Below are 57,206 nucleotides of genomic sequence, written 5' to 3' on the forward strand. Positions count from 1 at the left end.
GTTTAAATGGGGGCTACTACATGAAGCGCATTTTCACCATACTTTTGGGCATAGGCCTTATTGGTTGTGCTTCGCAACAATCAGCCGTCGATCTGAAAAACTCGGATTCTGCCATTATTGGTGAAAAGCCCGAAGGTTATCCAAAAACCTTTATCAAACGCCTGCCCGATTTGCCCGGTTTTTGTATTGAGGTGACAGAAGACTGGAGAGAACATCCGTATCAGGGTGAGACGATCTGGCTGAAGGAAAAGACGATAAAGAGCCTGAACTGCCCTGGAGAACCCTTGCCGGGCTCTACCAATGTATTGAAGAGATAAAGAATGATTGACCGCAAATATCACAGAATCGTATTTTCGTTTTTCATGTCACTGTTGATGTCCGGAGCAACCTCGGCCGCTTGCGCTTCATCTGCCAGCGCCAGAGCCATTCCAGGGGCCCTTGGGTGAACAGCCGCAGCCAGACAGCGCTGAAGATCATCTGGGCCATGAAAAATACCGTTGAATACAGCATCAGCGCTGCGAGCGAGAGTGAGGCGAAGCGGTCGCCCCACATGCCATAGAACACGCAGATGCAGACGGCGGACTGCAGAATGTAGTTGGTGAGTGCCATACGACCGGTTGGCGCAAGGGCTGAGCGGACCGCCCCGGTCAAGCGCCCCCTGCCCCGCCACCAGAGCAGCAGAACGGCCCCGTAGCCCATGGCAAGCAACGGTGGAGCGCCTACCCTACCCAGCAAATTCACAACCCTGTCGGCCAGGCTCTCTTCACCCAGTTTAACCTCGGCCATGGCCAGGGCGGTGCCGACCACCAGGCCAACCAGTGCCACCACAATCAATAGCCGGACATGGCCCGAATTGCGCTCCGCCAGGTGCAGGCGGGCAGCAGCGGCGCCAAATAGAAACATCGCCATCACCCGTAGGGGGCGCAGGTGTTCAATCCGATCCAGAAACACGCTGACGCTGAGGTAGGCATTGGCTTCGACCACCTCCAGGTAACTCCCCCCACTCAGGGCTGGCACATTGTCCTGCAGCAGGCGCAGTGAAAGGCCGCTTCCGAGATCCGCCAACCCCAACTGGGGCTCGAACCAGAGTGCTACACCCGTGACTACCAGCAGGGCAACGCCGCAGGCAGCCAGCGTTGGAGCGCGAACGTTCAGGAAGGCCCCCAGGAAAAGCCCCATTACCCCGTACAGCATGAGGATGTCCCACGGGGATAGGAACAGAGAATGGGCGGTGCCAATAACCAGCAGCCCCAGCATTCGCCGCAAGTGATAGCGGACGGGGCTTTGCTGTACCCGCTGGGCCAGCATCATGAAGCTGTAACCAAACAGCAGGGAGAACAGGCTGTAGAACTTGGCCCGCACCAGGATGTCCAGCCAGGTGGCGATGGGTTCGTCCCATTCCGACCAGGTTAACGCTTGCCTTGTGTCAGCGGAGACGAACCCCCAGCCCGAGAACACCTGAATATTAATCAGCAGGATACCGAAGATGGCAAAGCCCCGAAGGGCATCCAGACCGTCAATACGTTCGCCTTTGCTCGCCATTTCGGATACTCCCTGCGCCGCAGTTGGGTTCTTTCCGTATAAACGCAACCTTCGCATATCAGGTTTAGCGGTAATAGATGAAGATCGCTTGAAGGCTACCGGATCGTAACTGGCGGTTCGTTGACAGCCGTCGGACTGTGCACGCAGCATTGGAACCCTTAGCATTTGTAACCCGGCGCAAACAGGGAGCCCCATGAATCTGCAACCTATCTTCTCGCAGGCCGGTGCGGCACTGTTGGCCCTCTTCGTTCTCAGCCTGGGTTCTGTGGCCCAGGCCGATGACTGGTCCCCGACTCTGCAGAAAGAAATCGAACGCATTGACCGAACCTTCTCTGGCGATCTCGGGGTCTACATCCGTCATCTGGGTACGGGCCAGAAGGTTTCTCATAACATCGACCAGGACTGGTATCTGGCCTCTACCGTCAAAATTCCGCTAGCCATCGTATTGATGCAACGTGCCGAGAACGAAGGCCTGGATCTGGAGCAGAAACTCACTCTCCGGGCTGCAGATTATGTGGATGGCACTGGAGATCTGCTCTGGGTGGACCCCGGTGCCCGTTACAGCCTGGAAGAGCTCAACAGACGCTCTATTGTCGACAGTGACAGCACAGCAACCGACATGTTGATACGTTTTCTTGGCGAGAAATCATTCGGAGAGGATGTGGCACGGCTGGTTCCCGAAGGGCTGGGGCCGATTACCACGATCCTCCAGGTGCGCTACGACGCATACAGGGAAGTTCACCCCAGTGTTTCGGTGCTGACCAATCGTGATTTCATCGATCTGAAAACCGCCCGCACCTACCAGGCGCGGTACGATATGTTGCTGAAAAAACTCAACATTACTGCAAGAGAGGCGGATGCCAAAGGCGTGCGTGAAGCCTTTGAGCGCTATTACCAGCGGGGAATCAACTCAGGCAGTCTCGAAGCCTTCGGGGCATTGCTGGAGCAACTGGTCAGGGGCGAACTGTTGAATGACGCCCACACGGACCAATTGCTGGGGTATCTATCCGAAATCACCACGGGTGATCACCGGATTGCAGGGGGCTTGCCAGCGGGCACCCATTTCGCCCACAAAACCGGCACCCAGGTGGCCCGCTCCTGCGATATCGGCCTGCTCAACCCCCAGGCACCCGATGAAGCGGTTATCGTCGCGGTTTGCGCACGCGATTATGCAGCCCTGTCGGAAGCGGAAAGAGCCTATCAGGCGATTGGCAATGCGCTGCATGAGTCGGGGCTAACGAGGACCGTAGATTAAGGCGCGTCACCCAATTCCAAACTCACCCAATCATGCTAGGCTGATCTCAAACAAATCGAACCAGCCAAGGCATAACCAATGAGAAAGAACATTCTGATTACCGGTGCCAGCACCGGCCTCGGTGAAGGCATGGCCCGCGAATGGGCCGCCAAGGGCTGTAATCTTGCGCTCTGTGCGCGGCGGGCGGATAAGATGGAGGCATTACAGCGGGAATTACAGCAGGCCTACCCCGATATTCGGGTGCTGGTCCGCGGCCTGGACGTGTGCGACTACGAGCAGGTGTTCGAGGTATTCCGGGGCTTTCGGGAAGAGCTGGGCGGCCTTGACCGCGTGGTGGTGAATGCAGGTATTGGCAGCTCCCAGCCGATTGGGCGCGGGCACTTTGCCGCCAACCGGCAGACGGCGGAAACCAACTTCATCGCCGCCATTGCCCAGAGCGAGGCGGCGATGGAGATTTTCCGGGAACAGAACAGTGGGCATCTGGTACTGATGTCGTCAGTCAGCGGTGTTCGCGGCTTCCGTGGCCCTATCAACGTCTACGCAGCCACCAAGGCCGCCGTAGCGTCACTGGCTGAAGGCCTGCAACTGGACACCAAGGGCAAGCCCATCAACGTCAGCAACATCATGCCGGGCTACATCCTCACCGACATCAACCGCGATACCAAGAACGCCCCCTTCCGGGTGGATCTGGAAACCGGCGTAAAAGCTCTGGTGAAAGCGATCGATTCCGAGGTACGCCGCGCCTATGTGCCCTGGTGGCCCTGGACACCGCTCAGTTACGTGTTGAAGGCCCTGCCCTTTGGGTTGTTCGCGAGGGCGATGTAACCAGTCAATTACCCATCCCGCAACAGAACCGCCGGATTCAGCCGCATCGCCCTCAACGTGGGCAGCAAGCCACCCAGCAACGCCAGCGCGCTGACGACGCCGGCCACCAGTGCGCCGATCCACCACAGATCTCCCGCTGGCAGTTTGAGCGCCAGGTCTGCCACCGGCAGCGCGATCAGCGAACCCAGCGCCGTGGCAAACACCGTTGCGAGAAAGGTCAGCAAGCCGGTTTCCAGCAGCATGGAGTTCCGGATGGCCTGGTGCCTGGCACCGAGACAATGCAGCAGGTTGGCCTCGTAGAGTTGGCGCCTGCGGCTGACGCTGACCACGCTGGACAACACCAACAGGCTTGCCAGCAGGCTGACGGACGCAACCGCCGCAAGGCCTGCGGCTGCCTTGTTGAGCAGGTCTCCCGCCGTTTCAAGCCAGTCCGCCGTGCGCAGTGTAATGACGTTGGGGATGTTGCCGGCCAGCCATTGCTGCGATTCCTTGGCGGCGGTGTCGCTCTGGTAGACCGCGCCGACGTACAGGCTGATCAGTCCATCCAGGGCGCCTTGCTGCAGAACGCCTTCAAACCAGAATCGGGTCTGTAGGCCTTTCTGGCGGTAGATGGCCCGGATTTCGACGATAATCGGCTGGTCCTGGGCCGTGAACTCAATCCGGTCGCCCACCGTTAGCCCGAGTGCGTTGGCTTCACGGTCTTCCATCGCCATGTAGGCGGGCTCCCCTTCCGGGGCCGGGTTGCTCCACCAGTTGCCTTTTACCAGCTCTAGTCCTTCCGGATTTCCCGCCAGATAGGTGAGCTTGTATTCGTCTCCCATGGCTTCGCGCCGGGCTCGGGGGTCGTCAGCTAGCGCGTCTGCGATGGGCTCTTCATTGATGGCGGCCATTCGGGCGCGAACCAGTGGCAGAAGTTCCGTTCTGCTGGACGGGTCCAGCGACTCAAGGCCGGACCTGAGCGGCTCCATCTGGTCCGGGAACACTTCGTAGAGGATCAGCGCGGGGGATTCCGCCGGGATCGTGGTTTCCAGTGCTCTCAGAAGTGTGGTGACCATCAGGGTACAGGCCACTACCAAGGTCAATGCGGTGCCGAGCGACAACAACGTTGCCCTCAAGGGGGAATCCGGCCGGTGGAGGTTGGCGAGCGCCAGCCGCCGGGCGAACTTGCGGTCTGCAAAGCCACTGTTTTCAAGCGCTTTGGCACCTCGCCTCAGCCCTTTGATGATGCCCTCCAGCAAGGCCCAGAGTACGACCACCGCCAGCAGGAACAGGAATCCCAGTTGCGGCGACGGCAACCAGAACAAGGTGGCGCTGATATAGATCGCCAGCAGCACGTAGCTCGCGATCCGCCATGTGCGGGGTTCGTTACGGGCGGCCTGTACCTGCCCCCGGAACAGCCCGGCCGGTGACGCAGCCAGGGCCCTGGCCAGGGCCGGCAGCGCGAACACGTAGGCGGTGAGCACCGCAAACAGCCAACTCAGCAGCAAGGGAACAAACCACAGGGATAACCAGCCCCCTGCCCCTTCGGGCCCGGACAGCGCGTAGGCGTCGCCCGCGAGGGATATCGCCACCGCGGAAAACCCCAATCCGATTCCGCCACCGATCAGGCCAGCCAGGCTGCCCAGCAGTCCGATCTGCAACAGGTAAATGGCCACCAAGGGTTTTCGGCGCAGGCCCAGCGTCTGCAGGGTGGCGATGGTACCCAGTTTTTCATCCAGGTAGGCGTGTATGCTGTTGGCGACACCGAGGCCGCCAATAAACAGCGTGGTGAAGGCAATCAGGATGAGCGCTGTGGCAATCTGGTCCAGCCGTTCGGCGATGCGTTCGCTGCGCTCGGCGAAGGTGGTGGTGTCCCAGTTTGGTTCCGGGAACGCCTGTTCGAAGTCCGCCAGCCACGTGTCCAGGTTCTGGTCGGTCTTCACACGGTATTCGTAGTCCACCCGGCTGCCTGGCCGGATCAGTTCGGTCGCCTCGACCGCCTGTTCGGAGATCATGATGGGCAGGCCACGCCAGTTGGCATTCAGGCGACGGTCCGGCTGTTTCTGGATCAGGCCGCTGATGCGAAAGGTGGCCGCGCCGATTTCGATCTGGTCCCCGATGGTCTGGCCCAGGCGCTCGGCCAGCAAGGGGTCAATTACGGCGCCCCATCGGCCATCCTTGCGTGCGGTTAGCTCGGCACGCGACTGATCCGGCGTTAGCTGCAGCTCACCGTAGAGCGGATAGGCCTCATCCGGAATCAGGATCTCAGCGCGAAAGAAGCCGTCACCGCTTTCGCCGCTAACAATAGTGTCGAACTCCCGAACCAGCGAAAGGGTCCCGGTGCGTTCCACCCAATCGATCACGTCATCCGGCAACGGCTCACTGGCATCCAGCTCCACATCACCACCCAACAGCATGCGGGTATCCGCCAGCAGGCTCTGTTCGATCACCCGGTAGAGGCTGGCCGTAGCGGCCACCAGGGTAACGCCGAGGATAAGGCAGGCGAGAAAGACCTTGAGCGCAGAGATGCGCGATCGCAGATCGGTGATCGCGAATTTGAGCATCCACAGCGGCTTTGTCTGAGCGTTACGCTTCATAAAGGCGCCCACCATCCATCCGGACCCGGTGCTGGCAGCGCTCCGCGACACGTTCGTCGTGGGTCACCAGCACCAGGGTGGATTTGCTTTCCTTGTGGAGGTCGAACAGCAGCGAGAGTACTTTTTCTCCAGTGGCATGGTCCAGGTTGCCGGTGGGCTCATCGCCCAGCAGCAGGCTTGGCTGGTGCACCAGTGCCCTTGCGATCGCGACACGCTGTTGCTCACCCCCGGAAAGCTGTCCTGGATAATGCTGCAGCCGGTGGGTAAGGCCGACCGCCTCCAGCATCGAAAGGGCCTGCTCGCGGGCATCCGACTGCCCGGCGATTTCCAGCGGCAGACTAACGTTCCCAAGTGCGGTCAGGCCCGGCAACAAATGAAAGGACTGAAAGATGATGCCCAGGTGTTCGCTTCGCCAGTCGGCCAATGCGTTGGCATCCATCTCGCTCAGGCGCTGGTTGCCTACGAGGATCTCTCCACTGGTCGGGCGCTGGAGCCCGGATAGCAACAGAAGCAGCGAGGTTTTCCCGCTTCCGGAGGGGCCGGTAATCGCCAGTGTGTCGCCGGGCGGTATCGTGAGTGAAGCGTTGTTGAGCACCGCGACGGTGCCTGACTCAGTTGGGTAGGTAAGGTTAATGTCGCTTATCTGGACGCTGGTGGACACAAAGGCACCTTTCTTTTTAAATAACAGAATGTAGCTTGCACGGCGATTATGACGATAGCGGGCAGCCGCACAGAAGCTGAAAAATGATTGACAGTGATTCAAAGTCATTGAGAGTACGAGCAGTTTTCCAGACTAGCGCACCGTACGAAACGGGTCAGACGCAGTTTTACACGACTTTTGCAAAGATGGGAGAGCGCTATGGCAGGTGGTTGGTCCCGGGATGGCGCCGTTCAGGATCAGATCGACGCGAGCGTAGACGACGAGGTGCAGCGCGCACGCAGCCAACTGGTGAGCGGCGAGAGTGCCACCCATTGCGAGGAGTGTGACAGTGCGATTCCGGAAGCGCGCCGCAAAGCGATTCCCGGGGTTCAACTTTGCGTTGCGTGTCAGTCTAGCCTTGAAAAACACGAAACGTCTCATGGTAGTATCAATCGCCGTGGCAGCAAGGACAGTCAGCTGCGCTAGTTCAAGAAATACGGCATCCGTAAACGTGAAGCTGGCGTGCTTTTCCCGCTTGAAAGGAACTCTTCAAAGTACCCGCATAGTGATGAAAAGTGAGCCTGTCCTCAGACAACGTGGTTACAGCACCAACGAGGTTGCAAGGAACAGCATCAGGCCCATACCGATAATGTCGGTGAACGTTGTCAAAAAGATGCTGCTCGCAGTGGCTGGGTCGGCGCCGAACCGTTTGAGCACCAACGGCACCGCCACCCCGAAGATACCGCTGCCCATGCAGGCGCCGACCATGGCGATGAAGATAACGAGGCCGAGCATGGCCGGGTTAGCGGAATCGGTGGACAAGGCATAAGCAAACATCGCAATACCGGCAATGACGCCAACGGCAGCGCCATTGAGTGCGCCCAGTAGAACTTCCTTGCGCAGCAATCGCCGGATTGGATAGTCATTGATCTGCCCCAGGGTGATGCCCCTCAGGGTAATGGCCAGCGCCTGACAGCCGGTGTTGCCGCTTTGCCCGGCAAGAACCGGCAGGAAGGCCGCTAAGGCAACAATCTGGGCGATGGTGCTCTCGAACATGCCGACTACGAAGGCAGCAGCGAACGCGGTAATCAGATTCACCTGCAGCCAGGGGTGGCGCATGCGAAACGCCGCCAGCACCGGTGTGTTGATCTGTTCTTCCTTTGCCACACCGTATTGGGAACCGGCCTGGGCACTGAGTTCCGATGCGATGCGTTCGTAGAGCTTCCAACCCCGCACCTCGCCCACCACGTGCTGCTGCTCGTCCACCACCGGGTACATGCGGTAGTGTCGGTAGAGCACTTCACTGACTGCATCCTTCACCAGCGTGCCTTCCTGGAACGCAAACGGCTCTCGCACCATGATGGCAGACAGGGCCTCGGAGGGCTTGGCCAGGATCAGGTCTCGCATGCCGACCACACCCACTAGGCAGTCATTATCCGTCACGAAAATGTAGCTGATCTCCGAAACATCGGCGCTTTTCACCATGAAGGTCAGCGCCTCAGCTACGGTGTAGCTGTCCGGTAATGTTGCTGTTACCGGCGTCATCAGTTCGCCGACGGTTTCTTCCATGCCGGAAAGCACTGCGCGGGTCGCCGCTTCTTCCGGTGCGGACAGATTTCCGAGATGTGAAGCGATGACCTGTGCCTGTTCCGCAGGCAATCGCGAAAGGATGAACTGAATATCGTCCACGGGTGACTGCATCAGCTCTTCAGCGGCATCCAGCGGATTGAGATCGCGCATACGCTCAATCCGCTCGATTAGTTCCATATTCTGGGTCATTTCGCGCTCCGACATCAGTGCCTGTTATATGACTATAGCAACACTGAACGATCAGCACCGGTTGGCGTGCCGCAGCCGGAGCGTTCTTCTAGTGCAGACGCAGCAGCCGGTTCAGGCCCCGGATCATCGCCCGCATGAGGTCTCGACGCGCCCTGCGCTGATCCCGCTTCACTTGCTCAAGATTGACGCCTCCCATCCCATCGCGATATCTGAGCGGTATGCTGCTCCGGTGCAACTCTTTTGCATTACCGTCTGCCGGCTCGCGGAAAGCCAGCGAATTGCCACCGCTAAGGTAGGTCTTTTCTGCTGAGATCAACATGTCTCTATCCTCCCTGGCGCCGCATCTTGTGGCGGATCGCACTGGTTGTCGTATGAGTTCAGGTACATGCTAAACTTGTTCTAAACTGCAAACTATTCCCTAGAATCGAGAACAGACTTTGCAAAAACGAACAGATAAACAACCCCAAAAATCGCCCACCGCCTCCGCGAGAACACGGAGCAATCTGGCGTGGAATGACTTTGAACTGGTGCTCGCCATTGCTACTTCTGGCTCGCTCTCTGGCGCGTCTCGGGCACTAGGCGTGAGCCACGCTACGGTGTTCCGGCGGCTGGGCGATGTTGAACAGCGCCTTGGGGTGATTCTCTTTGAGAGGGGCCGCACAGGTTATCGGCCAACACTGGCAGGGGAAGAACTCGCAGACACGGCAAAGGTCATGGACGAAGCCGCCCTGGCCGCCGAACGCAAGGTGGCCGGCCGTGACCTGGAGCCCAGTGGCGAGATCTGGACCACCACAACGGACTCTCTTCTGATGGGCGTGCTGGCACCGTTGTTCACGCAGTTCCGGCACAAATACCCAGGCATTGTGTTGGATGTTGCGGTGTCCAATCAGTTGTTCAATCTCACACGTCGGGAGGCGGACGTGGCTATACGTCCCTCCAACCGTCCACCGGAAAACCTGATTGGCCGGCCACTGACCACCCTCGGCCAGGCTGTCTATGCTCACAAAGACCTCGGCCTGACGCCGGGAACCTCCATAGAGGCCCTTGCCAGTGAGCCCTGGATTGGCGCCGGGCCGAGGCTTCAGGATTCCTCCGTGGACCAGTGGATGGATAACCACGCGCTGAAGCAGGCCTGTGTTTACCGTGTAGATACCCTGGTGAGCATCCTCAGCGCCATTCGCTCCCGCATGGGGCTGGCCGTGATGCCCTGCTATCTCGCGGACGAGGACCCGGACATCGTTCAACTCACCGACCCCATTCCAGAGCTGGAATACGGCCTGTGGTTTCTGATGCATCCGGACCTGCGAGGCGTGGTGAGGATTCATGCGCTGATGGATTTTCTGACAGAGGCCGTCCGCGCCCAGAAAAATCGCCTGGCCGGGCGTCGTTTGTAATAACCGGCTACGCTGATGTCATCCATGGAAAGAAGGCACAAAGACAATGCAATGCGCTCTGATCTATGACTTCGACGGCACCCTTGCCAAAGGCAACTGCGCCGAACACGGCCTGATGCCGGCCTTGGGTTTGAACGAGCATTCCGACTTCTGGCCGGAAGTGAATCGCAAGAACCGTGAGCGGGACGGCGATGAGATACTCACCTACCTCGGCGAACTGGCCAAGCGCGCCCGCGATGAGGGCAAGCAGGATGAGCTGAAACCGGAGAGACTACAGGCCTACGGAAAGTCCATCCCCCTGTTCCCCGGGGTCGTGGACTGGTTTGACGCCATCAACCGCTTCGCCAGCGACCAGGGTATTGCCCTGAGCCATTACATTGTCTCCAGCGGGCTGGAGGAGATGATTCGCGGCACGCCGGTGGCAAAGCATTTCAAGAAAATTTTCGGGTGCCGTTATCACTATGATGAGGCCACCGGGCATGCAAAATGGCCTGCCGTAGCCATCGACTACACCACTAAAACCCAGTACCTGTTCCGCATCAACAAGGGCATCGAGAACAGCTGGGACAACGTCACCATTAACGAATACATCGAACCCGGTGAACGCCCCGTGCCCTTCGACCACATGATCTATTTCGGCGACGGTGACACCGATATCCCGGCAATGAAAATGGTGAAGGCGCAGGGCGGGTGCAGTCTAGCGGTGTTCGACGGTGACAAATGGGGCGACGGCAATACCCAGAATAAGATCGAAAAGCTTATCTCCGAAGAGCGGGCCAACTACGTGGTACGGGGTGATTACACATCCGGCAGCCAGCTGGATGTAACGGTTCGAGGTATACTCAGGCTGTACAAGCGGAAGCATGGCTAAATGAACGCGGAGAAAGCCGCCGACTGATACTGAACGGGAAACAGCAGCGTGATGCCAGAATTGAAAACCGTCGGCCTCTTTTTAGTGACCGCCCTGGCCGAGATCGTCGGCTGCTACCTGCCCTATCTGTGGCTGCGGGAAGGCAAGACCATCTGGCTGCTGATCCCCGGCGCCCTGAGCCTGGCCGCGTTCGCCTGGTTGTTATCGCTGCACCCGACGGCCGCTGGCCGGGTGTACGCAGCCTATGGTGGTGTTTATATCTTTATGGCGATACTTTGGTTATGGGCCGTGGATGGCGTTCGGCCAACGGTCTGGGATTTGGTGGGCACGGCTGTGGCTTTAACGGGCATGGCCATCATTATGTTTGCGCCCAGGGGCACGTAACGCACTGAGGATATGATGGCGGGCATGACCAACACCACCGTGAGTAAACCCATTTTCTGGCGCGATGCCCGACTGCCCCATGTGGAATTACGCAAGGTCAGCGACGGACGCCAAGTCTGTTATGCCCCTCACAGCCATACGCAATGGTCCATTGGCGCAATTACCGGCGGCGAAAGCACCTATCAGTATCGGGAGGATCTTTTCCATGTTCGCGCTGGTGATCTGGTACTGATGAACCCGGAGTGGGTTCATTCATGCAATCCCATCGACAACCAGCCCTGGGCCTACCTGATGCTGTATGTCGATACCGGATGGCTGACAGATCTGCGGTTTCGGGCCGGGCTGCTGCCAACCCCACACTGGCAGGACATTGCCACTGCAACCCTCTCGGAGCCGATCTGGTATGAACGCTACTGCCGCATGGCAGAGTGTCTTCTGGATGCTCAGCGTGACCTTCTCGACAAGCAGACCGAAGTGGTGGAGTTCCTGTCAGACCTGATGCATGAGTTGGCCCGGCAACCGGTGGTTCAGCAACCAAAGGCGCCGGATACCCTGACTGAGCTGGCGCGCTATCTGGACAACCACATGGCAGAAGACGTATCGCTGGATACGCTCTGTGAAATTTCCGGTTACAGCGCTGGCCACCTGATCCGGGCGTTCCGGCAATATTTCGGGCTTACGCCCCACGCCTATCTTCTCAACCGCCGCATCCAGCTAGGGCGCCTTGAGCTCGCCAACGGCACCCCTATCGCCGAGGCCGCACTGAACGCAGGCTTCGCCGACCAGCCTCATTTCCAGCGCACGTTCAAACGGCTGATGGCGGCAACGCCGAATCAGTATCGACAGTCCTCAACCAGTCACCAGATACAGGCAACTGATCGCAAGCAATAAAGCCAAAGTCCGGTTGATGGTCACCAGCACCGCAGGCCGCTGCACGTATCGCCGCAGGAAAGCCCCCGCATACACCCAGCACGCCAGGGACAACCAACAAATCGGCAGGTAGAGCGACGCAAACAGCAGGATCTGCTTCAAGTCGTTGGCGCTGGTATAGGCGCCGATGCCAGACGCCGAGGCCAGCCAGGCTTTGGGGTTCAGCCACTGCATGATTGCCCCGGTGCCGAAGCCCGGCGGCTTATCAACACCTGTTTCCGGTAGCTGGCCGCTGTCCATGGCCAGTTTTATACTCAGATAAAGCAGGAATGCGACACCGCCCCATCGCAACAACGTCTCCAGCATCGGCACCATGGTCAGCAGCGAATAGAGCCCCAGCCCCACGGCAACGAACAGAGCGATGAAGCCCAGGGTTGCCCCGGTTACGAAAATCAGCCCCCGGGAAACCGGATAGCGGGTGCCACTGCTCAGACAAACAAGGTTGACCGGCCCCGGGGAAATGGACGCCGCCAACGCAAACGCGGACATGGGCAGAATCAGGGAAAGGCTCATGGATGGTATTCTCCGTTCAGGTTATGAGCGGAGTTTGCCCCGAACACCGAAGCGGGTATTGAACAAAATTGCGGTTCTCTAGTACGGAATAAATTCCGCCTCATCCCCAACCACCTTATCAAACCGCCCTGCCCGCCAATCGTCCTTGGCCTGCTCGATTCGTTCTTTCCGGGACGATACAAAGTTCCATTCGATAAACCGGCGGCCTACCGGTTCACCGCCGATCACCGCGATGCGGGTGTCTTCCGTAGCGGTGACGGATACGCCCGGTTCACGAGCAAACACAGTCATACTGTGCGCTGGCAGTTCGGAGCCGTGGGCCGTCAGGGCGCCCTGGGCCACGTAAACAGCACGTTCGGGGGCATCGGGCAGCTCGAGTGTCTGCCCGGCCTTGAGGGAGGCTTCCAGATATAGGGTGTCGCTGAATTGTCGCACCGGCGAAACCACACCATAGGCGCTACCGATCATAACCCGTACCGGGACATCCTGGATGGTGATCGCTGGGATGTCGTCACTTGGATAATGGAGGAAAGCTGGCTCTGTCTCCTCGTGGTCTTCCGGCAGCGCCAGCCAGAGCTGCAGGCCATGCAGCCGGTGATCCTCTACTGTGATGCTGGGGCGTTCACGTTCAGAATGGGTGATGCCACGGCCGGCCACCATCAGGTTAATGTCGCCGGCGCGGATGGGCTGGAGGCTGCCGATGGAATCCCGATGGAGAATCTCGCCCTCGAACAGGTAGGTCACGGTTGCTATGCCAATGTGCGGATGCGGGCGCACATTGATGCCCTGCCCCGCCGGAAAATCCGCCGGCCCCATTTCATCAAAAAAGATCCAGGGGCCAACCATTTTCCGTTTTGCAGTCGGTAGCAGGCGGCGCACGGAGAAACCACCCAGATCCGTGATGCGAGGGCTCAGTATGGTTTGAATTGCACTGCAGGGTGCCTCGATAGCGTCGCAACGTTGTTCGGCAGACTCCAATACATTACTCACGGCACCGCTCCTATGCGTATGTTCAGGAAGTTCCACATTGCCCCGAATACCTGAGATGTTCAACTATCCAATACAGCTACGGACGTATTTGTTAGTCTCATCGTGTCTACCATTGTTAGAACAGGGAGCGTTTTATGAAAACCATTGGCCTTCTTGGCGGTATGAGTTGGGAATCCACTCAAACCTATTACCGGCTGATCAATGAGGGTGTGAAATCACGTCTGGGCGGATTGCATTCCGCAAAGCTGGTGCTCTATAGCGTGGACTTCGCGGAAATTGAAGCGCTTCAACACCAGGGAGACTGGCCGGCAACCGCCAGAATTCTTTCCGGCGCAGCGCTTTCCCTGGAGAACGCCGGAGCGGATTTTCTAATGATCGGCACCAACACCATGCACAAAGTAGCGCCGGAGATTGAAGAGGCTATCAACATCCCCCTGCTTCACATTGCCGATGCCACAGCGAAGGTGCTGACACAGGACAACATCCAGCGCGTGGGGCTCTTGGGTACACGGTTTACCATGGAGCAGGCCTTCTACCGCGAGCGCCTGGAAGCGGCTGGCATTGAGGTGGTCACACCGGATGCTCCCCAGCGGGCGGAGGTTCATCGGGTCATCTACGAAGAACTCTGCCAGGGCGAGATCCAGGCGGCTTCCCGGGAAACGTATCTGGCCGTCATCAACTCACTGGCCGAGCAAGGTGCGCAAGCTGTCATCCTGGGATGCACGGAAATCGGCCTGCTGATCAAGCAGACCGATACCCCCGTCCCGCTGTATGACACAACGGCGATCCATGCGGCGCAGGCGGTGAATCAGGCCCTCTCGGGGGACTGAATTCAGCAGGGGCCATGCTAGCGCTCGGTCAGCAAGGCAGCACGCTCAATCATTGGGCGCCAGTCCGGTTGCACCGGCAGTTGGAATGTATCCGCCAGCACCCGTTCTATACCATCTGCCTCCAGGACCTCCCGGTGAGTACGGCCATCGGAATAACGGACCGTATAGCGGCCGTTCAGCAGTGTGTAGCGGGCCTCCGTGGTGGTGCGAGCCACCATCAGGTTTCTCCGGAAGTGTGAATCCGGGTGCTCAGCGGTGTACCAGTTGGCAACCTCGTAGTCACCTTCCAGACGGGGTTCTCCAGACAACTCGTAGACGGGCTTCCATTGCTCGTCTATCCACATCTGTAGCAGCATTCCCGGCCCGAACGGGATCAGCCGGAAAGTCTCGTGGGAAGTGGCCTGGGGTTCTATCGTGTCCATGCGGAGCGGCGTCGTGAGTACGCAGCCTCCAAAACCCACGTCCACCAGCCACGGCACGTTGTCCACAACAACCCTTAGCGCCATGTGAGAGTAAGGCTGCGGGGCGGTCCCGGGTGCTGCATTCCAGCGTACGCGGGCAGAAAGGCCTTCCACGTGGAAACCGATGGCCTCAAGCACTCTCTTGAACAGGCCATTGTGCTCAAAGCAGTAACCACCGCGCCTGCCATGGACCAGCTTGTCTTCTACGGCATCCGGGGCGATATTCACGCCGCGCTCCAGCAGTACATCAATGGCCTCGAACGGGATGGCGTCCGGATGGCGCTCATGGAGTTCTTTGAGAGTCTCCAGGGTCGGTGCCACGGGCCCCTCACGACCGATGCGTGCCAGGTAAGGCTCCAGGTCCACATTCGGTGGGTACGAGCACTCCAGAGCCGTGGCAATCTCATAGACCGCAAAGGGGGCGTAGGTATCCAGGAAGCGCACATCGGCGTTGCGCTCCCGGAACTGTGCTTTGAGGGACTGGCCGGCTTCACCAAGAAGACCCCGCCCAAGAGCGATGAGATCATAATTCCGGGCGTCGTAACGCTCCGGTGCCTTCTCAGGCTCAGCCGTGCCCTGGGCATCGATACCCAGGGCCGTGAGTTCACCCAGCACCGCTTCCAGGACCGCCTCGGAACGCCCCAACACCAGAACACGTGCTCCGTTCAGGGAAATAGAGTCTTCCTTAACCGCTGTATTCATGCCGTTACCTCCCCATAAGGGTTGTTACGCCGGGCCTCACGGATGCTGCCATAGATAACGCCCACCTCAATGTCCTGACTCATGATATTGGTCTCCTCGCTGTATTGTGGATGTGGTTATGGACGATAAGACCTAAACCTTAGTTTAGGTCAAGCCCCCGATTCACCGATACCCGCGGCCGCATCGGTAATTACTGAACCGTATAGGAAACTCGGGGCTTTCCGCTGGCAGAATTCCGGATAAGAGCGCATCGTTAGGAATCTCGATTACCGCGAGGCCTTTACTTCACCACTCTCTTACTGAGTTACCTATGACCACTGCTACCTGGTTTCTATTACTGGGCGCCCTTCTTCTGTTAGTGGGCTTTACGGCGTCCTACATCAAAAACGGGCCTGCCACGTCAGCCATTGTGTACCTGCTGGTCGGTTTTGTTGTCGGCCCGATGGGCTTTGGACTGTTCCACTTCAACCCACTTGAAGAATCCGCACTGCTGGAACTACTGACCGAAATAGCCGTGTTGATTTCGCTGTATTGCGCTGGCGTTAAAATGCCCGCCCCGGTGACCTTCAGGCGGTGGCGCAACCCCCTGAGACTGGCGGTTGTGTCGATGTCGCTGACCGTGGGTATTGTGGCGCTGTTTGGATACTTCTGGCTGGCCCTGCCCCTAGGCGCAGCCGTACTGCTTGGTGCCGTAGTGGCGCCCACCGATCCGGTGCTTGCCACCGAAGTACAGGTTCGGCATGCCGATGATCCTGACCGGCTGCGGTTTGCGCTAACCAGTGAAGCAGGAATGAACGACGGCAGCGCCTTTCCTTTCGTGATGCTGGGGCTCGGACTGTTAGGTTTGCATGATCTGGGAGATGTCGGGTGGCGATGGTTCGCGGTTGATGTTGTCTGGGCCAGCGGCGCGGGAATCGTCATCGGTATTGTGGCCGGCTGTCTGGTCGGCTGGCTGGTTCAGAAACTGCGCACCACGTTCACCCACTCCGAGTTTCTGGAAAGTTTCCTTGGGCTGGGCCTGATTGCGTTTGCCTATGGCATCAGTCTGCTGGTCAATGCCTGGGGATTTCTGGCGGTATTCAGCGCGGCAGTGGCATTGCGGCATACCGAACTGAAGCTGGCCGGTCTTAAGCAGTCCTATTCAGATGCAACGTCCGGAGAAACCTATCCGGGCGAGGCGCCGCTGGCCATCGCCCATGTGCATCAGAGCTCTCTGATATTCAACGAACATCTGGAGAGGCTGGCAGAAATCGTTCTGGTCCTGCTGATTGGCGGTTCCCTGTTCTGGGATTCATGGAGCTGGCGCGCGGTTGGTTTCGCCGCCTTTCTGTTCTTCGTCGCCCGCCCCATCAGTGTTCACCTTGGCCTGCTCGGCAGCAAGGCGCCGATCCGGTTGCGAAATCTCGCGGGTTGGTTCGGTGTGCGGGGTATTGGTTCTCTCTACTATCTGATGTACGCCATCCAACATGGGCTGCCGGAAAACATTGCCCTGGAGTTGATTCACCTGACCCTGGTGGTGGTCGCCCTGTCGATCCTGGTTCATGGCGTAAGCGTTAAACCGGCCATCGCTCGATTCTGGCGGGCGCGAAAATCGGCGCACTGAAGCGCCCGCCATAGTGAACATTCTGCTCGATCAACGAAGCAGTGGCAGCAACGTGTTTTGCCAGATCGACGTTTCATATTGCTCGCGGAACCACCCAAGATGGCCAATGCGACTTTCGCCAACCTCCTTCGGATGAACTCGGTGCATCGTGACAGCCGCGTGAGTGTAGAAACTGTGCAGTGAATCAACATTCCGCCGGGACATCATTTCGTCATCAGAGAAGGCGACGGCGGAAATGGGTACCTTTACCGCAGCGAACTGCTCGCGCAGTGCCCGGCCTTCTTTCCCCACCGCGTATTCGGGGTCGAGGCACCATTGCCGCCACTGGCGTATCACATTGGGCGGTAAGTCACCCACGATGTTCAGGCGCTTTCCGGGAAAATAGCCAAACATCCGCACACTGACAGGTGCCATGAAGTACCACAAAAACCAAGCAATGCGTTTGGTGGGTGGTGAATTCTCACGCCAATAGCCGCTGCCACAGGCGACGGTAACCGCGTGATCCAGATCGTTTACGTTCGGCGTCATACCCAGCAACTGGCCGCCGACGCTGTGCCCAATCCATTGAAGACGCTGCCCCGGGTAATGCTGACGGGCGAAGTCGATAACCGCCCGGCAGTCTTCACTCCCCCACTCCGTCACCTTGACCGGGCAATCCCGAAGATGGCTGTTCAGGGAGGCGCCCATACCGAAATAATCGAAGGTTATCGCGGTAAAGCCCTGGCTGCTCAGATAGCGTGCGAATTTCTCGTAGCAATGCTGCCCCACACCCATAGCGCCAGCTACGATGACGACCGAACTGGACTGAGCCGCAGGAAATACCCGAAGCTGGATTCGATGACCACCCGGTGTTGTGACGGGCACATCCTTTCTATTGGTTGGGGGTAATGAAGACTCCCTGGCACTCATGATAGTTCTCCTGATACTTGCCGAATACCTTGCCCTGGTGTCAGAAATCGTTGGCGAGATGATTGAGGAACTTAAGGATGACGGTCACTTCTTCGTCACTGAAACCCTCGGTCATACGATTGTTCAATTCCGTGATCAGCGGTTTGGCGCTCTCGATTTTCTCGCGCCCGACATCGGTGAGATACAGGCGGGATGCACGGCCATCCCTGTCACAGGTACGTCTCTCCAGCAGGCCCTTGTTCTCCATCCGCCCGGCCAGCCCCGTCAGCGCGGAACTGTTCAGGTGCAGGCTGTGGGCCAGGTCCTTCAGCAGACACCCCTCGTCACCCGCAACCAGCAACAGAGCCCCCACCTGGGTGACCGAAATACCCAGCGCTTCTTCGCTGCGCTGGTCAGCGTGTTTGTATACTCGATGGCGGGCCTTGTTCAGGAGATAGAAAAACCGTTTATCCATTAGTCATCCAGTTACTTCACATGTGAATCAAATATACTACACATGTGAAATATCTGACAAGCCCGTCAACGCAGCGTTGGACATCCGGCGCAGTCAATTCCTATACTCGAAGTCCATTCCGCTGGAAGACTTTCTTTATGCGCGTTTTCGCCAACCCCGTCGGTTCCGGCTCTCTCTGGTTTGATAATATCGCTACGGCTGACGGTACGCCTGTGGCCTACGACCCCCAGGCGCGAGCATTTCTACCGATGCCACCCTTCTGCGCCAACCGGGACGTGATTGGCTGCAACTGGATCGCACCGGAGCAAGGCGCTTTCTGTCGCGCCTGTGCAATGACGGCGCTGGCACCAGACCCATCGATTGCCAACGCCATCCCCAACTGGGCCCAAACCGAGGCCTCCAAACGCTGGGTGATCGATAATCTGGGTCGCTGGCACTGGTTTCGCCCGGAAGACCCCGGCGCAAGGCCGGTGTTCCATATGCTCGCCGAGGGCCCTACTCCGGTGCCAATGGGCCACGCCCAGGGCGTCGTCACCATCAGTGTCGCAGAGGCAGACCCGGTGCTGCGCACCACCCGCAGGGAGGCGCTGGAAGAGCCCTACAGAACGATGATTGGCCACATGCGCCATGAGATTGCCCACATGCTCTGGTGGCGTCTGAGCCTGCGTGAGGACTTCCTGGAGGCCTTCCGCGCAATGTTTGGTGACGAGCGCATCAGCTACCCGGGCGCGCTTCAGCACCACTATGAGAACGGCCCGCCGCAGGACTGGAAAAAGTTCTACCTCACCAGCTATGCCTCGGCCCATCCCCATGAAGACTGGGCGGAAACCGCGGCGCATCTGTTACACCTGACGGACCTGACCGACAGCTTTGTGGCCTCCGGTTTAACCTCTCCGGAAGTGCCAGGTCCGAACTGGGATCCCTATTCAGAACCAGACGCCCAGCGTTTGATCCATATCGCCGCGTCCATCGCCATGGGCGTGAACCATGTAAACCGATCAATGGGTCTGTCTGACCTGTACCCCTTTGTTCTGTCGGATTTCGCGCGCCACAAGCTGGCGTTTGTGCATGACTGGCTTCGCAGGGGTGCCCAGGGGCTCTGAATAGCAGAACTTGCATAAAAAAACGGCGTTTCAACTTTCATTGAAACGCCGTTTTACTATCGAAATGCCCGCACTTTGGTGCGGGCATTCAATCACGACAGATCGAAACGATCCGCGTTCATCACCTTGTTCCAGGCGGTGACGAAGTCCTTGACGAACTTCTCCTTCGCGTCTGCCTGGGCATACACCTCAGACACCGCGCGAAGCTGCGAGTTGGAACCGAAGATCAGGTCCACACGCGTACCGGTCCACTTCACGTCGCCGGTTTTGCGATCGCGCCCTTCAAACACGTCCGCGTCAGCCGATGTTGGCTTCCACTCGGTGTTAAGGTCGGTCAGGTTCACGAAGAAATCGTTCGTGAGTTTGCCCGGCGAGTTGGTCAATACACCGTGCTTCGATTGCTTGTAATTGGCACCCAGTACCCGCAAGCCACCTACCAGTACCGTCATCTGCGGTGCGCTCAGGTTCAGCAACTGCGCCTTGTCGATCAACATTTCCTCGTCGGAAACGGTGAACGCCGCGCGGCGATAGTTGCGGAAGCCGTCCGCTTCGGGCTTGAGCCAGTCAAAGGCTTCAACGTCCGTCTGGTCATCGGTTGCATCGGTGCGTCCCGGTGAGAACGGCACGTCGATGCTGTGGCCTGCATCCTTGGCGGCCTTCTCAACCGCGGCATTACCGCCGAGCACGATCAGGTCAGCCAGGGAAACCTTCTTGTTGCCCGACTGGGCATCGTTAAAGGACTTCTGGATGCCTTCAAGCGCCTGCAGCACCTTCGCCAGTTGATGTGGCTCGTTTACTTCCCAGTCTTTCTGGGGAGCCAGGCGGATGCGCGCGCCGTTGGCCCCACCGCGCAGATCGGAGCCACGGAACGTCGACGCGGCAGACCATGCGGTGTAAACCAGCTCGGAGACCGACAGGCCCGCTCCCAGGATCTTGCTCTTAAGGTCAGCAATGTCCTGGGCATTGATCAGCTCGTGATCGACCGCTGGCACCGGGTCCTGCCAGATCAGGTCTTCTGCCGGCACTTCAGGGCCGAGATAGCGGGCTTTCGGGCCCATATCGCGGTGCGTCAGCTTGAACCAGGCGCGAGCAAAGGCGTCCGCAAACTCTTCCGGGTTCTTATGGAAGTGCTCGCAGATCTTGCGGTATTCCGGGTCCTGCTTCATCGCCATATCGGCGGTGGACATCATGATTCCCACGCGCTTGGACGGATCTTCCGCATCAGGCGCCATGTCTTTCTCGGTCAATCCTTTCGGCCGCCACTGCTGGGCGCCGGCCGGGCTCTTGGTCAGTTCCCACTCGTAGCCAAACAGCACGTCAAAATAGCTCATGTCCCACTGGGTGGGGCTGGGCGTCCAGGCGCCCTCGAGACCACTGGTGATAGCATCACGGCCCTTGCCGCTGCCATGGCTGCTCTTCCAGCCCAGGCCCATCTCTTCGATCGGCGCTGCTTCCGGTTCTGGACCAACTTTGTCGGGATCACCGGCCCCGTGGGTCTTACCAAAGGTGTGACCGCCAGCGGTCAGGGCTGCTGTTTCATAGTCATTCATCGCCATCCGAGCAAAGGTCTCGCGAATGTCACGAGCCGATGCCAGCGGGTCCGGGTTCCCATCCGGGCCTTCCGGATTCACGTAGATCAAACCCATCTGTACCGCAGCCAGGGGGTTTTCCAGATCGCGATCACCGGAATAACGGCTGTTCGGCTTGTCGCTGGTGGCCAGCCATTCCCTTTCCGCACCCCAGTAAATGTCTTCCTCGGGCTGGAAAATGTCCTCACGACCACCGGCAAAACCAAAGGTCTTGAAGCCCATGGACTCAAGGGACACGTTGCCGGTCAGGATAAACAGGTCGGCCCAGGACAGCTTGTTGCCATACTTCTGTTTGACAGGCCATAGCAGGCGGCGGGCCTTGTCCAGGTTGCCATTGTCAGGCCAGCTGTTGATGGGCGCGAAACGCTGGTTGCCGGTGCCGGCACCACCGCGGCCATCACCGGTTCGATAGGTACCGGCGCTGTGCCATGCCATACGGATCATGAACGGACCGTAATGGCCGTAATCCGCGGGCCACCAGTCCTGTGAATCTTTCAATACGGCTTCGATGTCTTTCTTGACCGCAGGCAGGTCAAGTTTCTTGAATTCTTCGGCGTAGTTGAAGTCTTCCCCCAACGGGTTCGACTTGGGGTTGTGCTGGTGCAAAATACCCAGGTTCAGCTGGTTCGGCCACCAATCGTTGACACCCGGACCCTCGTCCTGCAGCTTTGTGCGGGCCCCGTGCATAACCGGGCATTTACCTTCGTTTCCGCTCATATCACTCTCTCCGTGGGTTGCTACCATCTATTTCACTGTTTCATTGATCGTTGTTGCACTGACAAACTGAACCAATCAGCTACCAATCTAGTCAATGTACTCCCATTTTTCACTATTAGTTCAGGTTGTTTTTTCGTACCAATGTCATAGTTTTTGTTTATCACTATATCTCCCGCGAGTTACCGGTTGATAACTGTGATCTGCTTGCTGAAGATCTATACTGAACACTCGGGGTTTGAAACCAGAGTTTTAAACGTTCACTGGCATAGCGACGGGAGTTTTGGATGAACACTCAGGAACAGCTTGAAAGCACCATCCGTGAACTGGTCTGCGAAGGTAAGGGCATTCTGGCGGCGGACGAGAGCAACCCAACCATCGCCAAACGGTTCAAGGCGGTTGGTGTGGAATCCACCGAAGAGAACCGACGACACTACCGCAACCTGATTCTCGCTGCGCCGGGGCTGGGAGAGTACGTCAGTGGTGTGATCCTGTTCGAGGAAACCCTGCGACAGCACGCGGACGATGGCGCCAGCCTGCCCTCTGTGGCGGCAAAACAGGGCATTGTGCCCGGCATTAAGGTGGATAAGGGCAAGGGCCCGATGATTAATGCACCCGGTGATGAGATTACCGAGGGCCTGGATGGGCTAGCCCAACGGCTTGAAGACTACAAACAACTCGGTGCGCGGTTTGCCAAGTGGCGGAACGTTTACCACATCACCGATACCAACCCCAGTCGCGCTGCCATCGAGGCAAATGCCGAGGTCTTGGCACGCTATGCCGCCATCTGCCAGTCCTGCGGCGTGGTGCCCATTGTGGAACCGGAAGTGCTGATCGATGGCGACCATAGCATCGAGCGAAGCGCGGAGGTGAACGAGGCCGTTATCAACGAGGTATTTCAGGCCCTGCGACGCCATCGTGTTGAGCTTGAGACCATGATCCTCAAACCCAGCATGGTGACGCCTGGCAACGCCAATGGCCAGAAGGCAAGCCCAGAGGACGTGGCAAAACACACCTTGGGAGTGTTCCGGCGTGTGGTGCCGGCAGCGGTGCCTGGTATCAACTTCCTGTCCGGTGGCCAGACCCCGGCGGAAGCGACCCTGAACCTGAACGCCATGAATAGTGGCCCGGCCCTGCCCTGGACACTCAGCTTTTCCTACGGGCGGGCACTGCAGGAGCCGGCCCAGAAAGCCTGGGCAGGTATTTCCTCCAACCGCGAAGCTGCCCAGGCCGCAATGGTTAAACGTGCCAAGTTGAACAGCCTGGCCACCCTGGGGCAATACTCATCAGAAATGGAAGGCTGACCGCTACGGCCAGCCTTCCTTTCAACAACCGTCGGTGCAGTGGGCAGTACCATCAAAGCTCATGGTTTTGCCACTAAGAGGAACGTGAACGGGCATTGAGGACAGGCTGATGAACTGTTTGGTGCGCGTTCCGTCCCGGACCATGCCCTCCTTCGTGGCAGCCTCATTGGCGTGGGACGCGATCACCGCGTTTGGCGTGATCAGGTCATTTACCACGTAGGCCGCCTCTTCCGGGCCCGTGGTGTAGGTGTCACCGATGTTGAGAACCACAAGGCTGGCGCCGTAGTGGTCTTTGACAACCAGTTTCTGCTCAGCGGTGATACCGGTATCGCCGGACAGGTACACCACCAGGCCATTGGTGAACGTGAGCACGTAGCCGGTGGGCGGTCCGACACTGGCGCCGACGCCCGCCGCTTTCAGGTATTCCGCCAGCGGGCCGGTGAGAAAGCTCGGCGACAGGCCGTTACTGTGCACGGCGGGCACGGTCGTGATGGCCACACCGCCCACCACCCGTTCAGCCCCGAACCTCACCAGCAGTGAATCCTCTGGATTACCCTCAACGCTTTTGAGCTTGCTGGCGAAAAACGCCGGCATTTCGCTACCCGTTACGATCTTTGCCTTCTTGGCGGCGGTGATGTTCACGGAATTGGACTCGGGAAGCACCACCACCGGAACCTCCGGCCCACCACAGCTACCCTGATTGACGTCGCGGATATGGCGATCCCCCACATGGTCGCCATGAACGTGGGAGACCAGCACCACATCAATGTTGCCTAATCGGGGATCATCGGCACCCGCAACGGTTCGACCGGCGTCATAGAGAATACGGGTGCCATTGGGGTCTTCAAAGATGAGCGCCCGGTCCATGGCGCAGAATTCGCCATCATGGCTCCCAAGCGGGGTGACCTTGACGGAGTCGGCGGCAGCCGACAGCGATACGGTGCTTGCCAGAAAGGCAGCAACCAGGCTCTTGCAGGCGTTGTTCATTTCTCCCTCTCCACGGTTTTTAGCGGTACCGTAACCAATACGATGGATGCGTCACTTCATAGCAGTGTAGCTGGAGAATGGAATTCCGGAGCAGTAAACGTGAACAGGTCTATGCAGCTTCAGTCACCGGGACGGGCTGTCGCAGGCAAGCCAGCATGGGTGCCACGTCACGGATCTTTCTGGCTTCAGGCCACAGCCACTGGGCCTCCGCGTAGCCGCCACGCAGATAGTTCAGCCATTGTTTGATACGGCCGGTCACGAACCTGTCTTCAAGGCGTTCCTGCAGCGCAACGGCGTAGCCCTCTACCAGCCTGACCACCTCGGGCCAGGTCATATCCGCCACCGACTCCTTACGTTGACTGGCACGAATCCGCCGTGCCAGATCCGGCCGGGCGATCAGCCCACGACCGATCATCACATCGTCACAGCCGGAGACCTCCCGGCAGCGCCAGTAATCCGCCACGGTCCAGATCTCGCCGTTGGCGATCACATGTGCATTAACCGCTTCCCTGACCCGGGCCACATCTTCCCAGTAAGCCGGCGGCTTGTAGCCATCCACCTTACTGCGGGCGTGAACCACGATTTCGGACGCGCCGGCCGCTTCCAGCGCCTGGCCACAGGCAACGCCCATGGAACGGTCATCGTACCCCAGGCGCATTTTCGCGGTCACCGGCACATGGGCAGGCACGGCGGCACGAACCGCTTCCGTAATCTGCTGCATCAATTCGGGCTCGCGCATGAGCACACAGCCACCCTTGTGCTTGTTCACAGTCTTGGCGGGGCAACCGAAATTGATATCAACCTGTGTGGCGCCCAGCTCCACCGCCTTGGCGCCATGCCGGCCCATCTGGACGGGGTCCGAGCCCAACAGTTGAACGGCCACCGGCACGCCAACCTGGGTTTCGCAGCCGTTGTGCAGTTCCGGGGCGTATTTGTAGAAAATACGGGGCGGCAGCATGCCCTGAGTCACGCGAATAAATTCCGTTACGCACCGGTCGATGCCACCAACGGCTGTCAGTGTCTCTCGAATGGGTGCATCAACCAGCCCTTCCATTGGGGCAAGGATTATTCGCATTGGGGCTCCACGAATTGATCAAGGAATAAACGGGTGGGAATTGTAGAGAACTTTTAAGGGCGTTGGTAGGCCGGAATTACAAGCGTTCCACGCTGACGAACTTGCCCTGGTCATCAAACAGGATACGGAAACTGCCCTGGACGCCGTCACGAAGGTAAAAGCGGGAGAGAATACGGGCCGGGAAGCGGACGGAACGCCCGTCCCGGGCCCTGGTGTGGACGTCCGTCGCCGAACCCTGATAGAGCTTGATCCACTCATCAGGGCTGATATCGACGTCCACGATAATCTGCTGCATCAGGCGGCCTTAGTTGGCAAGCTCAAGCAGCAGGCGGTTCAGGCGGCTTACATACGCGCCTGGGTCCTGCAGTTGTTCACCACTGGCCAATGTGGCCTGGTCCAGCAATACGGCAGACAACTCCTTGAAGCGGTCCTCGCCCTGCTCGTTCTCAAGGCGCTGAACCAGCGGATGCTCAACGTTGATCTCGAAAATCGGCTTGCTGTCGGGCACTTTCTGGCCCGCCGCTTCCATGATTTTCTTCATCTGCGCGCCCATATCGAAGTCGCCAACCACCAGGCAGGCCGGTGAATCAGTCAGGCGGTTGGTTACCCGCACTTCCTGCACCCGGTCATCCAGTGCGGTCTTGATGCGCTCCAGCAGGTTCTTGTGTTCCTCGGCAGCCTCTTCCTTGTGCTTCTTGTCTTCCTCAGTTTCCACTTCGCCAAGGTCGAGATCACCACGGGCAACGTCCTGGAACTGTTTGCCGTCGTACTCGTTCAGATAGCCCATCATCCACTCATCGATGCGGTCAGAGAGGATCAGCACTTCGATGCCTTTCTTGCGGAACACTTCCAGGTGCGGACTGCTCTTGGCGGCCATGAAGTTGTCGGCGGTGATGTAGTAGATCTTGCTCTGGCCTTCCTTCATACGGCCGATGTACTCATCCAGAGACACGGTCTGCGCCTGCTCACCGGTATGGGTGGACGCAAAGCGCAGCAGGCCGCCGATTTTCTCGCGGTTACTGAAGTCTTCCGCCGGGCCTTCCTTCAGCACAGTGCCAAATTCATTCCAGAACTTCTGGTACTGCTCCGGCTCTTTCTTGGACAGCTTGGACAGCATATCCAAAACCCGCTTGGTCACCGCTGTACGGATGCTTTCAACGGTGCTGTCGTTCTGCAGGATCTCACGGGAGACGTTCAGTGACAGGTCGTTGGAATCGATCACACCCTTGGTGAAGCGCAGGTACAACGGCAGGAACTGCTCTGCGTCGTCCATGATGAACACGCGCTGCACGTACAGCTTCAGGCCGCGGGGCGCTTCCCGGTTATACAGGTCAAACGGCGCACGTCCAGGCACATACAGCAGGCTGGTGTAATCGAGCTTGCCTTCCACCTTGTTGTGCGACCAGGTCAGCGGGTCTTCGAAATCGTGGGCAATGTGCTTGTAAAACTCTTTGTACTCCTCATCCTTGATCTCACTGCGAGACAGCGTCCACAGGGCGGTGGCGTCGTTGACCGTCTCATACTCGCCCTTTTCACCCTCCTCTTCAGATTCGGACTTCATCACCACCGGGAATGAAATGTGGTCGGAGTACTTCTTCACCAGGTTGCGCAGACGGAAACCGTCGGCAAATTCCTTGGCGTCATCCTTCAGGTGCAGGACGATCTGCGTGCCGCGCTCGTTCAGGTCCACATTCTCAATGGTGAACTGGCCATCCCCCGCAGACTGCCAATGAACGCCCTCTTCCACCGGTGCACCGGCGCGGCGGGTAAACACTTCCACGGAATCGGCCACGATGAATGAGGAATAGAAGCCGACACCAAACTGACCGATCAGCTTGCTGTCCTTCTTCTCATCACCGGAAAGCTGCTTGAGAAACTCCGCAGTGCCGGACTTGGCGATGGTGCCCAGGTTCTGGATAACATCGTCCCGGTTCATGCCGATACCGTTGTCGCTCAGCGTGACGGTGTTCTTTTCTGCATCGAAGTCGAGGCGGATTTTCAGTTCCGGGTCGCCCTCGAACAGGCTGTCGTCTTTCAATGCAGCGAAACGCAGTTTGTCTTCCGCATCCGACGCGTTGGAAATCAACTCACGAAGGAAAATTTCCTTGTTGGAGTACAGGGAGTGGATCATCAGGTTAAGCAGCTGCTTAACTTCGGTCTGAAAACCCAGGGTCTCTTTTTGCGATTCAACCGTCATGGCTTGTTTTGTCTCCTGCTGTGTTTGCTTCGGTGGAGCGGCGCGGGTTCGAAGCCCTGTCCAAAACACGCTGTGAATACGTCCATGTACGCTCGGCTCCGCCATCCATGGCTCCACACGGTTTTGGACAGGGCTTCAAACCCACGCCACCCGACTATTGAGTAATACTGATTCTGGCACGGAGCCCGGGCGAGCAGTTGAGGATGGGCTTACGAAACCGTGCGGAGCCATGGATGGCGGAGCCCGAGCCGCACAGGGACGTCTCGAGGCGTGTTTCGTAAGCCCATCCTCAACTGCTTGCCTGCACCAGTGCCTGAGTTGTTAGAACCAGAAATGGGGCTAGACCGGGGCATTTCAACCCCGATCAAACGAATTCAGTCTTCCAGAAGGAAGTGCGCCCGTGCGGTCGCGATGGGCTGGGAGCGGGACTTCTGCCAGGCGGTGATCATCACATTGGCTACGCGGTTACCCTGGCGGGTAAGCTGACATTCCGCAAAGGTCTCGCGGTCGAGGCCGGCACGCAGGTAATCCAGGGAAAAATCCACAATGCGGGGCATGCGCAGGGTTTCCTGGGACATCATCAGGTAAATCAACGCAGAAAGCTCCATGAAGCCACCAATCACCCCGCCATGGATGGCCGGCAGTATCGGATTGCCCAGGTTTTCTTCCTTCTTCGGCAGGCGGAAGATCAGGTCATCGCCATAGCGATCACACTCCAGGCCGATAAACCGGGCGTAAGGGATGCTTTCCAGCATGCGGGAGAAGTCACCGGTTTCCTGGGTATAGCGGAGGATTTCCGGGTTGGTCATTCTTCGCCTCCGGTAATCAGATCGCGGAAGGATTTCGGGGTTGCTTCCCTGCCGATCCGCATGAAGGTGCCCACGCAGTTCGCGATGGTCTCACCGGGGTCCTGGAAGGCCTCGCAACGGGTAAAAATAATGTTGCGGGTAACCTTGTAGGCTTCCGCGCGAGCATATACCGGTTTACGGGGCTCGGCCGGGCGCATGTAGTCCACTCGCAGGTCCAGAGTCGGGCATAGCTCGAATTCGTCCAGGGCGCACAGGGTCGCGGAGCCAGACGCCGTATCCATCAACGTCGTGATGGCGCCACCGTGGATCACTCCCGTGTCCGGGTTACCGATGATACGGTCACTGTACGGCAGGCACAGCGTCAACTGCCCATTTTTTACCGCGGTTACCGTCAAACCCAGTTCTCGCCCCTGGTTCAGGGTGTCGATAAACCGGCGCACCCGATCCATCCCAATGGAGTCTTTCATAACGTTCGGCTCATCACGTCAGTGTTGGGTTTCTTTATCCGATTCTTTACCGGATTCTTTCTCAGTGTCCGACTTTGGCAGCGTCTCCTCGAACACCTTGCCGTCTCGCAGCGCCCTCAGCGCGGTAGAACGGAACTCCCGACGGTACAGAACGATGACGATCAAGGTAGAGGCACCCATGAATACCAGCGGGTGGATAAACCAGGAAACCACGGCCAATGCGTAATAGTAAGAGCGCAACCCAAGGTTGAAGGCATCGCCCGCAAGATTGCAAACCCTTCCGGCGCTCTTTGCAAAGGCTTCCCGGGCAGCAGGACTTGCCTTGGTATCGGTTGTTAGCGGTGCACTGCCAATCAGCACGGAGACGAAATTGTACATCCGCATGGACCAGGTGAACTTGAAGAACGCGTAGATGAAAATCACCATCAACACGACCATCCGCATTTCCCAGATTTCCCGGCTGGGCAAGGTGCCGAACGGCATGGTACTGAACACTTCCATGACCTCTTGGGTGTATCCCAGTGCAGTAATGATACCGGCCAGGATCAACAGGCAGCTGGATGCAAAAAAGGCGCCGTTGCGCTCCAGATTGCCAACCACGGACGCGTCGGATATGCGGTTATCCCGGCGGAGCATCACGCGCATCCAGTCTTCACGGTATAGGTCGAGTGTGTTGGACAGGCAGGGTCGATCATTGGCCTTGCGCCTGGAATACTCGGAATAGCCCAGCCAGCAGATCAAAAACCAGACCAGGGCAATGAGTTCCAGATAGTTGCTCATGAAGTCGTTCCGGATGCGGTATAAAACGGGAATTGGAGTCTTTGATCATACCGCAAAGCCGACAAAGCCTCCACACAACAAGCTCTTACGGGTAGTATCACAGGCACTCACAGGGATATGGTATAAACATCCCAATGCCCAGCAATGGCGACCGCGGATATCTGCCAGGGTCTGCCCAGGTATTCAAACAAGGAGTTTATCGTGAACGTTCACAAAGGCTTTCGACATCTTTCCGTTTTCGTGCTGGTGGCCTTCCTCGCAGGTTGTTCAGTCAACCCGGTAACCGGCGAAAAGCAGCTGTCATTGATTCCCGAGAGCCAGGAACTCTCCATTGGCAGTGAGCAGTACAAGCCCACTCAGCAAACCCAGGGCGGCCAGTTCTATCTCGACCCGGAATTGAATCTGTACGTCAGCCAGGTAGGCCAGAAGCTGGCAAAGGTCAGTGATCGGCCCGACCTGCCCTACGAGTTCGTGGTATTGAACAGCAGTGTGCCCAATGCCTGGGCGCTCCCGGGTGGCAAGATTGCCATCAACCGTGGCTTGCTGATGGAGTTGGAAGATGAAGCTCAGCTGGCATCAGTCCTTGGCCATGAAATTGTTCACGCCGCCGCTCGCCACAGCGTCCAGCGCATGCAGCAAGGCATGCTGATCAGCGCAGGCGTGGCGGGGTTGGGTTTTGCCCTCTCTGATAACGAATGGGCCGGCCTGATCATGGGCGGCGCGGCCATGGGGGCGCAACTCGCACTCGCCCAATACAGCCAGGGTGATGAGCTGGAGTCCGACCACTACGGCATTCGTTACATGAAAGCCGCCGGATACGACCCACAGGCAGCGGTGGAGTTGCAGGAAGTGTTTGTGCGGCTCTCTGAGGACCGTGACACAAGCTTCATTGAAGGCATGTTCGCCACTCACCCGCCGTCACAGAAACGCGTTCGTGAAAACCAGGAACTGGCCAATAAAATTGGCGCGGGCGGCTATCGGGGCGAAGAAACCTACGAGAAGAAGCTGTCGTTCCTGCGCAGCCGCCAGCCTGCTTACGATGCCTATGACGAAGCCATGAAACTGGCCAGCAACGACAAGCTGGACGAAGCTCTCGCCAAAGTGAATGAGGCCATCAAGGTAGAACCGGAAGAAGCCGCTTTCTACTCACTTCGTGGGCGCATCTACCGGGCCAAAGAAAACCTTGATAAAGCCGCCGCAGACTTCGACAAGGCCACGTCGTTGTATCCGGAGATGTTCACTTACCAGCTTCACAACGGCCTGAATGCCCTGGAGCTGAACAATTATGAAAAAGCCCGCGAACACCTGAGCCAGGCCAATCAGGTTGTGCCGACATCAATCGCCTACCTGCGGCTGGGTGATGTTGCTGTCAAGCAGGGTAAACGCCAGGAAGCCATCCAGTATTACAGCACCGCAGCAGAGGCCGGCGGTGAGGTGGCCGAGGAAGCAAAACGCAAGCTGGCCCAACTGACGCAGAACTGACGTCATCGTCCGCATTGACTTTTAGAGCAATAACTCTAAAAATCGATGTACTTAAACAACAATCGGACGATTGCCATGCTTGCGAAACGTATCCAGCCGATGGTGTTCCAGGCCCGGCGGCTTTATGTGGAGCTGATGTTCCAGGTGATGGGGCGCGCGCTCCAGGCTGTCAGTGAAATTGATTCCGCGGTGCAAAAGGAAGCCCGGGCCCTGCCCGATGGCTTCCTGTTTGAAATGATGGTGATGCCAGACGGGTCACGACTCATTGTTGAACACACCGGGAATGGCCGCTTTCAGTACCATGGGGACTCCGCACCTCGCCCGGTGGACCTGTCCATTCAGTTCAAGCACATCGCTCACGCCTTCCTGGTGCTCTCGTTCCAGGAGAAAACCTCGGTGGCGTTCGCCAATGACCGCATGCTGGTGGATGGCGATATCAGTTATGCCATTCGCATGACCCGCGTCCTCAATCGGCTTGAAACCTTCATCCTGCCCAAGCTGGTGGCGAAACGTGCGGTAAAGGAATACCCCTCAAACCTTCACCTGCCTGAGAAACTCCTCAGCGCAGCCCGTATCTACCTCAAGGTTGCAACCCATTTTGTCGAGACGGTAAGAGCATAATGACGAACCAATATTACGAGTTTTTCTGCCCGGTCAAAGTCATCGCCGGCAAAGCGGCTCTTGAGCATATTCCTTACGAGCTCACCGGCCTCGCCGCCAAGCGCCCGATGATCGTGACCGACAAGGGTGTCAGGGCCGCCGGCCTTCTGGACCCGGTAGTCGCGGCCTGCGAGGAAAGCGGGCTGGAAATTATCAGCATCTACGACGATGTACCGCCGGATTCGTCCACCGACGTGGTCAGGGACATTGCCGGCATCTATCGTAGCGAGAAATGCGACTCCATCATTGCGGTGGGTGGTGGCTCTGCCATCGATACCGCCAAGGCCGTGAACATTCTGGTGTCAGAAGGCGGAGATGACATCGCCGCCTACAGTGGCGCGGGGGTGATCAAACATCCCCTGAAACCGTTCCTGGTGGTTCCTACCACCGCCGGTACAGGCTCGGAGGTAACGTCGGTAGCCGTCATCACTGACACAACCAAATCAGTGAAACTCCCCTTCACTTCGTCATTCCTGCTGCCCAATGCGGCCGTGATCGACCCCAGGATGACACTGACACTGCCTCCCCACATCACGGCTGCCACCGCCATGGACGCCATGACCCATGCCACGGAAGCCTTTACCTGCATGGCCAAGAACCCGCTTAGTGATGCCTATGCCACAGCGGCGGTTAAAAAGATCAGCACCTCGCTGTTGCAGGTCATGGATAACCCGAAGGACAGCGATGGCCGACTGGAGCTGGCGCAGGCCTCGACCATGGCCGGGATCGCCTTCTCGAACTCCATGGTGGGACTGGTTCACGCCCTCGGGCACGCCACCGGCGCCATCTGCCACCTGCCCCATGGCTTGTGTATGAGCCTGTACCTGCCTTACGTACTGGAGTACAACCTCGAGTCGATCCGGGCACCGCTGGGCGAGTTACTGCTCTACCTCGAGGGGCCTGATGTCTATTCCGCCACACCGGCCAGCCGCCGCGCGGAAGCCAGCATATCAGCCCTGCGCAAGCTGCGAGACGAGCTCCACAAACGCTGCAAACTGCCCCGCACTCTCAAGGAAACAGGCAGCGTTGAGGAACACCAGCTTGATACCATCGCCGAAATGGCCATGGACGACGGCGCCATGATGTTCAATCCGAAAGAGGTTAGCCTCGAAGATGCTCGCGCGGTTCTGAAGCGCGCCTGGGCCTGATCGGGTAACGCCCGGCACCCGGCTCAGGCCGGGTGTTTCAGGCCCTTCAGGGAATACAGGCCGACACTCAACGCTACAAAAACATTCAAATCATGTCATTGAAATTGACAGGATAAACAGTGACAATTCCGCAGTAGCTGGCAGGGATGTAGCCGGATTAGAATATCTCCTTGAAACAGAGCCTCGCATCTATGCGCAAAGACTCATCCAGTCGGCACATCCTGATCTCTTTTGCGTCACTGGCACTCCTGTTTACGTCCCTCTGCGGCGCAACTGCATTCGCTAACGAGGAAGCTCCCTCACAGGACGCAGAGCGCGTATTCCGATTTAACGTCTCGCCGAATGGCTACCCTCCTTACCTGATCACAGAAGGCGACAAACAGTCCGGCATCATGTGGGACGTGGTTGTCCTGGTGGCTAAGCAGTTGGATTATCGCGTTGTCGCCGAAAAAATTCCCCGCAAACGGGTCGATCAGATGCTGATGGACGGCTACATAGACGGCACCACCCGGGCGAAGGAATGGACTGACAACCCCGAGGATTTTGTCTTCACAGATCCCGTGGTGAATATTGAAGAAGTCCTGTTTGTGCCGAAAGACTCAGCGTTTCAGTTTGAAGTGCCTGAGGATCTGCTTTCGAAAACCCTGGTAACCCACCTCGGTTACCATTACCCCGCATTGGAACCGTACTTTGAGTCAGGAGACATCAGGCGCTTTGACGTCTCCAAGGACCGGGACATGTTCCTGTACGTTCTCCATGGCGAAGATCTCGACGCCGCGATCGCAGATCGCCTGGTTGGCAAGTGGATCCTGAGGAACGAGGGGCTCCAGAGAGAGTTCACCACTACCTCGACCAAGCTCAGCGAATACGGTTTCCGACTGATGCTCCGGAAGGAGTGGGCACCTTTTGCCAACGCGTTTAACCGGGAACTCCAAGCCCTCCGGGAAAACGGCACACTGGATGAAATTCTCTCCAACTACCGTTAACTCCGGAATCGCCTCTGTTATTCAAGTCGCCTGAGCAGGAGCATCGGCGATACGCTCAATACGGGCTTCAATTGCCAGCGACCGAACAGCGCCAACACCAGGGCACTGAACAGTGGGATGGGCAGTATGGTCTGCCAGTGCCAACGGAACTCGCCTTCAAACATGCGGAACTGCAACGCCCAGACGGCGCCTTCCGCAGCCGCAACGCCGAGAATACCGGCAAAGAATCCCAGCAACGCGAATTCCAGCATGGTACTCCTTACCAGCAGTGTCTGTCGGCCGCCCAGAGTCCGCAGCAGCGCACCTTCCCGTTGCCGATCCTGCATGGTGGCACTGACTACCGCAGCCATCACAACCAGAGCGGCGGCCAGGATCAACGCCAATATCGCTTCGATAGCCTGGGTAACCTGCCGTACGATTTCCTGAATACGCTCAATCACATGGTCGATTTCAAGTACGGAAACCGTGGGAAACCGGCGTGAAAAATCGTTGAGCTGGGATTTCAGGTCCGCCGGCAGATAGAACGCCGTAATCCACGTGGCGGGCATGTATTCCAGCCCACCTCCCGGAGGAAACGCCATGTAGAAATTGGGTTTCATGCTGTCCCACTGGACCGTACGAACACTGGTCACGGTTTCCGTGATCTTCTCTGAGCCAATGGTGAAGCCAAGCTCATCCCCCACCTCAACACCGAGCTTTCCAGCCAGCTCCGCTTCAATGGAGACACCGTCGGTCTGCCCTTTCGTGAACCATTGGCCGGCGACAATACCGTTGTCCTCCGGCAATTCTTCCATCCAGGTCAGGTTTAACTCGCGGTTAAGGGCACCGACCCGCTCGTCCTTGGTCACGGCTTCCTTCACCGGCTTCCCATTCAGTTCGGTAAGCCGGCCACGGACCATGGGATACAGCTTCTCCAGTGGGTGCCCGCGTTCCGCCCAGAATGCATCCACCTCATCCACCGCCTCCGGGGCGATGTTGATCAGGAAGTGATTGGGCGTGTCTTCAGGCAATTGCGACTGCCAGTCGTCCAGCAGGGACGTTCTGACAAGGATCAGCGTGGCCGCCAGCATCAACGTCATGGCGAAGACCGCAATCTGGGACAGGCTGGCTCGGCGATGCCGGTACAGACCCACAAGTGCCAGCCGCCAGGCGTTCCCACCACCACTGATGCGGCGCAGCGTAGTGACCATCAACCACCCAAGCAGGCCCAGAGTACCGAGCAGCAAGGCAAGCCCACCAAGCAGGGACAACACCAGGGACACTTCCCTGGCATACATCCATACCAAGCCAAAGATTGCGACGACTGCAATCACCAGGTCGGGAATCGCTTCGCGGCCGGATTCGCCAGGCTGGCTTCGCAACACCCGCATCGCCGGTACATTCCGCAGCCTTCGGATGGGCGGATACGCAAAGGCAAACAGCGACACCAGCGCTGTCAACAACGCCGGCGCCAACGCATTGGGATCAATCTGGTAGTCTATCTGCCGCTCCAGCACATCCCCCAACACGCTGGACAGCAGCCAATACAGAGGTAAGGCCACCAACAGGCCGCCAACGGCACCAACAATACCCCACAGAGCCAATCGACGCAGGTACAGGCGGCCTATTCCCTGGCTGCGAACCCCCAGGGTTTTCAACAGCGCGACAGTATCCCGTTGCGATAACGCGTACTGACGGCTGGCGACCGCCACGGCGACCGCCGCCAACATCACCGCCAGGCTGCCACCCAGCAACAGAAAACGCTCAGCCCGTTCCAGGGAGCGGGAGAAGGTCTCGCCGTCTCGCACACCCTCCCACTCGTGGCTGGGCTCCAGACGTGGCTGCAGCCAACCGTAGTAATCGTCGAGCAGCGCTTCTTCACCGGCAAACAGGTACACGTATTCAACCCGACTGCCCTCCTGAATCACACCGGTGGCGCCAACGTCATCCACGTGCATCATTACCCGCGGCGCCAGAGCGGACATATTGAAGCCGCCGTCCGGCTCACGCACCAGCAGGCCAGAAATGATCAGCCCCTGATTGCCAACCTCCAGGGTGTCTCCCAATTCGAGCTCCAGGAGTCGCAGCAAACGCGGGTTGATCCAGACCTCGCCCGGCGCAGGTCCATGGGCAACCGTTTGCCTCGGCGCCTCCGCACCCTCCTGGTATTCCACTTCGCCCCGCAGCGGGTATGCGTTGTTCACCGCTTTGACCGACACCAGCTGGAAATTCCCGGCACCAAAGACCATCGTGGAGAATTCGACCATACGGGCCGTTTCCAGCCCTCTTTGCTCGGCTTCCTGCATCCAACCCTCAGGAATCGGGCGGCCGTTTTCCGCTTCCAGTTGGCGATCCGCGGCAAGAAAAGAGCTGGCTGACGACACCAGGGTACGCTGCAACTGGCTGGCGAACAGGGCAATGGTTGCTACCGTGGCAACCGCGATGATCAGTGCCGAGAGCACGACACGAACATCCCGTTCCCGCCAGTCACGTTTGACCGACATGAGTTTCTTTGAAGCCGCCATCAGTTCACCGCTTCTGGCTGAGGGGCCGTCGAGGGCTCGGTCAATACACCGGCCTCGATATTGAATTGTCGGCCACAGCGGGCGGCAAGCCGTTCGTCGTGGGTCACCATGACCAATGTTGTGCCCTGCTCCCGATTCAGGGTCATCAACAGGTCGGATACGTCAGCGCCAGTGCGGTTGTCGAGATTGCCCGTGGGTTCGTCGGCAAACAGGATGGCCGGCTCGGAGGCAAAGGCGCGAGCAATGGCCACCCGCTGCTGTTCGCCACCGGAAAGCTGCCTCGGGGTGTGAGAGAGCCGTTCGCCAAGCCCGACCCGTTCCAGTAACTCCTTTGCTTTGGCCTTCGGAGAATCGAAACCACCCAGCTCCAGCGGCAGCATAACGTTCTCCAGCGCGGTCAGGGCCGGCAATAACTGGAACGACTGGAACACGAAGCCAACACGGCGGGATCGGAGTTTCGCGCGTTCATCCTCACTGAGCTTGCTGATCACCGAACCATCAAGTTCAACAGTGCCATCAGATGGGGTATCCAATCCGGCCAACAGCCCCAACAACGTGGTTTTTCCGGAGCCGGAGCGCCCGACAATGGCGACGGATTCACCCCGGTTGATTTCCAGGCTGACCCCCTGCAAGATCGTCAACGTATCTGTCTCCAGGCTGACCTTGTGCGTCAGGTTACTGACTTTCAGCATGGGGCTAACATTATCCGGTTTGTGATCACTTAAGTCGCTCACGAGCTCTCCACAACGGTTGTCTTGAACACAGGACCTCTATGCATACGGTATTTTTACGCCTGAGATCAATAGTTTTTCTCGCTTTAATGTGTGTTGGTGCCCAGGCTCAGGCCAGCCAGAGCACACTGATGATCGTTGGCGACAGCCTCAGCGCAGCCTACGGCGTGCAAACCGGGGAATCCTGGGTGGCTCTGCTTCAGGAACGGCTCGAGGGCGAGGGCCTGGAACACTGGCAGGTGGTGAACGCTAGCATCAGCGGCGAAACCACCGACGGCGGTCTACGCCGCCTGCCGGATCTTCTGGATAAGAACGAACCCGCCGTTGTTGTCATCGAGCTCGGCGGTAACGATGGCTTGCGGGGATTTCCGCCCAACGTTATCCGCCAGAACCTGGCCCGGATGATTGAGCAGGTAAAGGAGGCGGGCGCCGAAACCCTGCTGGTGGGCATGCAGATTCCGCCCAATTACGGTCAGCGATATACCCGCGCCTTCGCGGACATTTACCCCGAACTTGCTGACCAGTACGAGACCGAACTACTCCCCTTTTTCCTGGAAGGTATCTATGACCAGGAAGGCATGATGCAGGGCGATAGCATCCATCCAACGGCAGAAGCGCAGGGTCAGTTGCTCGATAACATCTGGCCAGTACTGGAACCCATGCTCAGGGAATAGCCCTGCTTTAAGCCACCAGCGTGCGGGCATGCGCCACAGCCCGCCGCTCCGACCAGTAATAGCCATCCTGAACGTGCTCAACAAAGCCTACATGGCCGCCCCAGCGGGGCGCTTCCAGCCGCACGTAAGCGCCCAGTTGCGCACGGGATTCCGGAAAACATTGCCGGGACAGGAACGGGTCATCGGCTGCGTTAATCATCAGCGCCGGCACACGGATGTCCTTTAAAGTCCACAAGGCAGAACAGTTGTCCCAATAGTCCTTGGCATCTCGGAAACCGTGTAACGGGGCGGTGTAGCGATCATCAAACTCATGGAAACTGCGAATCTTTTCGAACCCGGTAATATCGATCAGCCCCGGGAATCGTTTCGACTTCTCTTCCATCTTCGCGTGAAGGTCACGCAGAAAACGTTGCATATAGATACGCCGGCTGGGCCGGGCCAGCGTATCGGCACTACCGGCCAGGTCACAGGGTACGGAGTAGGTGATAGCGCCGCAGATACGGCTATCCACCTGCTCTGACTTCTGCCCGAGGTATAGCAGAGTGAGGTTACCGCCCATGCTGAAGCCCGAGAGCATCACTTTTCCATACCCCTGAGCAAGTCCATGCTGCACGACCCTGTCCAGGTCGCCAGTTGCGCCGCTGTGGTAAAAGCGGGGCTGGTGGTTCATCACACCGCCGCACGAACGAAAGTTCCAGGCCAATACATCCCAGCCGTCGTTCAACAGCGCCCGCGCCAATCCCTGCATGTAAGGACGCTGACTGTGCCCTTCTAGGCCGTGGGATAACACTGCCAACCGGTCGTTCCCCTGGCGATACCAATCCAGATGTAACTCGTCATCGTCCTCTGTTGGCAGCGATTCCCTGACCGGCTCTGTCAGTGACACCTTGCGAAACAGAGTCGGCCAGACAGACTGGACGTGGCCATTGCGCAACCACAGCGGTGGCTTGTAATACAGATTGTGGTCGTACAAAATTTAACCTTTCAATTCATGGGGTTGACGCCGCCGGGCAAAGTCCCTATTATGCGCGCCATTCCGACTTTGTTCCCCGATAGCTCAGTTGGTAGAGCAACGGACTGTTAATCCGTTTGTCGCTGGTTCGAGCCCAGCTCGGGGAGCCATTTACAGCACCTCCTCTCGCTGCATGAACTCCCGCAGCACCCGGAACAACGTCACCCCATCTCTGGTTCCTGCCATTTCCCGGATTGAGTGCATGCCAAACTGTGGCACACCGATATCCAGCGTTGTCACCCCAAGATTACCGGCAGTGAGCGGGCCAATCGTGCTTCCACACCCCATGTCACTGCGCACCACAAAAGTTTGATATGGCAGGTCAAGCTCATCACTGATGTGGCGGTACAACGCTGCTGAGCGGCTGTTGGTGGCGTAACGCTGGTTATGGTTGACCTTGATCACTGGCCCCTGGTTCAGAAGCGGGCCGTGGTTCTCGTCGTGCCTGTCCATGTAGTTGGGGTGGATACCATGAGCGTTGTCCGCCGAGATCATCATCGAGCGGGCAATCGCGCGCGCCCGACCCTTACCGCACCAACGATCCAGAACCGCTGACAGGAACGGCCCCTGAGCCCCTTCCGCCGACATGCTGCCCACTTCCTCGTGGTCGTTGCATACCAGCAGCGCCGGTTCGTCTCCGGAAGATTCGATCAAAGCCTGCAGCCCTATGTAACAGCTCAGCAGGTTATCCAGCCGTGCCGATGCAATGAAGTCCTCGCGCAGCCCCACCAGCGATGCTGGCTGGGCGTCGTAGAAGCCAAGCTCATAGCCCAGAATTTTACGAACGCGGACACCCGGGGCCTCCGTGGCCAATTGGTCGGTCAGCAGATCGGTGAAGCGGGTGGTGTCGTCCTCCGGCACTTGCATCAATACCGGCGGAAGATCGGTTTGTGGATTAACCGTGCGATTGCTGTTGGCTTCCCGGTCCAGATGAATGGCGAGGCTGGGTATATACGCCACGGCCTTGCGAAAATCGATCAGTGTGTCTTTCACCGACCCGGACTCATCCACGTAAGTGACCCGACCCGCCAGGGACAGGTCACGATCAAACCAGGGATTCAGCAACACGCCGCCGTACACTTCCACACCCAACTGGAAAAACCCCTTGCGGCGCAGTTCCGGGTTAGGTTTCACCTTCAGACAGGGGCTGTCGGTGTGGGCACCCACCATACGAATACCGGCTTCCGCGGGGTCGCGGCGACCAGTGCGGAACGCCACGATGGATGAGCCGTTACGGATAGCGTAATAGCCCTGCCCCGCTTCCAGTTCCCAGTCTTCTTTCTCATCCAGGGCCTTGAAACCCGCCTGATCAAGACGATGCTTCATACTGGCTACAGCGTGCCAGGGGGTCGGTGATGCGTTCAGAAATTCGAGCAGATTGGTGTTAAATTCAGCGTGTTCCATGATGTCCCTGATAAACTGATAATTGCGGCGCCAGTATGGCATGATGGCGCCCGACGTCATATCCGTACAAAACGGCTGCCCGCGCAGCCCGGCTACCCGGAGAGTGTACCTTGCCCGCACCGCGTTTTCTTGATATCGAATACTGCCAGACCGACGACGTTCTGTTCCCCGTGGCCATGGCCTGGTCACTGGAAGACGGTCAGATGAAAACCGTCGTCATCGCCCCGGCCGACGAATGGATACCGGAAGACGCCGACCTGGGCGATATCGACCTGCTCTACCTGGAAGAACAGGGCGTGCCCCTGATCGAACTGGCCCAGGAGCTTCATCAGGACCTGCCCGACCAGACGGTTTACGTGGACGGCATGGACCCGGACGAAATCCTGGTGGATCTGATCTTCACCGCCGTCGCCATGGACGCGCCCTTCGAAATCGCGGGCATGGAAGAACTGGTCACGTCCCTGCCCCGGGAAGCACTGGACGACCGACGCAGGCAACTGCTGTCCGACGAAGGCCTGGAACCTCAACTGCCCGAAAACGGGGTCTATGCACTGTTATTGATTGCACGTGAGGAAGGCTTCTTCGACTGACCCCCATCCTACAACGTCGCTGGCAATGCGAACTGTGACTTGTGTCGACGTAACAAACAGTTACAGAAGGCAGAATCTGTCGGAATCCGACAACGCCAGGAAGCCCAATAACAATGAACACGCTGTTGCGACACCTCTTCACGGCCGCCACGCTTTCCGCAGCATTGCTCACACCGGTCATGGCCAGCGCACAGGATAAAGTTCCCCGCGAAGGCATGACCTACGTCGGCATTCTGGCCACCGGCCTCAACCACCGGTCTGTAGGCCAGAACACCCTCGAAACAGCCTGGTCAACCACAGGATCCATGGTGCTTGGAACGCATATTTCCGAGTATTTTCACGTGGAGATCCGCGCAGGTGCGGGTACCACCACCGCCGAAATCGACAACGAACTGGAATTGGACATCGAGTACTTCGCCAGTTGGTACATCGGCGGCCATTACCCGATCACCGATTACGCCAACGCCTATGCCCAGTTCGGGTTTTCCCACGTCCAGGGGGTTGCCACTCTGACTCCGCTGGGCAAGGCCCGGGAAGCCGATCCTGACGATGACTCGCCCTACGCCTCAATCGCGGACGAATATCCGGACAGTTCCTTCAGCGTGAGCTGGCTGCTTGGCCTGGATTTCGAGGTTATCGATAACGGTTTCATCGTCCTGGAAGGCGGCCGGTTGTTTGAAGACACCGAAACCGGCGCGAACACCTTCCAGTTCTCAACCGGTTTTAAATACGAGTTCTGACCTGCCAGCACCGGTGAATTCGAGCATTGCGCTGAAAATCCCGGTCCAGGGTGTCCCGGGTCACTTCTTCAATGGCGAACTCCTCTTCCAGGCTCTCATCCAGCTTGAAGCGCCGGAAGTTGGTCGAGAAAATCAGCAGGCCCTCTGAGGTCAACCGCTGCATCGCCTGGCGTATCAACCGGCCATGGTCTTTCTGAATATCCAGTACCCCGGCCATGCGGGCGGAATTCGAGAAGGTGGGCGGGTCCATAAAAATCAGGTCAAAACGCTGATCGCTGGTCGGCTTGCCCGCCAGCCACGCCAGGCAATCTGCCTGCTCCACCCGGTGATGGGACGCATCCGCACCGTTAAGCGCAAGGTTTTCCTGAGCCCAGTTCACGTAAGTTTTCGACATATCCAGGCTCAGTGAACGGGTCGCGCCGCCGACTGCTGCGTGCACGGTGGCCGCTCCGGTATAACAGAACAGGTTCAGAAACCGCTTACCCGCAGCGTTCTGCTGAATCCAGTTGCGTACCGGGCGATGGTCCAGGAACAGGCCGGTATCCAGGTAGTCCTTGAGATTCACCTTCAGAACACAACCATGTTCGTGAACGTTGAAAAACTCTCCGCTGGCCGCCTGCTTTTCGTACTGGCTGGTACCTGTCTGCCGCTGTCGTTGCTTGCAGACCATGCCTTCTCGCTCGACACCGATGGCGTCAGGAATCACCGCCAGAGCCTCGGCCAACCGTTCCCGCGCGGAACGCTCGTCGACTGACTTGGGAGCAGCGTACTCCTGAACGTGGACACGGCCCTCGTAGACATCAATAGCGAGTGCAAACTCGGGCATATCGGCGTCATACAGGCGGTAACAGCCGATACCCTGCTTGCGGGCCCACTGGCCGACGGTCTTCATATTTTTCTTCAGGCGATTGCGCAGCATCGCCGCGCGCTCTTCATTGGCGATGCGAGGCGTCACCTCGCCAGGTACATCGGGCTCCCGCGGTGTCATGGCGCTGGCGTCATCCACGTTGAACAACAGCAACTGCGCCGGCAACTTGCCGTTGTAGAGGCGGTACTGCTTGTAGCTGCGAAGGCCTATGGATTTGCCGTACTCGGGCGCACCGGTGAATACGCCAAACCGCCAGCCCGGCAACGCTTCCTTAACGGCTTCACCCAGGCTGCGATAAAGACCACCCAGCGCCTTGCGTTCGCTCAGGCGCTCGCCGTAGGGAGGATTAACCAGCACCAGGCCGGTCTCGGCCCAGGCCTCTTCGCGGCTGAACTGGTCAACTCCTTGCTGCTTGATGGTTACGATGCCTTCCAGGCCAGCCCGTTGCAGGTTGTTCCCTGCGGTTTGTATCACCCCTCGATCCTGGTCAAAGCCCAGGAAGGCAGGAACGCACCCCTCAATGCCCTGCTTGCCTGTATAGGCGCGCTTCTCGGCTTCCTGGCGCAGTGACAACCACAGGTCCGGCTGGTGGCCCAGCCAACGCTCGAAACCGAAACGTTCGCGCTTGCGGCCGGGCGCCAGATCCAGAGCCATCATGGCGGCCTCAATCACCAGCGTGCCGGAACCACACATAGGGTCGATGAAATCGCCACCGGCTTTCGCCAGTTCCGGCCAACCGCATCTCGTCAACAGAGCCGCCGCCAGATTTTCCTTCAGTGGCGCTGCCCCCTTTTCCGTGCGATAGCCCCGCTTATGGAGGCTGTCGCCGCTCAGGTCGATGCCCACCGACAGCTTGCCGCGATTCAGGCGTGCCGACACCGTTACATCCGGGTTTTTGGCGTCCACGGAAGGCCGCTGACCACTGGCACTGCGCAGACGGTCCACAATGCCATCCTTCACTCGCTGGGCACCGTATTGCGTGTTGCGAATGGCTTCGTTCTGCCCCACAAAGTTGACGCGGAAACTGCCATTCATCGGAATATGCTGCTGCCACTCCAGGTCCGTTACACCACCCAGCATCTGGTCACCGGAGGTGGCGTCCACATCCGCCAGATGAAGGATGACCCGGTTTGCGAGCCTCGACCACAGGCAGGCACGATAGCCACTTTCAAGGATGCCGTTGGCCCAGACACCTGCCGGTGCGTTCCGGACCGGGTCCATGCCGAAGGTACGCAGTTCGTCCTCCAGCAAATACTCCAGGCCCTTGGGGCAGGTTACGAAAAAGTTAAGGTCTGACACGTTCGACTCCTGAGTCGTTTCTACGGTGGCTAAGGTCGTGGGATTAGCGCATTTTCCGAGGTTTTCACGGGCTTGTTATGTCACACAACTATAAGAGAAGCTTCATATAGATGAAATAAATAGTGTACAAGGGCGCTGGCTTAGTCTTACCTTGTAGGTGACGCGTCGTTCCGGGGAGCCAACAAAGGGCTCCCTGTTAACAGGATCCTGACTGCTCTGGCCATACCTGACAATAGTGGGTTACCCCGGAAGGGTTGCCCCAAGTCCCGGCCACGGCAGATGTGTACACGCTTGTTCTGTTAATCCATCAGTGAGGAACGGCATGAAAAGACAGAAAAGAGATATGTACGCTCGTGCATTCAAACGGGGTTACCTGGCCGGCGTGTCCGGTAAAGCAAAAGACAGTTGCCCGTTGGAACAGCCGGAAGTTCGCCAGGAATGGCTCAACGGGTGGCGAGAAGGCCGCACAGATCAATGGGAGGGCATGACCGGCGTATCCGGCATCCACAGACTGGCAAACGTAACGGCATAACGTTGTTTGTCAGCACCCCGAATCTTTAATCTGATCTTTCAACAACACACAATTTGGCGCAGTACCCAGAGCAACCCAAACGGGTCCTCCCGACCCGTACCATGCGATGAAACGCCACGGGGTTTATTCCCCGCACGGGCCCGCTAAGCGGGCCCACTTTATTTCTGGCCTCACTATTTCTGGCCTCACTTCCTGGCACACCTTATGGCACACCGTTCTCACCACCGCATCAAGTCAAACGCCGAATCGCGTCGACCGACTCCCGGATCAGCGCCGGACCGCGATAGATAAAACCGGTATAAATCTGCACTAACTTTGCGCCGGCACGAATTTTCTCAGCCGCGCTGTCACCGTCGGTAATGCCGCCTACCCCGATAATCGGTAACGACTCTCCCAGTTCCGCATACAGAGCCTGAATCACCCGGGTGGAAGACGCCTTTACCGGCGCCCCGCTGAGCCCCCCAGCTTCTTCCGCGTACCGATGCCCGGCAACGGCCTCGCGGCTGATGGTGGTATTGGTGGCTATGACACCGTCCAGCCCCGACTCTTTCAGGGCGTTGGCCACAAAGCGCACTCCGTCGTCGTCCATATCCGGGGCGATCTTCACCGCCAACGGCACGTAGCGCCCATGTTCCTTCTCACAACGTGCCTGCTCCTCCTTGATGGCGTGCATCAGGCCCTTTAGAGAGTCGCCAAACTGAAGATCCCGCAGGCCGGGCGTATTGGGGGATGATACGTTCACCGTGATGTAGTCAGCGCGGGAATACACCGCCGCGATACCTTTGCGATAATCTGACTCGGATTCCTCGTTGGGTGTGGCCTTGTTCTTGCCGACATTGATACCCAGTACGCCGGCGTAACGACGCTTGTCCACCTGATCCAGCAGGTGCTCAAGGCCATGATTGTTAAAACCCATCCGATTGATAATGGCGCTGTGCTCAGGGAGCCGGAACATTCTCGGCTTCGGGTTGCCGGGCTGAGCCAGAGGCGTGACAGTGCCTACTTCGATAAACCCAAATCCCAATGCGCCCAGGGCATCCAGATGATCAGCGTTCTTGTCGAGCCCTGCAGCCAGCCCAACGGGATTGGGAAACTCCAGGCCCATCACCTTGGTTGGCAGCGGCTCCGGCTTGCTGACGAGCGCCTGGAGCAACCCGAGCTTTCCTGCCATATCGAGCCCCGACAACGTCAGGTTATGAGCAGTCTCCGGTGGCAGCCGGAACAGCAGTTCGCGCATAATGCCATACATACACAATCTCCCTGATCGAGAACGATGCGGAGTATACCGGAAGTTTTCCACAGCATCGCCCTACACCTTAAATATGACGGCTAAATGTCTGTAGCGTTAAGCTCTTGTGACCTTTTCCACGGAATCTGTGGATAACCCTGTTGAAAATCGCGGGGCAACGCGGCCGAACCCTTGATATTCGCGCCAGCCTACAGATTGATCATTTTTTGATCAGTTTATTTATTTATAAATATCAAATAGTTACGGAGCCTTTTCTGTCACGTCAGGCAGTTCGGTCACAGAATGTTACGTCATTCAGCGATTACGCCGATGTGCATAAAACATACAGTGGCAGGTTCGTTATACTGACGATCAGGCCCACGGAGAACCTCAATGACGGACCAGCAGACCTTTTCCTCCCAAGAACACAAGGGACTCCCCCAGGAGCGCAGGGCAGCATCGCGTGTAACCGTTATCGGAATGCTACTGGATGGTGTACTGGGCATTCTCAAGGTCATCGCCGGAACGCTGTTTCATTCCCAGGCGCTGTTGGTGGATGGCATTCATTCCTTTACGGATGTCGCATCGGACCTGGTCGTACTGGGCGTCATGCGGGTGTCCCGTCAAGCGCCAGACCAGGACCATCCTTATGGCCACCAACGCATAGAAACCATGGGCACCATGGTGCTCGGCAGCATCCTCATTGCCGTTGGCGCGGCCCTGGCCTGGGATAACACCCTGCGACTGCTTGATGGCGGCGCTGTGAACATTCCCGAATGGCCGGTGTTGGTGGCAGCCGTCATCTCCATTGCCAGCAAGGAATGGATCTATCGCTACACACGCCGGGTTGGCATAGCGATCCGTTCTGACCTGATCATCGCCAATGCCTGGCACAGCCGCACTGATGCCCTCTCCTCCGTGGTGGTGCTCTTCTCGACCATCGGCGCCATGCTGGGCTACCTGTGGCTGGACATTCTCGCTGCAGTGATTATCTCCGGGATCATCATTCACATCGGTTGGCGCTTCACCCGCGACAGCGTGAAAGAACTCGTCGATACAGGCCTGTCCCCGGAAGATACCGAAGCACTGAAATACATCGCCAGTAAGACCGACGGCGTGCGCAACGTGCATGAACTTCGCAGCCGACGCATGGGGCATGACATCCTGCTGGATGTGCACCTTGTGGTGTCGCCGGAGATCAGTGTCTCCGAAGGGCATCAGATAGGAATGCAGGTGGTAAAAGCCATGCGCAATGCCCTGGACAACATTCTCGACATCAATTTCCACATTGATGCCGAGAACGACGAAATCCACCCCCAGACCTCCGAGCAACTGCCCGCCCGAGCGGAAATCCGCGAGGTACTTCACCAACACATAGAAAACCTGCCGTCCAACAACCGGCTACGGCTTCATTACCTCCGCAACCGGGTCCATATGGAACTGTTCATGGAGATTCCTGTGTCTGAGGCACTTCCCGACGCCCGTCAGATCAGCGAGGACCTTGGCCGCTACGCGTGGTTCGGCAGCCTCAGGATATGGCACGCCCATACCGAGAACTGACAGGGCGTCTAGCGACGCCGCTTTTCCTCCATGCGGGACAGGAACTCCTGCATGATCAGGGTGTATAACTCCCCTCCCAGGAAGCGATCCTCAACCCCGGCATCAATGCTGGGGTTGTCGTTTACCTCAATGACTGCCACTCGGTTACCAGACTGTTTGATGTCCACACCGTAAAGGCCATTGCCGATCAGACGTGTGGCGTTGAGCGCTGCCTGGATGACGTTCCGGGGCACCTCGTACGTCGGCATGGTATCGAAACCACCGCTGTCCACTTCCGCGCCACCGTGCTGGTAGATCTGCCAGTGTCCCTCCACCATGTAGTATTTACAGGCATAGATGGCCCGGCCGCCAAGCACCCCGATACGCCAGTCATAATCGGTGTAAAGGTACTCCTGGGCCAGTACCAATGCCGACTGTTTGAACAGCTCTTTCAGGCCCGCCCGCAGCGTTTTTTCATCCTCCGCCTTGGTGACTCCCCGTGAAAAGGCGCCGTCAGGAATCTTGATAACGGCAGGAAAGCCCAGATCACGAATCACCTGTTCAGCGCTGTCTTTCTGATCTTTCGACAGAATCAGGGTTTTTGGTGTCGGGATCTTGTTGTTCTTCAACAGATCCGCCAGATAGACCTTGTTGGTACAACGCAGGATCGACACCGGGTCGTCGATCACCACCATGCCCTCGGCCTCGGCCTTGCGGGCGAAACGATAGGTGTGATGATCGATGGCAGTAGTCTCGCGAATAAACAGGCCGTCGTATTCCGGCAGCCGCATATAATCACGGCGGCCGATCTGCTCCACGTTAATCCCCAGCTTACGGCCAGCCTTCTCGAATTTCTCCAGCGCCTCTTTGTCGCTGGGAGGCATTTCCTCGTCCTCGTTGACCAGCATCGCAAGATCAAACCGATAACGACGGCGGGTACGGGGTTTGCGCCAGACCATGCTGCTGAAACGGTCAAACGCCGCCGCGAATGCATCCTGTTCTTTCCCTTTCAGGTCGGCGGGACAGCCTGGCTTCATGGACGCTATCTGCCAGGTTTTGCCACGGCGGAACACCACGTCCAGAACCGGGCACGGGAAACGATCAAACAACGCGCGTGCAACCGGCTTCAAATCCCCATGTTCCGCCTGCCCGAAGTACGTGCGGACACGCACTTCCCGCGTGGCGTGGTTATTGTCACCGGCGGGCTCGATCTCAGCCCCGGCTTCCTCAAGCCAATTGATCACGCTCGCATCCAGTTCATCCAACTGCAGCGAGAACAGCCCTTTGCGGCTGAGGTCGTTGAGCGTCATCACAGACGGCACCACATGATGGCCTCGAGCCTCAGCCAGTAGTGAACAGTAATAGCCACGACTGAGGTACCGGGCGCTCTGGCACAGGTTGATCACCCGCACCCGACTGGAAGTGGGCGCGGAGAACTGTAGATACTGATCAAAAGTCAGCACGTCTTCACTGGGGTAATACGGTGCCCAGTCCTTGGCGCGGTCAACAACAATCAACAATCGTGACATCAGTGGCATTCCTCCATGAAGGCAGTGCCGGAAGCTTGGGGAACACAGGCCCACCATGCGTCGACGGTGCCTGTACAATCTCGCAACAATACGCCGGAACGCTTTAGCCTACAATTAGCACGAAATGCGTGCTTTTACGCATGATTGCATGCTATCGGCAACGTCAGCACTCACTCATAATAGCCGTCAAAGCTGAATCCGGCGAAGCCGCCACATTTGAGTTATCCAGAGTTCTTTCACTATGACATCACTCGCTTTTCGTCACGCCACAAGCGATGACCTGGACGCACTGGTAAAGCTGGAGAACCGCTGCTTCGCTGAAGACCGGATCTCACGGCGCAGCTTCCGGCGCTTCCTGGATATGCCGCGGGATCGCCTGATTGTCGCGTTGGCCGGCGACGAACTTGTGGGCTACTGCCTGGTGTTGATGAGCGCGGCCACCCGGCTGGCGCGAATCTATTCCATCGCGGTGTCGCCAGCCGAACGCGGCCGCAATATCGGCGAGCAATTGGTGCGTGAGGCAGAAGCTGCGGCGGTCGACGCCGGCCGCATTGTGATGAGACTCGAAGTGCGGGAAGACAATTCCCCGGCGATACGGCTCTACCAACGCCTGGGCTATCGCCAGTTCGGCACCTATCGGGACTACTACGAAGACCACGGCACCGCACTGCGCTTCGAGCGTCGTATCCTGTTCTACGAACCTTCGCGGGAATTTCCGGCGGTACCCTATTACCCCCAGACCACAGAATTCTCCTGCGGCCCGGCAGCCCTGATCATGGCCATGGCGACCCTGGATGAACAGCAGCCAATGACCACCCTGGAAGAACTGAAACTCTGGCGTGAGGCCACCACCATCTTTATGCTCGCCGGCCACGGCGGCTGCGGCCCCCACGGCCTGGCACTGGCGGCCTGGCACCGCGGGTTCCACGCCAGCGCCTACATCAGCAAAGAAGGCGCCCTATTCAAGGATACGGTTCGCAACGACGACAAAAAGCGGGTTCTGGAGCTGGTGCACGAAGGCTTTCTCTACGACATCGGCCAGACCGGCATCGAACTCCATCACGACCCGCTCACCCTGGATGGTATGGAGGCTGCACTCCACGATGGCCGCGTGCCGGTGATCCTGATCAGCACCTGGCAACTGAATCGCAGCCGCGTGCCCCACTGGGTGACGGTGTGTGCGATGGATGATCAGTTTGTATACCTGCACGACCCGGAAATTGACACGGACGTTGGTGAGACCGTCGCTGACAAGCAATACCTGCCGGTAGACCGCCGGGTGTTCGACCGCATGTCCCGTTACGGCAAGAACCAACCGTTGCAGGCAGCGGTCATAGTAGGACCAAGGCGTTAGCCAGTCCGCAAGGCAGCCTCTTTAAGCTCGGAAATATCATCCCGTAACCTGGCAGCCGTCTCGAAGTCGAGATCCGCAGCGGCCTTGTACATATCGTCCTCCAGGCGGGTGATCTCCTTGAGAACCTCTTCCGGAGAGCGGTTACCCGCCTTGGCACGGTACTTCTCTGCCTCCTCGGCAGCCTTCTCGCCCGGACGCTCGGCCTTACGGCGACCGCGACCACCGCCACCACCTGCGCCTTCCATGATATCCGCGATCTTCTTGTTCAGACCCTGCGGCGTGATGCCATGCTCCTCGTTATGGGCCGCCTGCTTCGTTCGGCGGCGTTCGGTTTCGTCGATCGCCCGCTGCATGGAACCGGTGATCCGATCGCCATAGAGAATCGCCTTGCCATGGAGGTTACGCGCAGCCCGCCCAATGGTCTGGATCAGCGAACGTTCCGAACGCAGGAAACCTTCCTTGTCGGCATCCAGGATAGCCACCAACGATACTTCTGGCATATCCAGACCTTCCCGCAGCAGGTTGATGCCTACCAGTACGTCAAACTCGCCCCGGCGCAGGTCACGGATGATCTCAACACGCTCTACGGTATCGATGTCCGAATGCAGGTAACGCACACGGATATCATGCTCCATCAGGAAGTCTGTCAGATCTTCGGCCATACGCTTGGTGAGCGTGGTCACCAGAACCCGCTCGTTGACGTCAGTGCGCAAGCGGATTTCCGAGAGCAGATCGTCCACCTGGGTAGAGGCCGGGCGAACTTCGATTTCCGGGTCCAGCAGGCCGGTTGGCCGCACCACCTGTTCAACCACCTGCCCTGCATGCTCGGCTTCGTAGTTGCCGGGGGTGGCGGAGACGAACAGCATCTGCGGCGCAATCCGTTCCCATTCATCAAAGCGCATGGGCCGGTTATCCAGCGCAGAAGGCAGTCGGAAGCCGTACTCCACGAGAGTTTCCTTACGGGACCGGTCGCCCTTGTACATGGCGCCGATCTGGGGAATGGTGACGTGGGATTCGTCCACCACCAGCATCGCATTGGCTGGCAGATAATCGAACAGCGTCGGAGGCGCCTCGCCCGGCTGGCGACCAGACAAGTACCGGGAGTAGTTCTCGATGCCGTTGCAGTAGCCCAGCTCCAACATCATTTCGATGTCGTAGCGGGTGCGCTCTTCCAGACGCTGCGCTTCCACCAAGCGGTTGTTGTCCCTTAATTGCTGCAGGCGCTCATCCAGCTCGACCTTAATGCGCTCAACGGCATCCAGCACTTTCTGCCTTGGCGTGACATAGTGGGATTTCGGATAAATGGTGACACGGGGCACCCGCCGGAGAACCTCACCGGTCAAGGGATCAAAGTAACTGAGGTTTTCCACCTCGTCATCGAACAACTCAATGCGGATGGCTTCTTTCTCGGATTCTGCCGGAAACACATCGATCACATCTCCCCGCACCCGATAATTCGCCCGGTGGAATTCGACATCGTTGCGGGTGTACTGCAGCTCGGCGAGGCGCCGGAGGATGTGACGCTGGTCGATTTGGTCGCCCCGGTCCAGGTGCAACATCATTTTCAGGTAGGACTGGGGATCACCCAGGCCGTAAATGGAGGATACGGTGGCAACGATGATGGCATCCGGCCGCTCCAGCAGGGCCTTGGTCGCCGACAGACGCATCTGCTCTATATGTTCGTTGATGGAGGCGTCTTTTTCGATGAACGTATCGGACGATGGTACATAGGCTTCGGGCTGGTAGTAGTCGTAATAGGAAACGAAATACTCCACCGCGTTGTCCGGGAAAAACTCACGAAACTCGCCGTACAACTGGGCTGCCAGGGTTTTGTTGTGGGCCATGATGATAGTCGGCCGCTGCACCTGCTGAATGACGTTGGCAATGGTAAAGGTCTTGCCCGAGCCGGTCACACCCAACAGCGTCTGGTGTGCCAGGCCGGAGTGGATACCGTCCACCAGCCCATCAATGGCTTTGGGCTGATCCCCAGCTGGCTGAAACGGGGAATCCACCTTGAAGGCGCCGTCTTTCATGAGCGCGCCGGTTTCTGAAGTGGCCATAGTCTGGAGACATCCTTCGTTCAATCAAAAGTGATCTGGGCAACGCATTGCACCGCGAATATCAAAAGATGCAATCTGCAGAGAAACTTATCGTCACGCGGGCTTCATGATACCATCTGAATCGTCAAAGGCGGCCTGAACATGGTGGAAACCACTACCCCGACGCCGCCGGAGCCCTATCAGACGCAGCTTTAAGGAGCGCAAGTTTGGACCTTCAACTTTCCAGCCGAGTACAGGCAATCAAGCCCTCTCCCACCCTCGCAGTCACCAACAAGGCAGCGGAACTTCGCGCTGCTGGCCAGGACATTATCGGCCTGGGTGCCGGCGAGCCGGACTTCGATACCCCGGATCACATCAAACAGGCGGCCATCGAAGCCATCAACAACGGCCAGACCAAGTACACCGCCGTGGACGGTACGCCCGCTCTGAAAAAGGCGATCATTGCGAAGTTCAAACGGGACAACGGCCTGGAATACGAAGCCAACCAGATCCTGGTAAGTGGTGGTGGCAAGCAGAGCTTTTTCAACCTCGCGCTGGCCACACTGAACAAGGGCGACGAAGCCATTATTCCCGCGCCGTACTGGGTATCTTACCCGGATATGGTACTGGTGGCTGAAGGCAAACCGGTTATCATCGAAACCAGCGCCGACACCCGATTCAAGATCACCCCGGAGCAGCTGGAAAGTGCCATCACCGAGCGCACCCGCCTGTTCGTGATCAACAGCCCGTCCAACCCAAGTGGCATGGCTTACAGCCTGGACGAGCTGAAGGCAATTGGCGAAGTGCTGAAGAAGCATCCGCAGATCATGATCGCCACGGACGACATGTACGAGCCGATCCTGTGGACCGGTCAGCCGTTCTGCAACATCCTGAACGCCACGCCGGAGCTGTACGATCGCACTTTCGTGCTCAATGGTGTGTCCAAGGCCTACTCGATGACAGGCTGGCGCATCGGCTACGCCGCTGGCCCGGCAAAAATCATCGGCGCGATGAAGAAGATCCAGTCCCAAAGCACGTCCAACCCGGCCTCGATTTCCCAGGCGGCCGCAACGGCAGCGCTGGATGGCCCTCAGGACTGCGTGCAGGAAATGGTCACGGCGTTCAAGGAACGTCACGACTACCTGGTAGAAGCCCTGAATGCCCTACCCGGCGTTGAATGCCTGCACGGTGACGGGACCTTCTATGTATTCCCAAGCTTCCAGGCGGCCATTGACGCAGACTCGGGTGTCAGTAACGACGTAGAGTTTGCCGAGAAGCTGTTGAAGGAAGCCGGCGTGGCTCTGGTACCGGGCTCCGCTTTCGGTGCACCGGGCCATATGCGCCTGAGCTTCGCCACCAGCCTGGATACGCTGAAGCAGGCCATTGAGCGTTTGCAGAAAGCGCTGGGCTAAAAATCCTGGCAAGGGGTTGACGAGGCGTTGGGGTAACCTTAATATACGCGCCTCGTCACACGACGACGTTCCCCGATAGCTCAGTTGGTAGAGCAACGGACTGTTAATCCGTTTGTCGCTGGTTCGAGCCCAGCTCGGGGAGCCACTATTCCGAAAAGCCGCTAGTCCTCTGGATTAGCGGCTTTTTTCGTTTTGGTTCTTTGGGTTTAGGTTCGGCCCTAGCCTGTTGGTGTGGTGCACTCTAGCCGGCTAGTAGCGGTGCCACGGCGAGGTAGGACTTCCTTCCCGAAAAACGCTACAAGCACATCCGTGTGCGCTTGGGCTCCGCCATCCATGGCTCCGCACATTTTCGGGAAGGAAGCCCTACCCCGCCTGATTCAGCCTCTGGAGTTATCGAAACAGATTACGCTGCCCCAGTGCACCCTATGCTTACAACTCCAACATCGATAACCACAGCTATCAATAAAAATCGCCTAACAGCGATATCTGAAAGTTCAAACCGGTGCGGTGGTGGCTCCCTCCCAAAAATGTGCGGAGCCATGGATGGCGGAGCCCAAGCGTACATGGATGTACTAGAAGCGTTTTTTGGGAGGGAGCCACCACCGCACCGAAGCACCATACTATCAGGCTAGAACAGAATCAGACCAAGAACCAAAGTTAAAGGCCAACCACCTCAGAGTGAATAGCCTCCAACGCAGCCAGAGGATCAGCAGCCTGCGTAATCGGACGGCCGATGACCAGGTAGTCGGAACCGGCTTTGAGGGCATCTGTAGGCGTCATGATGCGTTGCTGGTCGCCCTTGTCGGCAGACAGCGGACGGATGCCCGGGGTGACCAGTTTGAAATCCTTGCCTTGCTCCGCTTTCAACGCCGGCGCTTCCTGTGCGGAGCAGACGACGCCGTCCAGGCCGCAGTTGCGGGTCAGAGTTGCCAGGCGGGATACCTGGGCTTCCGGGGAATCCGTGATACCGATACCGGCAAGATCCTCCGGCCCCATGCTGGTCAGCACAGTAACGGCAATCAGCAGTGGCCGATCCTTGCCGAAGCTTTCCAGGCGGTCGCGGCAGGCGGTCATCATTTTCTCACCGCCGGAGGCATGTACGTTCACCATCCAGACACCCAGATCCGCCGCGGCCGCTACGGCTGCGGACGTTGTGTTCGGGATATCGTGAAACTTCAGATCCAGGAAAACGTCGAAGCCGCGGCTCTGCAGGTCACGAACCAAGGCCGGCCCTGAACGGGTAAACAGCTCCTTGCCGACTTTAAGGCGACACTTCGCAGGGTCCAGTTGATCAACCAGAGCCAACGCGGGCTGATCAGAGGGGAAATCCAGGGCAACGATGATTCGGGGATTATCGGGGGTTTGCACGGTCAGTTTCCTGCAGAATGTCGTGTTTTCGGGTTACTCAGCTTCCACGCCCTGTATTGGGCGAACGGTTTCCCACTGCTTGCAGCTGGGGCACAGCCAATGCAATTGCTGACCGGAGAAACCGCAGTTTACACATCGGTATACCGGGCGGTTGGCAAGTATCAAGTGGCCGATGCGGCTGACCAGACGGCCTTCGTCCGTCGTCATGCCTTTTTCATAGCCCGCCAGTTCCACCAGGCGCAACAAACCGCGGACGCTGGGACGGACTTCCAGTTCCCGGCGCAGCAACTCGATTGCAGCCATACGGCCGGACGTGCGCTCTACGGCTTCAACCAGCGCCAGCAGCAAGCTCGTACTCGGCCAAGCTTCGTAGAACTTGCCAAGCTTTTTGACCAGACGCCCAACATCGCCGTGTTCGCGCTCAAGCTTCATCAGCCGGTCCACCGCTTCTGAGCCGAATTCAGGGTTCTGATCGAAGACTTTCAGGCTCTGGCTGGCCGCGTCCCGGTAGCTGCCCTGACGAATGAGCAACTTCATCATGATAAACGTGGCCCGGACACAGGAACGATCGTACTCCAGCGCTTCCTTGGACAGCTTCTGAGCCATCCAGCGGTCGTCGTGCTTGAGGGCATCCTCAGCCTGCTCGCAGGTTATATAGGCCAGCATCTTGTACATGCGGGCATCGTGGTCACCGGTCGTCAATGTACGGGCGACCTGCCCGGCCTTACCCCATTCCTTTTCCTGCTGGTACAGCTCGATCAGTTGTAATGAAGACTTACGGCCGTACTCCCTGTCGCCCATCAGTTGATGAAGCAACGCTTCTGCCCTGTCCAGAAGGCCTGCGTTCAGGTAGTCAATGGCCAGCTCGTAGGTGACCTGTTGAGAGTAACGCGGCGGCAGTTCCGGACGGGCAAGGAGGTTCTGGTGAATCAGAATGGCCCGGTCGGTCTCGCCCTTGTGGCGGAAATGGGCGCCGATAGAGAGGTGCAGGCCCACTGTTTCCTTGTTCACAGCCAGGGACTGAACGAAGTTCTCAACCGCCTGATCGGAATAGTTGGTGAACAGAAATTGCAGACGATCCTTAACGGATTCCTCATCGGAGATCGGTGTTTTGGAGCGTTCCCTGGTGCTGCCCATTCGCCCCACAAACCAGCCAGCGGCCACCGCAACCGTTAACAGCAGCCATTGAAGCACTATATCCATTAAAGCGTCCGGTCGTTCTGGGCCCTGGATTTCTCCAATGCCTGCTCGGTACGAGCAAGTCGTTTTTCGAGGTTACGGCGGGAAACCGATGTGCGAACGGTTGCAAGCATGGTAATCAGAACTCCGATCAAAGCGCCGATCACAAAAGACAGGATAATCCAGACGGCAACACCGTGAGGCTGAGTCTCAAAGAGCAGGAAATTAAGGGAGACTGCCATCTGATTATTCAGGGAGAAAACAAGTGCTACCAGAACCAGAAACAATACCAGCAGAATGAGAAGGACCTTCTGAAATCCGGCCATAGTCGCAATGCTCCACACGGACCTGGTTGTTTACCTCAGGACCTGGTTAACGTCTTTCCCCAAGAGGGTAATCAGAAGCCTTTTTTAAGGCTATCGTTTACCTGCTCACGCAACTCCTTGCCTGGCTTGAAGTGCGGAACAAATTTGGCCGGTAATTGCACGGCTTCGCCGGTTTTCGGGTTACGCCCGGTTCTGGCTGCGCGATGGTGTAATGAAAAGCTACCAAAACCCCGGATCTCGATTCGCTGGCCATCCGCCAGTGATTGGGACATGTGTTCAATAATCGTTTTCACAGCCAGTTCCACATCCTTCACTGAAAGCTGCGTCTGCTTGGACGCAATCAGCTCTACCAGTTCAGACTTCGTCATTGGGCTCATCCCTCTTCACATTATTATCGGATAGCCGGTTACCAGCTCCTTGCCTCTAGTTTAGCCAAACCAGAAAAAAACACAAAAAAAACGGGCTCTTAGAGCCCGTTTTTTTCATACCAACCGGAAATGTTATTCCTTGTTGGCGTTTTGCTGCTGCATCTGCTCCTTGATGAGATCACCGATGGTGGTCGCACCAGAGGAAGATTCAGCCGCTTTGGCGCGAACACCTTCCAGCGCCTGCTTGTCGTCTTCAACGTCCTTGGACTTCACAGACAGGTTGATAACGCGGTTCTTGCGGTCGATGCTGATGATCTTCGCTTCAACTTCGTCGCCTTCGTTCAGCGCGTTGCGTGCGTCTTCAACACGGTCACGGCTGATTTCAGAAGCTTTCAGTACAGCTTCAACTTCGTCGTTCAGGGTGATGGTAGCGGCTTTTGCGTCAACCGCAGATACCGTGCCCTTCACGATGGAGCCCTTGTCGTTCAGCTGTACAAATTCGGCGAACGGATCGCTTTCCAGCTGCTTGATGCCCAGGGAGATGCGCTCAC

General features: G+C 58.0%; 54 protein-coding genes and 2 tRNA genes (1 of these 56 running past the window's edge). 25 read left to right on the forward strand and 31 right to left on the reverse strand.

Features of this window, described 5'->3' with window-relative positions; genetic code table 11:
• A partial coding sequence (locus tag B2590_RS08145; protein ID WP_286811634.1) for a hypothetical protein occupies positions 1 to 317 on the forward strand: 317 nt, incomplete at its 5' end.
• 43 nt (positions 318 to 360) lie between these two features.
• Here the strand turns inward: B2590_RS08145 and B2590_RS08150 are convergent.
• On the reverse strand, positions 361 to 1,542 hold the full coding sequence (locus tag B2590_RS08150; RefSeq protein ID WP_286811635.1) for a DUF418 domain-containing protein: 1,182 nt from the start codon (positions 1,540 to 1,542) through the stop codon (positions 361 to 363).
• A 193-nt stretch (positions 1,543 to 1,735) separates the two neighbouring features.
• Here B2590_RS08150 and B2590_RS08155 point away from each other — a divergent pair, with 193 nt between their 5' ends.
• Together B2590_RS08155 and B2590_RS08160 are read left to right on the forward strand one after the other, a co-directional pair.
• Positions 1,736 to 2,797, forward strand: a complete 1,062-nt coding sequence (locus B2590_RS08155) for a serine hydrolase (protein ID WP_286811636.1) — start codon at positions 1,736 to 1,738, stop codon at positions 2,795 to 2,797.
• Positions 2,798 to 2,875: 78 nt separating this feature from the next.
• The gene (locus B2590_RS08160; RefSeq protein ID WP_036208318.1) at positions 2,876 to 3,622 is read left to right on the forward strand and encodes an SDR family oxidoreductase; all 747 of its coding nucleotides are present in this window, start codon (positions 2,876 to 2,878) and stop codon (positions 3,620 to 3,622) included.
• Positions 3,623 to 3,630: 8 nt separating this feature from the next.
• Here B2590_RS08160 and B2590_RS08165 read toward each other — a convergent pair whose 3' ends face one another.
• Entirely contained in the window at positions 3,631 to 6,198 is a 2,568-nt protein-coding gene (locus B2590_RS08165) for an ABC transporter permease (RefSeq protein ID WP_286811637.1), read from the reverse strand.
• The gene (locus B2590_RS08170; RefSeq protein WP_198324862.1) at positions 6,188 to 6,859 is read right to left on the reverse strand and encodes an ABC transporter ATP-binding protein; all 672 of its coding nucleotides are present in this window, start codon (positions 6,857 to 6,859) and stop codon (positions 6,188 to 6,190) included. Before B2590_RS08170 ends, B2590_RS08165 begins: the two co-directional genes overlap by 11 nt.
• A 198-nt stretch (positions 6,860 to 7,057) precedes the next feature.
• On the opposite strand from B2590_RS08170, the gene B2590_RS08175 reads away from it, so the two are divergent.
• Complete coding sequence (locus B2590_RS08175) at positions 7,058 to 7,324, forward strand: DksA/TraR family C4-type zinc finger protein (protein ID WP_075196887.1); 267 nt, start codon at positions 7,058 to 7,060, stop codon at positions 7,322 to 7,324.
• 114 nt (positions 7,325 to 7,438) lie between these two features.
• Here the strand turns inward: B2590_RS08175 and B2590_RS08180 are convergent, their stop codons facing one another.
• Both B2590_RS08180 and B2590_RS08185 read right to left on the reverse strand, forming a co-directional pair.
• Complete coding sequence (locus tag B2590_RS08180) at positions 7,439 to 8,617, reverse strand: magnesium transporter (protein ID WP_286811638.1); 1,179 nt, start codon at positions 8,615 to 8,617, stop codon at positions 7,439 to 7,441.
• Between the two features lie 88 nt (positions 8,618 to 8,705).
• Positions 8,706 to 8,936 (reverse strand): hypothetical protein, encoded by a 231-nt coding sequence (locus B2590_RS08185; RefSeq protein ID WP_007154336.1) that lies wholly within the window; start codon positions 8,934 to 8,936, stop codon positions 8,706 to 8,708.
• 118 nt (positions 8,937 to 9,054) lie between these two features.
• Between B2590_RS08185 and B2590_RS08190 the strand changes: the two genes are divergently transcribed.
• From B2590_RS08190 to B2590_RS08205, 4 genes are read left to right on the forward strand one after another with little or no spacing between them, the layout of a single operon-like run.
• Complete coding sequence (locus B2590_RS08190; protein WP_286811639.1) at positions 9,055 to 10,011, forward strand: LysR family transcriptional regulator; 957 nt, start codon at positions 9,055 to 9,057, stop codon at positions 10,009 to 10,011.
• 46 nt (positions 10,012 to 10,057) lie between these two features.
• Entirely contained in the window at positions 10,058 to 10,882 is an 825-nt protein-coding gene (locus B2590_RS08195) for a haloacid dehalogenase-like hydrolase (protein ID WP_151981969.1), read from the forward strand.
• 51 nt (positions 10,883 to 10,933) lie between these two features.
• A complete protein-coding gene (locus B2590_RS08200) occupies positions 10,934 to 11,266 on the forward strand; it encodes a YnfA family protein (protein WP_036208334.1) in 333 nt (110 codons plus the stop codon).
• Positions 11,267 to 11,290: 24 nt separating this feature from the next.
• Positions 11,291 to 12,157, forward strand: coding sequence for an AraC family transcriptional regulator (locus B2590_RS08205; protein WP_036208526.1), 867 nt, complete (start codon positions 11,291 to 11,293; stop codon positions 12,155 to 12,157).
• Here B2590_RS08205 and B2590_RS08210 read toward each other — a convergent pair.
• Both B2590_RS08210 and B2590_RS08215 read right to left on the reverse strand, forming a co-directional pair.
• Complete coding sequence (locus B2590_RS08210; protein WP_286811641.1) at positions 12,116 to 12,709, reverse strand: LysE family translocator; 594 nt, start codon at positions 12,707 to 12,709, stop codon at positions 12,116 to 12,118. The two genes, B2590_RS08205 and B2590_RS08210, sit on opposite strands and share 42 nt — an antisense overlap.
• A gap of 78 nt (positions 12,710 to 12,787) precedes the next feature.
• On the reverse strand, positions 12,788 to 13,699 hold the full coding sequence (locus tag B2590_RS08215; protein ID WP_286811642.1) for a pirin family protein: 912 nt from the start codon (positions 13,697 to 13,699) through the stop codon (positions 12,788 to 12,790).
• 134 nt (positions 13,700 to 13,833) lie between these two features.
• Here B2590_RS08215 and B2590_RS08220 point away from each other — a divergent pair, with 134 nt between their 5' ends.
• Positions 13,834 to 14,529, forward strand: coding sequence for an aspartate/glutamate racemase family protein (locus B2590_RS08220; protein WP_041333123.1), 696 nt, complete (start codon positions 13,834 to 13,836; stop codon positions 14,527 to 14,529).
• Positions 14,530 to 14,546: 17 nt separating this feature from the next.
• On the opposite strand, the gene B2590_RS08225 is transcribed toward B2590_RS08220, so the two are convergent.
• Complete coding sequence (locus B2590_RS08225; protein WP_286811643.1) at positions 14,547 to 15,692, reverse strand: arylamine N-acetyltransferase family protein; 1,146 nt, start codon at positions 15,690 to 15,692, stop codon at positions 14,547 to 14,549.
• Between the two features lie 310 nt (positions 15,693 to 16,002).
• On the opposite strand from B2590_RS08225, the gene B2590_RS08230 reads away from it, so the two are divergent.
• Complete coding sequence (locus tag B2590_RS08230; RefSeq protein WP_091641968.1) at positions 16,003 to 17,295, forward strand: cation:proton antiporter; 1,293 nt, start codon at positions 16,003 to 16,005, stop codon at positions 17,293 to 17,295.
• A gap of 30 nt (positions 17,296 to 17,325) precedes the next feature.
• On the opposite strand, the gene B2590_RS08235 is transcribed toward B2590_RS08230, so the two are convergent.
• Both B2590_RS08235 and B2590_RS08240 read right to left on the reverse strand, forming a co-directional pair.
• A complete protein-coding gene (locus B2590_RS08235; RefSeq protein WP_036208352.1) occupies positions 17,326 to 18,204 on the reverse strand; it encodes an alpha/beta fold hydrolase in 879 nt (292 codons plus the stop codon).
• A gap of 40 nt (positions 18,205 to 18,244) precedes the next feature.
• Positions 18,245 to 18,658, reverse strand: a complete 414-nt coding sequence (locus B2590_RS08240; protein ID WP_036208355.1) for a MarR family winged helix-turn-helix transcriptional regulator — start codon at positions 18,656 to 18,658, stop codon at positions 18,245 to 18,247.
• Between the two features lie 137 nt (positions 18,659 to 18,795).
• Here B2590_RS08240 and B2590_RS08245 point away from each other — a divergent pair, with 137 nt between their 5' ends.
• A complete protein-coding gene (locus B2590_RS08245) occupies positions 18,796 to 19,761 on the forward strand; it encodes a zinc-binding metallopeptidase family protein (protein WP_036208359.1) in 966 nt (321 codons plus the stop codon).
• 92 nt (positions 19,762 to 19,853) lie between these two features.
• Here the strand turns inward: B2590_RS08245 and katG are convergent, their stop codons facing one another.
• On the reverse strand, positions 19,854 to 22,067 hold the full coding sequence (katG, locus tag B2590_RS08250; RefSeq protein ID WP_081899289.1) for a catalase/peroxidase HPI: 2,214 nt from the start codon (positions 22,065 to 22,067) through the stop codon (positions 19,854 to 19,856).
• Between the two features lie 284 nt (positions 22,068 to 22,351).
• Here katG and B2590_RS08255 point away from each other — a divergent pair, with 284 nt between their 5' ends.
• Complete coding sequence (locus B2590_RS08255) at positions 22,352 to 23,368, forward strand: class I fructose-bisphosphate aldolase (RefSeq protein WP_036208361.1); 1,017 nt, start codon at positions 22,352 to 22,354, stop codon at positions 23,366 to 23,368.
• Positions 23,369 to 23,389: 21 nt separating this feature from the next.
• On the opposite strand, the gene B2590_RS08260 is transcribed toward B2590_RS08255, so the two are convergent.
• The 7 genes from B2590_RS08260 to B2590_RS08290 all read right to left on the reverse strand — a co-directional run bounded on the left by B2590_RS08260 (position 23,390) and on the right by B2590_RS08290 (position 29,683).
• Positions 23,390 to 24,355: an MBL fold metallo-hydrolase gene (locus B2590_RS08260; RefSeq protein WP_151981953.1), complete on the reverse strand. Its 966-nt coding sequence runs from the start codon at positions 24,353 to 24,355 to the stop codon at positions 23,390 to 23,392.
• 109 nt (positions 24,356 to 24,464) lie between these two features.
• A complete protein-coding gene (locus B2590_RS08265) occupies positions 24,465 to 25,430 on the reverse strand; it encodes a tRNA dihydrouridine synthase (protein ID WP_036208366.1) in 966 nt (321 codons plus the stop codon).
• Positions 25,431 to 25,506: 76 nt separating this feature from the next.
• Positions 25,507 to 25,725: a DUF2835 domain-containing protein gene (locus B2590_RS08270; protein ID WP_036208369.1), complete on the reverse strand. Its 219-nt coding sequence runs from the start codon at positions 25,723 to 25,725 to the stop codon at positions 25,507 to 25,509.
• A gap of 9 nt (positions 25,726 to 25,734) precedes the next feature.
• Positions 25,735 to 27,627 (reverse strand): molecular chaperone HtpG, encoded by a 1,893-nt coding sequence (gene htpG, locus B2590_RS08275; protein ID WP_075196898.1) that lies wholly within the window; start codon positions 27,625 to 27,627, stop codon positions 25,735 to 25,737.
• 374 nt (positions 27,628 to 28,001) lie between these two features.
• Positions 28,002 to 28,436, reverse strand: coding sequence for a PaaI family thioesterase (locus B2590_RS08280; RefSeq protein WP_007154356.1), 435 nt, complete (start codon positions 28,434 to 28,436; stop codon positions 28,002 to 28,004).
• On the reverse strand, positions 28,433 to 28,903 hold the full coding sequence (locus tag B2590_RS08285) for a PaaI family thioesterase (protein ID WP_041333114.1): 471 nt from the start codon (positions 28,901 to 28,903) through the stop codon (positions 28,433 to 28,435). The genes B2590_RS08280 and B2590_RS08285 overlap by 4 nt, the downstream gene beginning before the upstream one ends.
• Positions 28,904 to 28,921: 18 nt before the next feature.
• Positions 28,922 to 29,683 carry a DUF599 domain-containing protein gene (locus B2590_RS08290; RefSeq protein WP_151981951.1) on the reverse strand — a complete coding sequence of 254 codons (762 nt, stop codon included), beginning with the start codon at positions 29,681 to 29,683 and terminating at the stop codon, positions 28,922 to 28,924.
• Positions 29,684 to 29,884: 201 nt separating this feature from the next.
• On the opposite strand from B2590_RS08290, the gene B2590_RS08295 reads away from it, so the two are divergent.
• From B2590_RS08295 to B2590_RS08310, 4 genes are all read left to right on the forward strand, one after another.
• Complete coding sequence (locus tag B2590_RS08295) at positions 29,885 to 31,165, forward strand: M48 family metalloprotease (RefSeq protein ID WP_286810754.1); 1,281 nt, start codon at positions 29,885 to 29,887, stop codon at positions 31,163 to 31,165.
• A 75-nt stretch (positions 31,166 to 31,240) separates the two neighbouring features.
• Positions 31,241 to 31,786 carry a hypothetical protein gene (locus B2590_RS08300; protein ID WP_286810753.1) on the forward strand — a complete coding sequence of 182 codons (546 nt, stop codon included), beginning with the start codon at positions 31,241 to 31,243 and terminating at the stop codon, positions 31,784 to 31,786.
• Complete coding sequence (locus B2590_RS08305; RefSeq protein WP_041333110.1) at positions 31,786 to 32,973, forward strand: iron-containing alcohol dehydrogenase; 1,188 nt, start codon at positions 31,786 to 31,788, stop codon at positions 32,971 to 32,973. The genes B2590_RS08300 and B2590_RS08305 overlap by 1 nt, the downstream gene beginning before the upstream one ends.
• A gap of 191 nt (positions 32,974 to 33,164) precedes the next feature.
• Positions 33,165 to 33,959, forward strand: coding sequence for a substrate-binding periplasmic protein (locus tag B2590_RS08310; RefSeq protein WP_041333109.1), 795 nt, complete (start codon positions 33,165 to 33,167; stop codon positions 33,957 to 33,959).
• 17 nt (positions 33,960 to 33,976) lie between these two features.
• On the opposite strand, the gene B2590_RS08315 is transcribed toward B2590_RS08310, so the two are convergent.
• Together B2590_RS08315 and B2590_RS08320 are read right to left on the reverse strand one after the other, a co-directional pair.
• Positions 33,977 to 36,463 (reverse strand): ABC transporter permease, encoded by a 2,487-nt coding sequence (locus B2590_RS08315; RefSeq protein WP_286847919.1) that lies wholly within the window; start codon positions 36,461 to 36,463, stop codon positions 33,977 to 33,979.
• A complete protein-coding gene (locus B2590_RS08320; protein WP_082040509.1) occupies positions 36,463 to 37,155 on the reverse strand; it encodes an ABC transporter ATP-binding protein in 693 nt (230 codons plus the stop codon). Before B2590_RS08320 ends, B2590_RS08315 begins: the two co-directional genes overlap by 1 nt.
• Positions 37,156 to 37,235: 80 nt before the next feature.
• Here B2590_RS08320 and B2590_RS08325 point away from each other — a divergent pair, with 80 nt between their 5' ends.
• On the forward strand, positions 37,236 to 37,868 hold the full coding sequence (locus B2590_RS08325) for an arylesterase (RefSeq protein WP_213479897.1): 633 nt from the start codon (positions 37,236 to 37,238) through the stop codon (positions 37,866 to 37,868).
• A 7-nt stretch (positions 37,869 to 37,875) separates the two neighbouring features.
• Here B2590_RS08325 and B2590_RS08330 read toward each other — a convergent pair whose 3' ends face one another.
• Positions 37,876 to 38,841 (reverse strand): YheT family hydrolase, encoded by a 966-nt coding sequence (locus B2590_RS08330; protein WP_213479898.1) that lies wholly within the window; start codon positions 38,839 to 38,841, stop codon positions 37,876 to 37,878.
• 73 nt (positions 38,842 to 38,914) lie between these two features.
• Between B2590_RS08330 and B2590_RS08335 the strand changes: the two genes are divergently transcribed.
• Positions 38,915 to 38,990 (forward strand) — tRNA-Asn (locus tag B2590_RS08335).
• Between the two features lies 1 nt (position 38,991).
• Here B2590_RS08335 and B2590_RS08340 read toward each other — a convergent pair.
• Positions 38,992 to 40,284: a M18 family aminopeptidase gene (locus tag B2590_RS08340; protein WP_085682020.1), complete on the reverse strand. Its 1,293-nt coding sequence runs from the start codon at positions 40,282 to 40,284 to the stop codon at positions 38,992 to 38,994.
• Positions 40,285 to 40,394: 110 nt separating this feature from the next.
• Between B2590_RS08340 and B2590_RS08345 the strand changes: the two genes are divergently transcribed.
• Together B2590_RS08345 and B2590_RS08350 are read left to right on the forward strand one after the other, a co-directional pair.
• Positions 40,395 to 40,874 carry a hypothetical protein gene (locus B2590_RS08345; protein ID WP_036208396.1) on the forward strand — a complete coding sequence of 160 codons (480 nt, stop codon included), beginning with the start codon at positions 40,395 to 40,397 and terminating at the stop codon, positions 40,872 to 40,874.
• A gap of 113 nt (positions 40,875 to 40,987) precedes the next feature.
• A complete protein-coding gene (locus tag B2590_RS08350; protein ID WP_075196904.1) occupies positions 40,988 to 41,614 on the forward strand; it encodes an outer membrane beta-barrel protein in 627 nt (208 codons plus the stop codon).
• On the opposite strand, the gene rlmKL is transcribed toward B2590_RS08350, so the two are convergent.
• The gene (rlmKL, locus tag B2590_RS08355; protein ID WP_286847920.1) at positions 41,598 to 43,781 is read right to left on the reverse strand and encodes a bifunctional 23S rRNA (guanine(2069)-N(7))-methyltransferase RlmK/23S rRNA (guanine(2445)-N(2))-methyltransferase RlmL; all 2,184 of its coding nucleotides are present in this window, start codon (positions 43,779 to 43,781) and stop codon (positions 41,598 to 41,600) included. The genes B2590_RS08350 and rlmKL overlap by 17 nt on opposite strands.
• Positions 43,782 to 44,103: 322 nt before the next feature.
• On the opposite strand from rlmKL, the gene rmf reads away from it, so the two are divergent.
• Positions 44,104 to 44,313 (forward strand): ribosome modulation factor, encoded by a 210-nt coding sequence (gene rmf / locus B2590_RS08360; RefSeq protein WP_040474610.1) that lies wholly within the window; start codon positions 44,104 to 44,106, stop codon positions 44,311 to 44,313.
• 229 nt (positions 44,314 to 44,542) lie between these two features.
• Here the strand turns inward: rmf and B2590_RS08365 are convergent, their stop codons facing one another.
• Positions 44,543 to 45,562 (reverse strand): quinone-dependent dihydroorotate dehydrogenase, encoded by a 1,020-nt coding sequence (locus B2590_RS08365; RefSeq protein WP_041333094.1) that lies wholly within the window; start codon positions 45,560 to 45,562, stop codon positions 44,543 to 44,545.
• A 372-nt stretch (positions 45,563 to 45,934) separates the two neighbouring features.
• On the opposite strand from B2590_RS08365, the gene B2590_RS08370 reads away from it, so the two are divergent.
• Positions 45,935 to 47,101, forward strand: coding sequence for a cation diffusion facilitator family transporter (locus B2590_RS08370; protein WP_286810749.1), 1,167 nt, complete (start codon positions 45,935 to 45,937; stop codon positions 47,099 to 47,101).
• Positions 47,102 to 47,109: 8 nt separating this feature from the next.
• Here B2590_RS08370 and B2590_RS08375 read toward each other — a convergent pair whose 3' ends face one another.
• Complete coding sequence (locus B2590_RS08375; protein WP_041333093.1) at positions 47,110 to 48,609, reverse strand: RimK family protein; 1,500 nt, start codon at positions 48,607 to 48,609, stop codon at positions 47,110 to 47,112.
• A 241-nt stretch (positions 48,610 to 48,850) separates the two neighbouring features.
• On the opposite strand from B2590_RS08375, the gene B2590_RS08380 reads away from it, so the two are divergent.
• Complete coding sequence (locus tag B2590_RS08380; RefSeq protein WP_286810748.1) at positions 48,851 to 49,963, forward strand: GNAT family N-acetyltransferase/peptidase C39 family protein; 1,113 nt, start codon at positions 48,851 to 48,853, stop codon at positions 49,961 to 49,963.
• Here B2590_RS08380 and uvrB read toward each other — a convergent pair.
• A complete protein-coding gene (gene uvrB, locus B2590_RS08385) occupies positions 49,960 to 51,996 on the reverse strand; it encodes an excinuclease ABC subunit UvrB (RefSeq protein WP_227517948.1) in 2,037 nt (678 codons plus the stop codon). The genes B2590_RS08380 and uvrB overlap by 4 nt on opposite strands.
• A 233-nt stretch (positions 51,997 to 52,229) precedes the next feature.
• Between uvrB and B2590_RS08390 the strand changes: the two genes are divergently transcribed.
• Positions 52,230 to 53,414: a pyridoxal phosphate-dependent aminotransferase gene (locus B2590_RS08390; protein WP_036208443.1), complete on the forward strand. Its 1,185-nt coding sequence runs from the start codon at positions 52,230 to 52,232 to the stop codon at positions 53,412 to 53,414.
• A 69-nt stretch (positions 53,415 to 53,483) separates the two neighbouring features.
• Positions 53,484 to 53,559: transfer RNA gene (locus B2590_RS08395), tRNA-Asn, on the forward strand.
• A 512-nt stretch (positions 53,560 to 54,071) separates the two neighbouring features.
• Here the strand turns inward: B2590_RS08395 and pyrF are convergent.
• From pyrF to rpsA, 5 genes are all read right to left on the reverse strand, one after another.
• Positions 54,072 to 54,782 (reverse strand): orotidine-5'-phosphate decarboxylase, encoded by a 711-nt coding sequence (gene pyrF / locus B2590_RS08400; RefSeq protein WP_213479903.1) that lies wholly within the window; start codon positions 54,780 to 54,782, stop codon positions 54,072 to 54,074.
• Positions 54,783 to 54,815: 33 nt separating this feature from the next.
• The gene (gene lapB / locus B2590_RS08405) at positions 54,816 to 55,985 is read right to left on the reverse strand and encodes a lipopolysaccharide assembly protein LapB (protein ID WP_036208447.1); all 1,170 of its coding nucleotides are present in this window, start codon (positions 55,983 to 55,985) and stop codon (positions 54,816 to 54,818) included.
• Positions 55,985 to 56,287 carry a LapA family protein gene (locus B2590_RS08410; protein WP_007154690.1) on the reverse strand — a complete coding sequence of 101 codons (303 nt, stop codon included), beginning with the start codon at positions 56,285 to 56,287 and terminating at the stop codon, positions 55,985 to 55,987. Before B2590_RS08410 ends, lapB begins: the two co-directional genes overlap by 1 nt.
• A gap of 71 nt (positions 56,288 to 56,358) precedes the next feature.
• Entirely contained in the window at positions 56,359 to 56,655 is a 297-nt protein-coding gene (locus B2590_RS08415) for an integration host factor subunit beta (protein WP_007154691.1), read from the reverse strand.
• Between the two features lie 132 nt (positions 56,656 to 56,787).
• Positions 56,788 to 57,206 carry the end of a 30S ribosomal protein S1 gene (rpsA, locus tag B2590_RS08420; RefSeq protein WP_007154692.1) on the reverse strand. 1,276 nt of this gene lie beyond the right edge of the window, so 419 of the gene's 1,695 nt are visible here — the last part of the coding sequence; the start codon falls outside the window, past its right edge; its stop codon occupies positions 56,788 to 56,790.

The organism is Marinobacter sp. UBA3604 (assembly GCF_002375325.1).
GTDB classification, from domain to species: domain Bacteria; phylum Pseudomonadota; class Gammaproteobacteria; order Pseudomonadales; family Oleiphilaceae; genus Marinobacter; species Marinobacter salarius.

Coding starts and splice junctions, on each gene's coding strand:
- B2590_RS08340 (WP_085682020.1), bottom strand. CDS start 40,284: ATGGAACACGCTGAATTTAACACCAATCTGCTCGAATTTCTGAACGCA.
- B2590_RS08290 (WP_151981951.1), bottom strand. CDS start 29,683: ATGAGCAACTATCTGGAACTCATTGCCCTGGTCTGGTTTTTGATCTGC.
- B2590_RS08150 (WP_286811635.1), bottom strand. CDS start 1,542: ATGGCGAGCAAAGGCGAACGTATTGACGGTCTGGATGCCCTTCGGGGC.
- B2590_RS08165 (WP_286811637.1), bottom strand. CDS start 6,198: ATGAAGCGTAACGCTCAGACAAAGCCGCTGTGGATGCTCAAATTCGCG.
- B2590_RS08310 (WP_041333109.1), top strand. CDS start 33,165: ATGCGCAAAGACTCATCCAGTCGGCACATCCTGATCTCTTTTGCGTCA.
- uvrB (WP_227517948.1), bottom strand. CDS start 51,996: ATGAAAGACGGCGCCTTCAAGGTGGATTCCCCGTTTCAGCCAGCTGGG.
- B2590_RS08350 (WP_075196904.1), top strand. CDS start 40,988: ATGAACACGCTGTTGCGACACCTCTTCACGGCCGCCACGCTTTCCGCA.
- B2590_RS08220 (WP_041333123.1), top strand. CDS start 13,834: ATGAAAACCATTGGCCTTCTTGGCGGTATGAGTTGGGAATCCACTCAA.
- B2590_RS08210 (WP_286811641.1), bottom strand. CDS start 12,709: ATGAGCCTTTCCCTGATTCTGCCCATGTCCGCGTTTGCGTTGGCGGCG.
- B2590_RS08280 (WP_007154356.1), bottom strand. CDS start 28,436: ATGACCAACCCGGAAATCCTCCGCTATACCCAGGAAACCGGTGACTTC.
- B2590_RS08255 (WP_036208361.1), top strand. CDS start 22,352: ATGAACACTCAGGAACAGCTTGAAAGCACCATCCGTGAACTGGTCTGC.
- B2590_RS08320 (WP_082040509.1), bottom strand. CDS start 37,155: ATGCTGAAAGTCAGTAACCTGACGCACAAGGTCAGCCTGGAGACAGAT.
- B2590_RS08270 (WP_036208369.1), bottom strand. CDS start 25,725: ATGCAGCAGATTATCGTGGACGTCGATATCAGCCCTGATGAGTGGATC.
- B2590_RS08160 (WP_036208318.1), top strand. CDS start 2,876: ATGAGAAAGAACATTCTGATTACCGGTGCCAGCACCGGCCTCGGTGAA.
- B2590_RS08155 (WP_286811636.1), top strand. CDS start 1,736: ATGAATCTGCAACCTATCTTCTCGCAGGCCGGTGCGGCACTGTTGGCC.
- B2590_RS08380 (WP_286810748.1), top strand. CDS start 48,851: ATGACATCACTCGCTTTTCGTCACGCCACAAGCGATGACCTGGACGCA.
- B2590_RS08205 (WP_036208526.1), top strand. CDS start 11,291: ATGACCAACACCACCGTGAGTAAACCCATTTTCTGGCGCGATGCCCGA.
- B2590_RS08200 (WP_036208334.1), top strand. CDS start 10,934: ATGCCAGAATTGAAAACCGTCGGCCTCTTTTTAGTGACCGCCCTGGCC.
- B2590_RS08265 (WP_036208366.1), bottom strand. CDS start 25,430: ATGCGAATAATCCTTGCCCCAATGGAAGGGCTGGTTGATGCACCCATT.
- B2590_RS08415 (WP_007154691.1), bottom strand. CDS start 56,655: ATGACGAAGTCTGAACTGGTAGAGCTGATTGCGTCCAAGCAGACGCAG.
- B2590_RS08230 (WP_091641968.1), top strand. CDS start 16,003: ATGACCACTGCTACCTGGTTTCTATTACTGGGCGCCCTTCTTCTGTTA.
- B2590_RS08235 (WP_036208352.1), bottom strand. CDS start 18,204: ATGAGTGCCAGGGAGTCTTCATTACCCCCAACCAATAGAAAGGATGTG.
- B2590_RS08305 (WP_041333110.1), top strand. CDS start 31,786: ATGACGAACCAATATTACGAGTTTTTCTGCCCGGTCAAAGTCATCGCC.
- B2590_RS08370 (WP_286810749.1), top strand. CDS start 45,935: ATGACGGACCAGCAGACCTTTTCCTCCCAAGAACACAAGGGACTCCCC.
- B2590_RS08180 (WP_286811638.1), bottom strand. CDS start 8,617: ATGACCCAGAATATGGAACTAATCGAGCGGATTGAGCGTATGCGCGAT.
- B2590_RS08410 (WP_007154690.1), bottom strand. CDS start 56,287: ATGGCCGGATTTCAGAAGGTCCTTCTCATTCTGCTGGTATTGTTTCTG.
- B2590_RS08225 (WP_286811643.1), bottom strand. CDS start 15,692: ATGAATACAGCGGTTAAGGAAGACTCTATTTCCCTGAACGGAGCACGT.
- B2590_RS08185 (WP_007154336.1), bottom strand. CDS start 8,936: ATGTTGATCTCAGCAGAAAAGACCTACCTTAGCGGTGGCAATTCGCTG.
- katG (WP_081899289.1), bottom strand. CDS start 22,067: ATGAGCGGAAACGAAGGTAAATGCCCGGTTATGCACGGGGCCCGCACA.
- B2590_RS08260 (WP_151981953.1), bottom strand. CDS start 24,355: ATGAACAACGCCTGCAAGAGCCTGGTTGCTGCCTTTCTGGCAAGCACC.
- B2590_RS08245 (WP_036208359.1), top strand. CDS start 18,796: ATGCGCGTTTTCGCCAACCCCGTCGGTTCCGGCTCTCTCTGGTTTGAT.
- B2590_RS08315 (WP_286847919.1), bottom strand. CDS start 36,463: ATGGCGGCTTCAAAGAAACTCATGTCGGTCAAACGTGACTGGCGGGAA.
- rmf (WP_040474610.1), top strand. CDS start 44,104: ATGAAAAGACAGAAAAGAGATATGTACGCTCGTGCATTCAAACGGGGT.
- htpG (WP_075196898.1), bottom strand. CDS start 27,627: ATGACGGTTGAATCGCAAAAAGAGACCCTGGGTTTTCAGACCGAAGTT.
- B2590_RS08195 (WP_151981969.1), top strand. CDS start 10,058: ATGCAATGCGCTCTGATCTATGACTTCGACGGCACCCTTGCCAAAGGC.
- B2590_RS08375 (WP_041333093.1), bottom strand. CDS start 48,609: ATGTCACGATTGTTGATTGTTGTTGACCGCGCCAAGGACTGGGCACCG.
- B2590_RS08300 (WP_286810753.1), top strand. CDS start 31,241: ATGCTTGCGAAACGTATCCAGCCGATGGTGTTCCAGGCCCGGCGGCTT.
- B2590_RS08240 (WP_036208355.1), bottom strand. CDS start 18,658: ATGGATAAACGGTTTTTCTATCTCCTGAACAAGGCCCGCCATCGAGTA.
- B2590_RS08175 (WP_075196887.1), top strand. CDS start 7,058: ATGGCAGGTGGTTGGTCCCGGGATGGCGCCGTTCAGGATCAGATCGAC.
- B2590_RS08365 (WP_041333094.1), bottom strand. CDS start 45,562: ATGTATGGCATTATGCGCGAACTGCTGTTCCGGCTGCCACCGGAGACT.
- B2590_RS08325 (WP_213479897.1), top strand. CDS start 37,236: ATGCATACGGTATTTTTACGCCTGAGATCAATAGTTTTTCTCGCTTTA.
- B2590_RS08285 (WP_041333114.1), bottom strand. CDS start 28,903: ATGAAAGACTCCATTGGGATGGATCGGGTGCGCCGGTTTATCGACACC.
- lapB (WP_036208447.1), bottom strand. CDS start 55,985: ATGGATATAGTGCTTCAATGGCTGCTGTTAACGGTTGCGGTGGCCGCT.